At 38.1% G+C, this 50,066-nt stretch carries 44 protein-coding genes, 2 tRNA genes, 2 pseudogenes and 1 riboswitch; of the genes and pseudogenes, 28 read left to right on the top strand and 20 right to left on the bottom strand.

The genetic code is table 11. The features are described from left to right. Positions 1-187: pseudogene (locus tag B091_RS11955) on the bottom strand (ISAon1 family transposase N-terminal region protein); the annotation flags it as partial. Positions 188-495: 308 nt separating this feature from the next. Here B091_RS11955 and B091_RS0107810 point away from each other — a divergent pair. The 7 genes from B091_RS0107810 to B091_RS0107780 all read left to right on the top strand — a co-directional run bounded on the left by B091_RS0107810 (position 496) and on the right by B091_RS0107780 (position 6,165). After that, the gene (locus B091_RS0107810) at positions 496-873 is read left to right on the top strand and encodes a hypothetical protein (RefSeq protein ID WP_051069808.1); all 378 of its coding nucleotides are present in this window, start codon (positions 496-498) and stop codon (positions 871-873) included. Between the two features lie 106 nt (positions 874-979). After that, positions 980-1,600 carry a sensor histidine kinase gene (locus tag B091_RS11950; RefSeq protein WP_262482548.1) on the top strand — a complete coding sequence of 207 codons (621 nt, stop codon included), beginning with the start codon at positions 980-982 and terminating at the stop codon, positions 1,598-1,600. A gap of 82 nt (positions 1,601-1,682) precedes the next feature. Then, the gene (locus B091_RS0107800) at positions 1,683-2,120 is read left to right on the top strand and encodes a PepSY-like domain-containing protein (RefSeq protein ID WP_018109453.1); all 438 of its coding nucleotides are present in this window, start codon (positions 1,683-1,685) and stop codon (positions 2,118-2,120) included. Between the two features lie 12 nt (positions 2,121-2,132). Further along, on the top strand, positions 2,133-2,975 hold the full coding sequence (locus B091_RS0107795) for a PepSY-like domain-containing protein (protein ID WP_018109452.1): 843 nt from the start codon (positions 2,133-2,135) through the stop codon (positions 2,973-2,975). Positions 2,976-3,180: 205 nt separating this feature from the next. Further along, the gene (locus B091_RS0107790; RefSeq protein WP_018109451.1) at positions 3,181-4,026 is read left to right on the top strand and encodes a CvfB family protein; all 846 of its coding nucleotides are present in this window, start codon (positions 3,181-3,183) and stop codon (positions 4,024-4,026) included. Between the two features lie 89 nt (positions 4,027-4,115). Next, positions 4,116-5,012 carry a hypothetical protein gene (locus B091_RS11945; protein WP_018109450.1) on the top strand — a complete coding sequence of 299 codons (897 nt, stop codon included), beginning with the start codon at positions 4,116-4,118 and terminating at the stop codon, positions 5,010-5,012. Between the two features lie 178 nt (positions 5,013-5,190). After that, positions 5,191-6,165 (top strand): ROK family protein, encoded by a 975-nt coding sequence (locus tag B091_RS0107780; protein WP_018109449.1) that lies wholly within the window; start codon positions 5,191-5,193, stop codon positions 6,163-6,165. Positions 6,166-6,300: 135 nt separating this feature from the next. Here B091_RS0107780 and rplS read toward each other — a convergent pair whose 3' ends face one another. Further along, positions 6,301-6,654: a 50S ribosomal protein L19 gene (gene rplS / locus B091_RS0107775; RefSeq protein ID WP_018109448.1), complete on the bottom strand. Its 354-nt coding sequence runs from the start codon at positions 6,652-6,654 to the stop codon at positions 6,301-6,303. A 182-nt stretch (positions 6,655-6,836) separates the two neighbouring features. On the opposite strand from rplS, the gene B091_RS0107770 reads away from it, so the two are divergent. The 3 genes from B091_RS0107770 to B091_RS0107760 are packed head-to-tail and all read left to right on the top strand — an operon-like array spanning position 6,837 to position 11,538. Beyond that, positions 6,837-7,616: a 5'-nucleotidase C-terminal domain-containing protein gene (locus B091_RS0107770; RefSeq protein ID WP_051069806.1), complete on the top strand. Its 780-nt coding sequence runs from the start codon at positions 6,837-6,839 to the stop codon at positions 7,614-7,616. Positions 7,617-7,638: 22 nt separating this feature from the next. Next, the gene (locus B091_RS0107765) at positions 7,639-8,502 is read left to right on the top strand and encodes a bifunctional metallophosphatase/5'-nucleotidase (protein WP_018109446.1); all 864 of its coding nucleotides are present in this window, start codon (positions 7,639-7,641) and stop codon (positions 8,500-8,502) included. 21 nt (positions 8,503-8,523) lie between these two features. Then, positions 8,524-11,538 carry a serine hydrolase domain-containing protein gene (locus B091_RS0107760; RefSeq protein WP_018109445.1) on the top strand — a complete coding sequence of 1,005 codons (3,015 nt, stop codon included), beginning with the start codon at positions 8,524-8,526 and terminating at the stop codon, positions 11,536-11,538. Between the two features lie 140 nt (positions 11,539-11,678). Here the strand turns inward: B091_RS0107760 and thrA are convergent, their stop codons facing one another. Together thrA and B091_RS0107750 are read right to left on the bottom strand one after the other, a co-directional pair. Beyond that, positions 11,679-14,117 (bottom strand): bifunctional aspartate kinase/homoserine dehydrogenase I, encoded by a 2,439-nt coding sequence (gene thrA, locus B091_RS0107755; protein WP_018109444.1) that lies wholly within the window; start codon positions 14,115-14,117, stop codon positions 11,679-11,681. 96 nt (positions 14,118-14,213) lie between these two features. Next, positions 14,214-15,380: an OmpA family protein gene (locus B091_RS0107750; RefSeq protein WP_018109443.1), complete on the bottom strand. Its 1,167-nt coding sequence runs from the start codon at positions 15,378-15,380 to the stop codon at positions 14,214-14,216. Between the two features lie 436 nt (positions 15,381-15,816). On the opposite strand from B091_RS0107750, the gene radA reads away from it, so the two are divergent. Together radA and B091_RS0107740 are read left to right on the top strand one after the other, a co-directional pair. After that, positions 15,817-17,187: a DNA repair protein RadA gene (radA, locus tag B091_RS0107745; RefSeq protein WP_018109442.1), complete on the top strand. Its 1,371-nt coding sequence runs from the start codon at positions 15,817-15,819 to the stop codon at positions 17,185-17,187. Beyond that, a complete protein-coding gene (locus B091_RS0107740) occupies positions 17,184-17,801 on the top strand; it encodes a helix-turn-helix transcriptional regulator (protein WP_018109441.1) in 618 nt (205 codons plus the stop codon). The genes radA and B091_RS0107740 overlap by 4 nt, the downstream gene beginning before the upstream one ends. Here B091_RS0107740 and B091_RS0107735 read toward each other — a convergent pair. Beyond that, positions 17,798-19,627, bottom strand: a complete 1,830-nt coding sequence (locus B091_RS0107735) for a peptidase U32 family protein (RefSeq protein ID WP_025069361.1) — start codon at positions 19,625-19,627, stop codon at positions 17,798-17,800. The genes B091_RS0107740 and B091_RS0107735 overlap by 4 nt on opposite strands. 7 nt (positions 19,628-19,634) lie before the next feature. Beyond that, the gene (locus B091_RS0107730; protein WP_018109439.1) at positions 19,635-20,522 is read right to left on the bottom strand and encodes a homoserine O-succinyltransferase; all 888 of its coding nucleotides are present in this window, start codon (positions 20,520-20,522) and stop codon (positions 19,635-19,637) included. 244 nt (positions 20,523-20,766) lie between these two features. Here B091_RS0107730 and B091_RS0107725 point away from each other — a divergent pair, with 244 nt between their 5' ends. Next, the gene (locus tag B091_RS0107725) at positions 20,767-20,937 is read left to right on the top strand and encodes a DUF362 domain-containing protein (RefSeq protein WP_018109438.1); all 171 of its coding nucleotides are present in this window, start codon (positions 20,767-20,769) and stop codon (positions 20,935-20,937) included. A gap of 67 nt (positions 20,938-21,004) precedes the next feature. On the opposite strand, the gene B091_RS0107720 is transcribed toward B091_RS0107725, so the two are convergent. The 3 genes from B091_RS0107720 to B091_RS0107710 all read right to left on the bottom strand — a co-directional run bounded on the left by B091_RS0107720 (position 21,005) and on the right by B091_RS0107710 (position 24,602). Continuing rightward, entirely contained in the window at positions 21,005-22,222 is a 1,218-nt protein-coding gene (locus B091_RS0107720) for a bifunctional 3,4-dihydroxy-2-butanone-4-phosphate synthase/GTP cyclohydrolase II (RefSeq protein ID WP_018109437.1), read from the bottom strand. A gap of 2 nt (positions 22,223-22,224) precedes the next feature. Beyond that, a complete protein-coding gene (locus B091_RS0107715; RefSeq protein ID WP_025069362.1) occupies positions 22,225-24,123 on the bottom strand; it encodes an LptF/LptG family permease in 1,899 nt (632 codons plus the stop codon). An 86-nt stretch (positions 24,124-24,209) separates the two neighbouring features. Next, positions 24,210-24,602, bottom strand: a complete 393-nt coding sequence (locus B091_RS0107710; protein ID WP_018109435.1) for an START-like domain-containing protein — start codon at positions 24,600-24,602, stop codon at positions 24,210-24,212. Positions 24,603-24,799: 197 nt separating this feature from the next. On the opposite strand from B091_RS0107710, the gene B091_RS0107705 reads away from it, so the two are divergent. The 3 genes from B091_RS0107705 (at position 24,800) to B091_RS0107695 (ending at position 26,942) form a co-directional block, all read left to right on the top strand. After that, a tRNA-Met gene (locus tag B091_RS0107705) sits at positions 24,800-24,873 on the top strand. A gap of 237 nt (positions 24,874-25,110) precedes the next feature. Next, positions 25,111-26,316: an MFS transporter gene (locus tag B091_RS0107700; protein ID WP_018109434.1), complete on the top strand. Its 1,206-nt coding sequence runs from the start codon at positions 25,111-25,113 to the stop codon at positions 26,314-26,316. A gap of 113 nt (positions 26,317-26,429) precedes the next feature. Beyond that, positions 26,430-26,942, top strand: a complete 513-nt coding sequence (locus B091_RS0107695) for a GNAT family N-acetyltransferase (RefSeq protein WP_202898292.1) — start codon at positions 26,430-26,432, stop codon at positions 26,940-26,942. Between the two features lie 68 nt (positions 26,943-27,010). Here the strand turns inward: B091_RS0107695 and B091_RS11940 are convergent, their stop codons facing one another. Next, entirely contained in the window at positions 27,011-28,582 is a 1,572-nt protein-coding gene (locus tag B091_RS11940) for an L-lactate permease (protein WP_051069809.1), read from the bottom strand. A 296-nt stretch (positions 28,583-28,878) separates the two neighbouring features. On the opposite strand from B091_RS11940, the gene B091_RS0107685 reads away from it, so the two are divergent. Then, complete coding sequence (locus B091_RS0107685; RefSeq protein WP_018109431.1) at positions 28,879-31,326, top strand: FAD-dependent oxidoreductase; 2,448 nt, start codon at positions 28,879-28,881, stop codon at positions 31,324-31,326. Between the two features lie 12 nt (positions 31,327-31,338). Continuing rightward, on the top strand, positions 31,339-31,695 hold the full coding sequence (locus B091_RS0107680; RefSeq protein WP_025069364.1) for a winged helix DNA-binding protein: 357 nt from the start codon (positions 31,339-31,341) through the stop codon (positions 31,693-31,695). A gap of 73 nt (positions 31,696-31,768) precedes the next feature. On the opposite strand, the gene B091_RS0107675 is transcribed toward B091_RS0107680, so the two are convergent. The 3 genes from B091_RS0107675 to B091_RS0107665 are packed head-to-tail and all read right to left on the bottom strand — an operon-like array spanning position 31,769 to position 35,158. Continuing rightward, positions 31,769-32,380: a thiamine diphosphokinase gene (locus B091_RS0107675; protein WP_018109429.1), complete on the bottom strand. Its 612-nt coding sequence runs from the start codon at positions 32,378-32,380 to the stop codon at positions 31,769-31,771. After that, the gene (gene pnuC / locus B091_RS0107670) at positions 32,367-32,939 is read right to left on the bottom strand and encodes a nicotinamide riboside transporter PnuC (RefSeq protein WP_018109428.1); all 573 of its coding nucleotides are present in this window, start codon (positions 32,937-32,939) and stop codon (positions 32,367-32,369) included. Before pnuC ends, B091_RS0107675 begins: the two co-directional genes overlap by 14 nt. Continuing rightward, positions 32,939-35,158, bottom strand: coding sequence for a TonB-dependent receptor (locus B091_RS0107665; RefSeq protein ID WP_025069365.1), 2,220 nt, complete (start codon positions 35,156-35,158; stop codon positions 32,939-32,941). The genes pnuC and B091_RS0107665 overlap by 1 nt, the downstream gene beginning before the upstream one ends. 32 nt (positions 35,159-35,190) lie before the next feature. Further along, positions 35,191-35,285, bottom strand: a riboswitch (TPP riboswitch). 232 nt (positions 35,286-35,517) lie between these two features. Between B091_RS0107665 and B091_RS0107660 the strand changes: the two genes are divergently transcribed. The 4 genes from B091_RS0107660 (at position 35,518) to B091_RS0107640 (ending at position 40,714) form a co-directional block, all read left to right on the top strand. Beyond that, positions 35,518-36,408 carry a mechanosensitive ion channel family protein gene (locus tag B091_RS0107660; RefSeq protein ID WP_018109426.1) on the top strand — a complete coding sequence of 297 codons (891 nt, stop codon included), beginning with the start codon at positions 35,518-35,520 and terminating at the stop codon, positions 36,406-36,408. 142 nt (positions 36,409-36,550) lie between these two features. Continuing rightward, positions 36,551-37,108 carry a helix-turn-helix domain-containing protein gene (locus B091_RS0107650; protein ID WP_025069366.1) on the top strand — a complete coding sequence of 186 codons (558 nt, stop codon included), beginning with the start codon at positions 36,551-36,553 and terminating at the stop codon, positions 37,106-37,108. Positions 37,109-37,195: 87 nt separating this feature from the next. Then, positions 37,196-39,673 (top strand): heavy metal translocating P-type ATPase, encoded by a 2,478-nt coding sequence (locus B091_RS0107645; protein WP_018109424.1) that lies wholly within the window; start codon positions 37,196-37,198, stop codon positions 39,671-39,673. 153 nt (positions 39,674-39,826) lie between these two features. Further along, a complete protein-coding gene (locus B091_RS0107640; protein ID WP_018109423.1) occupies positions 39,827-40,714 on the top strand; it encodes a GNAT family N-acetyltransferase in 888 nt (295 codons plus the stop codon). A 136-nt stretch (positions 40,715-40,850) separates the two neighbouring features. Here B091_RS0107640 and B091_RS0107635 read toward each other — a convergent pair whose 3' ends face one another. From B091_RS0107635 to B091_RS12355, 4 genes are all read right to left on the bottom strand, one after another. Then, positions 40,851-41,456, bottom strand: a complete 606-nt coding sequence (locus B091_RS0107635; protein WP_018109422.1) for an NAD(P)H-dependent oxidoreductase — start codon at positions 41,454-41,456, stop codon at positions 40,851-40,853. A gap of 409 nt (positions 41,457-41,865) precedes the next feature. After that, complete coding sequence (locus B091_RS0107630; protein ID WP_018109421.1) at positions 41,866-42,702, bottom strand: agmatine deiminase family protein; 837 nt, start codon at positions 42,700-42,702, stop codon at positions 41,866-41,868. Between the two features lie 49 nt (positions 42,703-42,751). Continuing rightward, entirely contained in the window at positions 42,752-43,099 is a 348-nt protein-coding gene (locus B091_RS0107625) for a hypothetical protein (protein ID WP_018109420.1), read from the bottom strand. Between the two features lie 25 nt (positions 43,100-43,124). Beyond that, the gene (locus tag B091_RS12355) at positions 43,125-43,637 is read right to left on the bottom strand and encodes a hypothetical protein (protein ID WP_018109419.1); all 513 of its coding nucleotides are present in this window, start codon (positions 43,635-43,637) and stop codon (positions 43,125-43,127) included. Positions 43,638-43,920: 283 nt separating this feature from the next. Here B091_RS12355 and B091_RS0107615 point away from each other — a divergent pair, with 283 nt between their 5' ends. Together B091_RS0107615 and B091_RS12930 are read left to right on the top strand one after the other, a co-directional pair. Further along, on the top strand, positions 43,921-44,160 hold the full coding sequence (locus B091_RS0107615) for a helix-turn-helix domain-containing protein (protein ID WP_025069367.1): 240 nt from the start codon (positions 43,921-43,923) through the stop codon (positions 44,158-44,160). Between the two features lie 189 nt (positions 44,161-44,349). Then, positions 44,350-44,481: pseudogene (locus B091_RS12930) on the top strand (transposase); the annotation flags it as partial. Between the two features lie 108 nt (positions 44,482-44,589). Here B091_RS12930 and B091_RS0107610 read toward each other — a convergent pair. The 3 genes from B091_RS0107610 to B091_RS0107600 all read right to left on the bottom strand — a co-directional run bounded on the left by B091_RS0107610 (position 44,590) and on the right by B091_RS0107600 (position 46,591). Then, positions 44,590-44,662 (bottom strand) — tRNA-Lys (locus B091_RS0107610). 102 nt (positions 44,663-44,764) lie between these two features. Then, a complete protein-coding gene (locus B091_RS0107605; RefSeq protein WP_018109417.1) occupies positions 44,765-45,895 on the bottom strand; it encodes an AI-2E family transporter in 1,131 nt (376 codons plus the stop codon). A gap of 90 nt (positions 45,896-45,985) precedes the next feature. Then, the gene (locus B091_RS0107600; RefSeq protein WP_018109416.1) at positions 45,986-46,591 is read right to left on the bottom strand and encodes a thymidine kinase; all 606 of its coding nucleotides are present in this window, start codon (positions 46,589-46,591) and stop codon (positions 45,986-45,988) included. Between the two features lie 107 nt (positions 46,592-46,698). Between B091_RS0107600 and B091_RS0107595 the strand changes: the two genes are divergently transcribed. The 4 genes from B091_RS0107595 to B091_RS11930 form a co-directional block, all read left to right on the top strand. Further along, on the top strand, positions 46,699-47,322 hold the full coding sequence (locus B091_RS0107595; RefSeq protein WP_018109415.1) for a hypothetical protein: 624 nt from the start codon (positions 46,699-46,701) through the stop codon (positions 47,320-47,322). A 6-nt stretch (positions 47,323-47,328) separates the two neighbouring features. Then, a complete protein-coding gene (gene rsmI, locus B091_RS0107590) occupies positions 47,329-48,027 on the top strand; it encodes a 16S rRNA (cytidine(1402)-2'-O)-methyltransferase (RefSeq protein WP_018109414.1) in 699 nt (232 codons plus the stop codon). A 4-nt stretch (positions 48,028-48,031) separates the two neighbouring features. After that, the gene (locus B091_RS0107585) at positions 48,032-48,901 is read left to right on the top strand and encodes a Cbp1 family collagen-binding glycoprotein adhesin (RefSeq protein WP_018109413.1); all 870 of its coding nucleotides are present in this window, start codon (positions 48,032-48,034) and stop codon (positions 48,899-48,901) included. A gap of 512 nt (positions 48,902-49,413) precedes the next feature. Then, positions 49,414-50,066: carboxypeptidase-like regulatory domain-containing protein (locus tag B091_RS11930; RefSeq protein WP_018109412.1), on the top strand; the 653-nt coding region annotated here is incomplete at its 3' end.

The raw sequence follows: 50,066 nt of genomic DNA, 5'->3' as shown, positions 1-50,066 counted from the left end.
CATGCATCTTTATTTCCTCATAAAAACCTTTACTCTCAAGTTTATCATCGTGGTATTCAATAGGAGTTATATTAAGCTCTTCTAGATAAATATGCACTACTGAATCGCCAGGCTGAAAGTCTGACATCTCAAAATAATCGAATAAACCATCTGGTAAAATAAAGCGAACTAAAGGATCCCAACCCATGGATAAAGCATTTATATATTTTACTGCAAATATATATGTTTCAATCTTTTTTTAATACTTTCCCCACAGCTTTTCGGTATGAGCCAACATTTATCCATAAAAGAAGATGGGAGCTTAATTTTTAAAAAACTAATATAAATCTTGATATATATAGTTTATATTTGTAAGTAGAATTGCAATTATACTTCTCAATGGTGGTTTTAGATTTAATACAATCTAAAATATCTTACGAAATAAACATTTGGTGTTTGGGCACTACCCAGACATCTTTTTTTTGTATCGATATTTTGCATAAAACTAAACCATCTATGCCCTCGTACCCTACTGCTCTTAATGCTCATGATAAGTGCGAAGCTTGTTTGCATCGTGCAAATAATTATGATAGCATATTTGACGCTACAACCTTTGTCAAAGGTGAAAGACTTCCTGTTAAAGGTCTTGACTGTTCTAAAATACTCTTATTATATAAAGGAAAGATTCAGATGAAGTGTCAGGATTCTAAATCCGTGTTGTTGATTCGGCAGGGAGAGATGACGCTGTTTTCAGAAAAAATAACGACTGAACTTGATGTATTGGAAGATGGCGTTGCACTATTTATGAAAGTAGATAATTATGACTCTATCTGTAAAATCACTATATCGCTTGCTAACTTGGTTGGACAATTATCAGATAGGTGGAGTAAATAGGTCCTTGAACAATCCGACAGAGATTACAGAGTTTAGAAAGTTAAATGAGGCTGCCGTTCGCAACCTAAAGCGAGCAGAAGAGGTTTTTGAACATTAACGCGAGTTTATAGGTAACGCTTCGCATGAGATGCAAACGCCTTTGGCTGTATGCTCTAATCGCCTCGAAACCCTCATGGAAGATGAGAGCCTAAGTGAGCAACAATTAACTGAGCTTGCAAAGACTCATCAGACACTTGAGTATTTATCGAAGCTCAATAAAACACTCTTGCTACTTTCGAAAATCGATAATAATCAATTTCTCAATAAGACCGAACTCAATATAAACTCGTTGGTCAGCAAAATCAGTCAAGATTATGCTGAAGTTTATGCATACAAAAACATTTCTTTGGAGATAAAAGAGTTAGGACAATTGCAGGTTGTTATGGACGAAACAATAGCTGGAGTATTAATCAATAATCTACTTAAGAATAGTTACGTACATAATGCAGCTGGTGGAGCTGTAGTTATTGAGGTTTATACCTCTAAATTAATCATTATGAATACGAGTGATTATGCGGCTCTTGACTCGGATCTGATCTTTGATAGATTTTATCAAGGTACTAAGAAAGAGGGTTCTACAGGTTTGGGTTTGGCTTTGATCTCTTCAATTGTAAAGGCTGAAAACCTTCGAATTAATTACTTCTACAGGAATGATATGCATGGCTTCGAAATAAATTTCAAGAAATAATAAGGATTAAGCTCTCTTTTCATATTCATTTCAGAATTGGGTCTGATATTTGTATCATAATAACAATTTAAACACTCAGAATATGAAAAATTTAATAATGCTTTGCTTGAGTTTATTTATCCTAAGTACTCCTATTAAGGCCGATGACAAGCCTATTGAATATGCCAAACTGCCAAAACAATCGCAAGAGTTTATTTCAAACTATTTTGCAGGTAAACATATCGCTCTAGTTAAAATGGATAAAGAGTTTTTTGATACTTCTTACGAAGTTATCTTCAGTGATGGTAATAAGGTTGAGTTCGACAAAAAAGGTCTCTGGAAAGATGTTGATTGCACCTATACCGAATTGCCTGCTGGCTTAGTTCCTGCTCAAATCAAGGCTTATGTTGACAAGAATCACCCTAACTTTAAAATTGATAAGATCGAGAAAGAGAGTCGTGGTCGCATCAGTGTAGAACTATCTAACGACTTAGAACTTCTTTTCGACTCAAATTTCAATCTAATTGATATTGATAACTAAAACTCAAACACAATGAATTTTAAAATACTTTTACTTGCCGGCTCACTACTTTCTATCTCTTTGTGGAGCTGCAACGATGACGATGAGAACGATAGTGCAAAACATATCCCAGAACCAGTTAAAATCGCACTGACTCAGAAATACCCTGATGCAAAGAAGGTGGAATGGGAAACCAAACGCGAATACCACGTGGCTGAGTTTTACCAAAACAAGAATGAAGTTTCAGCTTGGTTTGACGGATCAGGAGTCTGGCTGATGAGCCAGACAGATCTACAGTTTACGGCTTTGCTCATAGCAATCCAAAACGATTTCAAAGCTGGAGCTTACAAATCATGGGTAGTTGAGGATGTCGATATGCTCGAGCGAAAAGATTTTGATGTGGTTTATATTCTCGAAGCTGAGCTTGGTAAAGAAGAAGTTGATCTATACTACTCTGCTGAAGGTATATTAGTCAAAGCAATCAAAGACAAAGACAATCAAGGAGGCAATAATACACCTCAAGCGATTGATTCTGCAATTGCTGAATTTATTGCAAAGAATTATGAAGGAGCACGTATTCTTGAGATAGAACGCGAACATCAAATCGTTGAAGTCGATATTATTCATAAAAATAAAGCGCTAGAGGTAGTCTTTGATTTGAATAATAACTGGTTGCATACTTCTCAAGAAGTCCAGGTTGACAAGCTTCCTTTAGCCGTGACTCAGGTTGTAAATCTTCCTCAGTACCAGGGTTACTTCATCGATGAGGCTCATTTTATAGAGACTAAAGATGCTAGTTATTACCTCTTGGAGCTTGAAAAAGGAGATACTGAAACCCAGCTTAAAGTTGATGAGCAAGGTACGATCTTGAACTAAATCAGTAAAAGATATAGAATATATTAAGTCTGCTTAGGATATGATGCCTAAGCAGACTTTTATGCTTTGAGGGGTGAGCCCTCATTTATTTATAGTCATGAGGTCTTTGCAGGGGTTATCTGGCCAAAATAAATGGGAAGGAGTATCTTGGAGAGGAGATAAATTATTATCTTTGATACCATATAATTGGTAACAAAACAGCATTATGAATATTCAGTTAGGACGCTTTAATATACTTGAGATTGTAAAAGAGGTTGATTTCGGTCTATATTTAGATGGAGGAGAGTATGGAGAAATCCTATTGCCTTTGCGCTATGTGCCCGAAGAGTTTGAAATCGGAGAGATGCTTAATGTGTTTCTATACTTAGACATGGATGAACGTATGGTTGCAACCACACTTACACCCTATGTGCAAGTAGGTGGGTTTGCTTACCTCGAGGTTTCTTGGATTAACGAGTTCGGAGCATTTCTTGACTGGGGTTTAATGAAGGATTTATTTGTACCATTCCGTGAGCAAAAGCGCGACATGGAAGTGGGTGAAAAATACATTGTTTATGCTGATTTAGATGAAGAGTCTTATCGTATTGTTGGTTCGGCCAAAATAGAAAAATTCCTATCCAAAGAATTTCCTCCCTATGCTGAAGGAGATGAGGTGGATATCCTAATCTGGCAAAAATCTGATCTAGGCTTTAAAGCTATTATTAACGATCAGTTTTCAGGTCTTTTGTACGACAATGAGATATTCCAACCCGTTTATACAGGTATGCGCTTGAAAGCATTTATAAAGCAAGTACGTGAGGATGGTAAAATTGATTTAATCTTGCAACAAGGTGGTCACCAAACTGTGCTTGACTTTTCGAACTCTTTATTGAGCTATATTAAAGATAACGGTGGGCAAACAAGCTTTCATGATCGTAGTGATGCTGAAGAAATTTATAGCGTGTTTGGTGTGAGTAAGAAGGTTTTCAAAAAGGCTATCGGTGACCTCTATAAGCGTCGATTGATAACATTAGAACCAGGTAAGTTGGTATTAAGCGATAATTCTAAGTAGGGTTTTCCCTATTTAATGTAGAGATATTGATTAGGACGAGAGTTTTTCTCGTCCTAATTTTATTTATACAAACCAAAAAGAATACCACTATGGATACGAATAAACGGATTTTAGGACTATTGGCTTTCTTAGTAATTACGCTTCAGGCATTTGCCTATGGTGATACTCGTCGGGAAGCTCGATTTCTTACCGATAAGATGATGTACGAATTGAGGTTGTCTTCGAATCAGTATATAGACATCTTTGAGATCAACTACGATTTTTTGGCTAGTGTGGCTCCCATGCGCAACGCTATTGTTCAGGGTGATCCTCGAGCAATGGACTCTTATTATTCACTTTTGGATAATCGTAATCAAGATATATCGTGGGTGTTGAGTACCTCTCAGTACCGAAGATATTCAGGCTTGACCTATTTCTATCGTCCTATTTCGGTGCAATCAGGAGCATGGAGCCTGAGAGTTTATTTCACTTACACCAACCACAATCATTATTATTACGGTCCGCCAGCAAATTATAGAACTTATAATGGTAGATATCATCGCCGACATGGTAATAACTACTATTACAGAGATAGGCACAACTCTTCGTCTAACCGAAGATACCGACCTATTTATTCGAATAATCGTCGCTATCGTGATGTTAGGCAAGAGGACTTCGGTTATAGAGATCAGCGAAACTCATCAAGTTCACGTAGAAATGGTCGTGGAGTATCTCGTCAAGAGACTAGCCGAAATAATCGTTCTGGGGTTCGAAGCAATACGGATAGAAGGCATTCAGATGTACCAACTTATCGTGTAAATAATCAGTCGAGAGAGAATAATCGACGTTCACCTGGCTCTGTTGAGAAGTCTAATAGTAATAAGAGAGTTTCTACAAGAACTAATCGTTCATCGTCTCGTTCTAAGGAGAGTGGAACTTCCAGGCGAAGAACAAATACTTCTTCGTCGAGTTCCAGGAACTCATCTTCGGGTGCTCAAGTAATTTGATTTAATTGGCGTGAATTAACACTTTTGGGTTAAAAGCGATATATTCTTACTATATATATTAAAGAAATATACCTAAAAGAAGAAATCGCATATATTATTAAATTAAATTATTTTGTAAACTCAATCTTCTTTGCGATTTTTGTGTGTTATAAAATAGTAATCCTTTAATTATAAGATAATGAATTCTAATATGGAAAGACCCTACGTTGTAGGGATAGATATAGGTGGTACTAATACAGTCTTTGGAATCGTAGATGCTCGTGGCAACATTATCGATAGTGGCAAAGTGAAAACTCAAACATATCTGTCACCAGATAAGTATGTTAATGATGTCTGTGAGAATCTACTTCCCCTTATAGATAAGATCGGTGGATTAGAAAGAATTAAAGGTGTTGGTGTAGGAGCTCCTAACGGAAACTATTATACGGGTACTATTGAGTTTGCTCCTAACTTGCCTTGGAAAGGTGTTATTCCATTGGCTGCAATGTTTGAAGAGCGCTTGAATGTTCCTACTGCTCTTACAAACGATGCTAATGCTGCAGCTGTTGGTGAAATGACTTATGGTGCCGCTCGTGGTTTGAAGAACTTCATTATGATAACATTGGGTACTGGAGTAGGTAGCGGAATTGTTATAAATGGACAAGTGGTTTATGGTCACGATGGCTTTGCTGGTGAGCTGGGCCATGTATGTGTTGATCGCAAGACAGGTAGGCCTTGTGGTTGTGGGCGTAAGGGTTGTCTTGAGACTTACTGTTCGGCTACTGGTGTAGCGCGTACAGCTCGTGAACTATTGACCTCGCGTACAGAACCAAGTGTGTTGAGAGATATACCTGCTGACGATATTACGTCTAAAGATGTTTACGAGGCAGCTGAGCAAGGTGATGTTATTGCTAAAGATATTTTTGAGTATACAGGACGTATCTTAGGCGAGGCCTTATCTGATTTTATTGCATTTTCTAGCCCTGAGGCAATCATCCTCTTTGGTGGTTTAGCAAAATCGGGAGATTATATTCTTAGACCTATTCAGCGTGCTATGGAAGAAAACGTGTTGAATATCTACAAAGGTAAAACCCGTCTATTTGTTTCAGAACTTAAAGATTCTGATGCAGCAGTTCTTGGAGCGAGTGCTTTGGCATGGGAGCTTAAAGACTAAGTAAATAAGACAACAACTAATAAATATATAGTAACGAGGAGTGTGCTGCGGCATACTTCTCGTTTTTTATCCCCAACCAAAAAGCCACAACCTGAAAACAGATTGTGGCTTTTGATATCTTGTAAGAAATAAGAATTACTTGTTAACTCTTTTTTCTTTGATACGAGCTCTTTTACCAGTACGTTCACGTAGGTAGTAAAGTTTAGCACGACGAACGATACCCACTTTGTTCACTTCGATGCTATCGATAGCTGGTGAATCCATTGGGAAAATACGTTCTACGCCTACTGTTCCAGACATCTTACGAACAGTGAAACGTTTTTTGTTACCACAACCTACGATTTTAATTACCACACCGCGGTAAAGCTGAACACGCTCTTTGGTACCTTCAATAATACGATAGGCTACAGTGATTGTATCCCCTGCTTTAAAGCTTGGATGCTGCTTACCAGTTGAGAATGCTTCTTCAGCAATTTTAATTAAATCCATTTTCTTAAATTTATTATTAAGTTATATCAACGCAACATATCAAGCAACACTTATCTTGACAGCGATTACGTAAAGCGGTGCAAAGTAACAAAATATTTGCTTGATACACAAAATAATCATCCACAAAAATATGCCCTGATAGGCTCAAAATCTTATCTTTGTGTATATTAAAGTCGAAGTTTATGAGAAAGATAATGTTTAGCAGTAAGTGGAAGGTTACACTGGCTTTGCTGGTAGTAGTAAGTTTTATATCGTGTAGCAATCGAGCTTCTTATAAAGCTGTTGAGATCCAAGGTGGTAAAATTGCTATCGATTCGGTTTGGGATAAAAACCCCAATCAAGCAGCTTTAGCTATTCTCGCTCCTTACAAAGCAGGAGTGGATAGTGTTATGAATAAGGTTATTGGCTATTGTCCCGTAACGCTCACTAAAGGACGTCCTGAAAGCCCCTTATCTAACCTAGTAGCAGATGTTTTGCGTAATGCAGCTGCTCAAGTATTGGGTAGTCCGGCTGATATTGGACTTGTTAATATGGGGGGGTTAAGAAATATACTCCCGAATGGTGATATTACAGTTGGTACTGTTTACGAAATCCTTCCTTTTGAGAATTCACTTTGCGTAGTGACCCTCGAGGGTAAATTTGTAAAGGAGCTTATGCAGAATATTGCTACGGTTCAAGGTGAGGGGATAAGTAATATAAATCTCGAAATAAATAAGGCTGGTGATGTATTATCGGCTAAGGTTGGAGGTCAGGAGATTGATGAGGCTAAAATATATACTGTAGCTACAATCGATTATTTGGCTGATGGTAATGATGGTATGACTGCTCTTATGCAATCACAATCTAGACAATGCCCTGATGGAGCTACACTGCGAGGACTGTTTTTAGACTATGTCAACAAACAGGCGGCACAGAAAAAAAACATAACAGCCGTTGTTGAAGGACGAATCTCAGTTAAATAACCCCACTTAAATTAACGTAATTATGAGAAAATATAATCTACATATAGCTTTAGTCGCTCTATTTTTATTGACCAATCTTTTTGGTTCTGCCCTAGCTCAACAAAAAGAGCTTTATATCTATCACTCCAACGATACACACAGTCGGATTGAACCTATTGATGTAAATTCTGCTGATAAGTTTGCTGGTTTGGGCGGTTATGTTCGTAGGGCTACCTGCATTGACTCTCTACGGATAGTTAATCCTTCCATGCTCCTTTTTGATTGTGGAGACTTCTCGCAAGGAACTCCCTACTACAATATGTATAAAGGAGAAGTTGAGGTACTACTGATGAATGAAATGCAGTACGATGCAGCGACTATTGGTAATCATGAATTTGATTTTGGCCTTGAAAATATGGCTCGTCTCTTTGAGTTAGCTAAGTTTCCGATTGTTTGTGCCAACTACGACTTTAGGGGTACGGTTTTGGAGGCTTTAGTTAAACCTTATATTGTTATCGAGCGTGAGGGCCTTAAAATAGGGGTATTTGGGTTGAGCCCTCGTATTGAAGGATTGGTGCAAGCCTCCAACTGTGAGGGGGTATCTTACTTGTCTCCAGCTGACTCAGCCAATAAAATAGCTAAGAAGTTAAAGGAAGAACTTAATTGCGATTACGTTATTTGTCTTTCACATCTGGGTCTAAGCCCTTCAGCTTTAAATCAAGACAGTGATCAAGTATTGGTAAGAAGCACTTCTAACATAGACCTCGTATTGGGTGGGCATTCGCATACCTTTATGAATGATCCCGAAATTGTATTAAATAAAGAAGGAAAAAGCGTTCCAATTTCTCAGATGGGTAAAAATGGTGTATATTTAGGTATGTTTAAAGTTACATTTGAACCGAACTAAAACGATATAACCCTATACTTTATGATAAAGAAGATACTTTTGAGCGCTATACTGCTCTTATGTTATCATACAGGAAAGGCTCAAGTTGAGCCTTTCATTTTAAATGCATCTCCCAAGGCTATTGAGCAAAGAACGGCATGGGTAGATTCTGTATATAATCAGATGAGCCTAGAGCAACGAGTCGGACAGTTGTTTATTTTCACAATCGCACCACAGCTTAATAAGTCGAATGAAAATCTGCTTAAAAAAGTTGTTAAAGACTACCAAATTGGTGGGTTACTGTTTTCGGGTGGTGAGGTAGCCAATCAAGTAAAGCTTACCAATATGGCTCAAAATTGGGCTAAACTCCCCCTGATGATAACCTTTGATGGAGAGTGGGGGTTGTCGATGCGACTCAAGAATACGCCAAAATTTCCTCGAAACATGGTCTTGGGTTGTATTACAGATGAAACGCTGCTTTATGCCTACGGTATGGAGATGGGTAGAGCTTGTCGAGAAATGGGGATTCATGTAAACTTTGCTCCCGTTGGCGATGTAAATACCAATCCTAATAATCCAGTTATTAATACTCGCTCTTTTGGTGAGTCTCCCTATAATGTTGCTGATAAGGTTATTGCTTACGGAAAAGGGTTAGAGAGCCAAAATGTTCTCTCAGTAACCAAACATTTTCCTGGTCATGGCGATACCAATGTCGATTCGCATAAAGCTTTGCCTGTTTTACCTTTTAGTCGAGAACGCTTAGATTCTATCGAGCTCTATCCCTTCAAAGCCTTGACCGAAGCAAAGCTCAGTGGTGTTATGGTAGGACATTTAGATGTGGCTGCGCTGGGTACACGTTCGGGCGAAGCCTCTTCTTTATCTCGATTAGTAGTTCAAAATACGTTGGTAGACTCCATTGGCTTTAACGGACTTATCTTTACCGATGCTTTGGCTATGCGTGGAGCAGGCTCTTCTGGTGGCGTTTGTTTGCGTGCTATTCAGGCTGGTAATGACATGTTGCTTAGTCCTCCACAAGTTAAGCGTGAATTAGACTTGGTATTAGCCGCTATCAAGAAAGGTGAGCTTTCTGAGTCCATAATTCAGGAGAAGTGTAAAAAGATATTGACCTATAAGTATGCTTTGGGTTTAAATAAGCCACAAGAAATTCGTCTCTCTGGTTTGATTCAGCGTATTAATAAACCTGAAGCGACAGAGCTTATCAACAGGCTCGAAATTGCTGCAATTACCCTTATCAAAAACGAGGGTAGAACCTTACCCTTGCACGATAAAACCAAAAAAGTAGCTTTTGTTTATACTGGTGTTGATCAGTATAGTGCACTAAAGAGTGCTATAAACCCCGAGATTCAAGTAAAGATGTTTGCAGTTGATCCTTCTTTGTCGGTTGCTTCAAGAGAGAAGCTAATCAAAGAGCTTGAGGATTTTGATAGAGTCTTTGTTTGTCTGTCTGAGAACAAGCTCGAACGCTACGATACTTATTTTGAGGTTTTACAAACCAAGCGGCCTTTGAGCTTCATCTTTTTTACGGGAGGTCAGTACCTCCGATTGATGGAAAAGAGTATAGCGAATGCCGAATCGGCTATTCTAGCTCATGCGCCTGGCCTGAATGTTCAGCATGCTGTTGGGGAAATACTTATGGGTACATTAGAGCCTTCGGGTCAATTGGCTGTAGCTATTGGTGATACTTATCCTGAGGGTACTGGCTTATTTGGGTTTTCTGATCAGAAAGACAGCGCTGTTGAAGAAGTTCAATATGTAGCCGAAGACCTCGGTTTTAATAATGAAAAACTCGTAAAGATAGATTCTGTAGCACAAGCAGCAATAGCTGAAGATGCTTTTACTGGTTGTCAGATCTTAGTTCTTAAAGATGGTCATCTGGCTTACCACAAAGCATTTGGTACTTTATCTGGGTCAGATTCAAAACAAGTTGCGACTTCTGATTATTTTGACTTAGCCTCTCTGACAAAAACTACTGCAACACTGCTAGGAGTGATGAAGCTCTATGATGGAGGACGACTTAACCTTACCGATGAGATTTCAGCGTTTATACCTGAACTGAAAGGCACAGACAAGGGTAAACTGACTATTCAACAACTATTATTTCATGAATCGGGTATGTCTGCTGGTCTTTATCTATACGGTGAAATTGTTGATCCAAAGAGTTTCGAAGGACCTATTTTTCGGAATCGTAAGGATGCCAAGCATACACTCCAGTTGGGCGATCGGTCTTGGGCCAATCCAAACTTTAAGTTTAATAAAGGACTAACAAGTAAAAAACAGACCGATCACCATTCCATTCAGGTATCCGATAATCTTTGGTTTAATGATTCCATTAGTGGGGTCATTTTAGATCAAATTTACGACAAACCTCTATTGAGTAAGAAATACCGTTACAGCTGTTTGGGTTTTATCCTTTTGCAAAAATGTATTGAGAATATTACAGGCATTGGGCTTGATAAATATTTAGCAGAGTCTTTTTATCAGCCTATGGGGTTAAACCTGACGTTTAATCCGTTAGAAAAATTTTCGAAAGATGAGATTGTTGCTTCAAATAACGATAAGCTTTTTAGAAAAGAGGTAGTACAAGGTTATGTGCACGATGAGACGGCTGCTTTATTAGGAGGAGTATCTGGTAATGCTGGTTTATTTGGAAACGCTGCCGATGTTGCTGCCATCTATCAAATGTTGCTCAATGGAGGAGTCTATAAAGACAAGCGTTATCTAGGTGAAAGTACTTGCAAGTTGTTTACTACGCAGAAATCAAAGATTAGTCGTAGAGGATTGGGTTTTGACAAGCCAAGTGGTGAGGTTAACAAATATAGCCCTTGTAGCTCTTCTACACCTATCCAAACTTATGGACATACTGGTTTTACGGGTACTTGCGCTTGGGTTGACCCTGTTAATAACTTAGTGTATGTGTTTTTGAGTAATCGGACTTACCCTTCGGTTTGGCCCAATAAATTGTCTTCTTTGGCAGTAAGAGAATCAATTCAAGAATTAATATATGAGGCATTAGCAGATGAAGAAGCGATATCCTAGAGGGAAATATCAAACCACTTACTCGTTTCTTATCTCCGACTTACTCGCAATCCTGTTCTTAGTAAGTCCTATTCAACTAAAAATCCCGTAAAGCTGATTCAGCCTTACGGGATTTTTAGTTGAGTATTGATTTCGTTCGTTTAAATATTTGCAATACTCATAATGTCTGCAAAGACTCCAGCAGCTGTTACATCTGCACCAGCTCCGTAGCCTTGAATCATCATAGGGTAATCTTTGTATCGTTCTGTTGTAAGCAAGATCACATTATTGCTACCCTCTAGGGTATAGAAAGGGTGAGATGAACTGACCTCTTCGAGTCCTACACTAGCCTTACCTTGGTCAAGCTTAGCTACGAATCGCCATTTCTTTTGCTCTTTTTCTAGCTTTTCTCTATCCTGTTCAAATGGAGTATCTAAAGCGGTTATTCCTTTCCAAAAGTCAGCTAACTCTCCTTCAAAATAAGCATTAGGTACAAACAGGTTAGTTTCAACATCCGATTGTTCTAACGGATAGCCAGCTTCACGAGCCAAAATAACCAGTTTGCGGATTACATCGGTACCACTCAGGTCAATACGTGGGTCGGGCTCAGAATACCCCTCTTCTTGCGCTCTTTTTATGGTTTGACTAAAAGGTACTGTTGCACTAATCTCATTAAAGATGAAGTTTAGTGTACCCGAGAGGACAGCTTCGATCTTCAAGATCTTATCGCCACTATTAATCAAATCGTTAATCGTATTAATAATAGGCAAACCTGCACCAACATTGGTCTCGAATAAGAACTTTACACCTTTTTTGAGTGCTTCACGCTTTAAGTCGATGTAGTTTTCATAAGAGGAGGAGGCAGCAATCTTATTGGCTGCTACGATAGATATGTTGTGGGCTAAGAAGTTTTTATAAAGTGAGGCTACGTCTTGACTTGCTGTACAATCGACAAATGCCGAATTGAAAATATTTGTTTTAATAATTTCTTGTACTAGAATCTCGGGTGAGCTTGGTATGGCCACCTGATCGAGCAACTTCTTGTATTCATCTAGGTCGATGCCATCTCTGTTAATAAGTAGCTTCTTGCTTGTAGCTATACCTACTACATTGAGCTTGAGTCGTTGCTCATCCATAAGTCTTTGTTGTTGTGACTTAATTTGATCAATCAAACTTGCTCCAACGGTCCCTGTTCCACAGATGTAGAGGTTAAGCTCTTTATACTCTGAAAGGAAGAATGAGTCGTGAATTACGTTGAGTGCTTTTTTGAGCAGATGACCATCTACCACTATCGATATATTCATCTCCGAAGCTCCTTGAGCACAAGCAATCACATTAATACCATTTCTTCCAAGGGTCTGGAAGAGTCGGCCAGCTATGCCCGCATTGCCTTTCATTTTATTCCCCACAACAGCAACTGTTGCTAAGCCTTCTTGGGCTCTCATCTTAGATATGATCCCTTGCTCTATCTCTTTTGCGAATTCATCATCTAGAGCCTTACAAGCACCTACGGTATCTTCAGAACGTACACCAATAGAAGTGCTATTTTCGGATGAGGCTTGAGCTACAAGGAATACGCTGATGCCATTTTTGGCTAGTGCCTTAAAAATTCGGTAGTTCACACCAATTACTCCAACCATACCTAAACCATGCACAGTGATAAGGCTTGTATTGTTGATTGAAGAAATTCCCTTGATAACCTGCTTCGATATTTTCGTCGATGAGGCTGAAATCACAGTTCCTGGACCACTGGGGTTAAATGTGTTTTTAACCAATATGGGTATATTGGTGTGGCACACAGGATATATGGTTGGTGGGTATATAACTTTTGCACCAAAGTTGCAAAGCTCTGTAGCTTCATCATAGCTTAGTTCTTCGATGGTGTAAGCCTTGTTGATAACTCTGGGGTCGGCTGTCATAAAACCATCAACGTCAGTCCATATTTCTAATTGCTCTGCGTTAAGTGCTGTAGCAATTAGTGAGGCAGTATAATCAGACCCACCCCTACCGAGGTTAGTTATTTCGTTGTTTTCTTCATCCGATGCAATAAACCCTCCCAAGACGGAAATCTTTGGTAAATATTTAAAGGCTGAACGTATGAGTGAAGTGGTTAAGGCAGTATTGGGTACATGCTTACCATGCTTTAGTTCTGTCTTGATGAATTCACGTGAATCCATCCATTTAGCCTCGGGAATAGCCTGAGCTACAATAATGGAAGATAGACGCTCTCCATAACTTACAATCGTATCGAGTGTCTTAGAAGATAGGTCTTTAATCAAGTAAACTCCTTTGTAGATATTGATTAATTCTCCGAAAAGTGCTTTCATCTGAGCATTCAGGCGCATTCGATTCTCGTTCTCTTCAAATAGTTCATTAACTACTGTTTCATGTCTTCCTACGATGGATTTAAACTCATTTTCATAAGCAATGTTTCCATCTGCCGCCAGGAAAGCAGTGTTGAGAAGGTGGTCTGTTATTCCACCAAGTGCCGACACAACAATAATGATTGGTGTGTCTGAATTTGATGCTGCAATAGCTTTAACCTTGGAAATGGCCTCGGCATTCGCTACTGAAGATCCTCCAAACTTGAGTACTTTCATAAGTGTTTTATTTGATTATCGTTTGTAAAGTAACGTAAAAAAAAGAAGGATGCCAAGGCACCCTTCTTAATATTAGTTCTGTATTTTAAGCTCTAATTATTTGATAATAACCACACGGCTTAATTGGTTTTCTTTTCCGAATACAGATTCTACACCACCCATACCAACTGCTTTCAGTTTAGAAGCGCTTACGCCTTCTTTGATAAGTGCGTCACGTACATTGTTTGCACGAGCTTCACTTAAGCGTAGATTATACGCTTTGCTACCTGTAGCTTGGTCAGCATAACCTTGTACTGTGTAGTTTTTGTCTGTAGCCTTGATTGACTCAGCCATCAATTTTACTGTTACTAAATCTTTAGCAGTAAGATCGCTCTTGTCAATTGGGAAGAAGATTACACGTGAATCATCAGCAGCAACTTCCTTGTAAACCACTTCTGGTTTTCTGTTGCGTAATGCTGAAATTTCGTCTTTCAACTGGTTGTTGTATGCTTGAGCATCACGTAGTTGATTTTGGATGCGGCGCATTTCGCTTTCGCTAATTCCTGTTGAAATAACAGTACCTCTGTTGAAGTTTCTTTGTTTAAACTTGTAAGTTAAACCTACTGTTAAAGCAGCCATACCATCTTTGCCATGGTTGCCTTTGTCACCTGCAAAACCACTTTTTAGAAGTGTTCCACGAGCTTCGATGTTAATGTCTAATGCAGGAGATACACGGAACTTGTTGATTAAACCAAGACTTGCACCAAATTCATTGTTTTTCGGGCTTTCCCAAGCGTGTAACCAAGCGAAACCTACATAAGGGATGAATGAGTAAATACGATCAGGATTATAACCACAAAACATATTTGATAGATTGAATAACACTTCAGCGTGTAGATTCATCATATCCCATTTTTGGTCGTAATATTTAACTCCGTTTTTTACAAAGCTTCCTCCAGTTGTAAAGGCTTCTTTTTCATTGATTGCAGCACCTTTACCTTGAAGGCCCATATAACCAAATCTTAAGGCCATTCCGGGAGTGAACCACTTTCCTAGTGAAACATCTAAAGCGGGAGCAAGTCTTTTACCAAAAGATTTCTTTGCATCTTTGCTTCCAAAATATACTTGTGCACCACCATTGATATCAAAGAACCAGTTGTCAAAAAAACGATTAGTTTCAACTTTGTATTTATCTGCATTTGTAGTAACGTCTCCGTTGCTTTGTGCATAAGCACCTCCAAGAGATGCAACTGCGAATACAGCTGTTAGTAAACTTTTCTTCATGTCTGTTTATAATTAAGTTAAAATTAAGTTAATTCTTTTTTACCTTTTGTTTACTTGTAATAGATACTTTATTAAATCTAGGAACTTTATTATGACATATCATAAATTAAAAGTTCATTTTAGCTTGATATTATATCCATCTAAATGTTATCCAATGTAGCAAGTTGTCCTATTTATGCCTGCTACACTTAACTAAACAATCAAATAAAAAAGATGTTCATACTTTTTTATATCTAATTGACAAATATAGGCATTTATACAACATGCCAACAATTTTTTATAAAAAAACATACCTTTCAATTGATTACAACAAGTTTTTTATCGTTTATGTTCACTATTTTTAAACATTGTATCTGTTTTGCATAATAAGGATGCCGATTACTCGTGTTGTTTTTAAAATCCTTATCTTTGTTAAACATAAAAGTATTAGAACACTATGGCTAAAGAAAAAACAATTTATTACTGCTCCAATTGTGGTTATGAATCGATTAAATGGGTTGGAAAATGTCCTTCTTGTGCTGAGTGGAATACTTTCAAAGAAGAGAAAGTTCTTCCAACTCAAGAAAAGAACTTTAGTTATTCGGCCGAATCTGGGAAAAAAAGGAACACTCCCACACTTATAGGAGAGATCAATATAACTCAAGAATCACGCATCGATATGAATGATGAAGAGTTGAACCGTGTCTTGGGTGGGGGGCTTGTTCAAGGCTCAATTGTTTTGCTTGGTGGAGAACCAGGTATTGGTAAGTCAACTCTTATTCTTCAAACAGCACTGGGTATTGAGGGAAAAAAGATTTTATATGTCTCGGCTGAGGAGAGCGAGAGACAGTTAAAGCTTCGTGCCGACAGACTTGGTAAAACTTCATCCAACACCTTTATTATTTGCGAAACCTCTTTAGAACATATCTTCCAACATATAAAGAATATATCTCCCGATATGGTTGTAATCGACTCGATCCAGACGATCTCTACCGAAACTGTCGATTCTTCACCCGGAAGTTTATCACAGGTTCGTGAATGTTCTGCTCAGCTTCTACGTTGTAGTAAGGAGACTAATATACCCATACTTCTGATTGGACATATTAATAAAGAAGGATCAATTGCTGGGCCAAAGGTCTTAGAACATATAGTAGATACTGTTCTGCAGTTTGAGGGTGATCAACAGCACCTTTATAGAATCCTCAGAAGCATCAAGAACCGATTCGGAAGTACTTCGGAAATAGGTATCTACGAAATGCGTAGTGACGGATTAAGGCAGGTTTCTAATCCCTCCGAAATGTTGCTTTCAAAAGACCATTCAGGAATGAGTGGGGTCTGTATTGCAGCTGCTGTTGAAGGTGTTCGTCCATTCTTAATTGAGACCCAGGCACTTGTTAGTTCAGCGGTGTATGGTATGCCGCAACGTTCGGCCACGGGGTTTGACTTGAGAAGAATGAATATGCTCTTGGCAGTACTTGAAAAACGTGTTGGTTTTAAACTCGCACAAAAAGATGTATTCTTAAATATAGCTGGTGGAATCAAAGTAAAAGATCCTGCCATTGATCTCTCTGTGATAAGTGCCATCTTATCGTCAAATATGGATGTAGCTATTGATAATAATATATGTGTTGCTGGGGAGGTTGGCCTTTCTGGTGAGATCAGACCCGTAACACGTATTGAACAACGAGTCAAAGAGGCGGAGAAACTAGGCTTTAAACGGTTTATTTTACCTCAATTTAATGTGCAGGGCTTAGATGTTGATAAATACTCAATAGAATTAATGCCTGTCCGCAAAGTAGAAGAAGCTTTTAGATATTTATTCGGATGATTAACCACCACCACGCACTACCAAACCATCGACCAGAGATTGCTATTGTTGAATTTAATATTCTGGCAGCACTGGGACTTAAGTCTATTCTTATAGAACTTATTCCAGTAGCTGAAATTCGTATATTCCAAGGTTTTGAGGCTTTTATGGATGATACCCCTGATATGTATGCACACTACTTCATATCGGCTCCTATTTACATAGAGCACAATTCTTTTTTCCTTCCCCGCAAGAAAAGAACTATTGTAATGGCTTCTGAAGCACAGGCTACACTGCTTTCAGGAGTTTTTGTATTGGATGTCTTTAAGACCGAGAAGCAGGTTATTAAGTCTTTGATAGATTTACACAAGCAAGCGCATGAGCCTGGTCATTCTCGTAATAAAAATGCTGTAGCAGCACATCAAGTGCATGAACTTAGCCCACGAGAAATTGAGGTAATCTCGCTTATTGCTATGGGGATGACCAACAAGGAGATTGCAGACAGGCTTAATATTGGGCAAACTACTGTTATTACCCACCGCAAAAATATAACCGATAAATTGGGCATAAAGTCAGTGTCTGGACTAACAATCTATGCCGTCATTAACGGTTATACCGACTTGCATCAAATTTAAATATTGCGCATCACCTTCATTTGGCAGTTCTTACAATCGAACTGTAGCTTAAACTCACTACCATTGGGGTCAACAAGGCAGAAGGGTTCTCTATAGGGTGATTTATCTTGCTGAAAAGTAGGGCACCATCCCATAGAATAACGGATACAGTGTTTGCAAAACATTAGAACTGCTTCGTCTATGGTTTTTTTCTCAAAGGCTGGTGCAATTTCTGTCACCCCGTGCTGAGCATAAAATTGATGTGCATAGCTGTTCATAACATTTCCTAGATAGGTTAGTTTGGGTGTTATAAATTGGTGACTAGTCTTTTCGAAACGTTGCTCAATCCTTCTATAATTTCTTTTTCGGGTTTCTATAAGCTGTTCTACCGCTTCTCTTCTGGCTTCATTGAGGATTGACGAGGGTACGAACCACTCTTTTTGTAGTGTAACCTCAACGGCTGCTGGATAGAATGGTGTGTTTCCTAGCTTAGACAGTTGGCGTATAATATTGTCTTTTTGAGGAGTGCGTGCCTCTTCTTTAGCTTGATCTAGCTGAACGCTTGCTTCATTACCATCCTCATCAAAGAGTTGTAGAGTAAAGCCTTTAACCGACTCAGTTAACTTTATCTGAACTCCAATCGTCCTTGTTGACGAGGTCTTGCTGAGCAATTTGTCAAATTCGTGATCGTAGTTACGATAGATTACCGTCTTTGGTTTTATGTGGGGCATTTCAAGAGGGAATATTTTATTTCCTTCAACCTTGTTGATTCTAAAGCCTGTGAGCTTACCATTCTCATCAATAAAACATGCACCATCACCATTATGGAAAGGTTTCAGACCAGCGACTGTAAAGTAGTTTCCTCGCATCTCTTTCATAAGGCCCATCTCTTCGCCCAATGATTTTGGAGTATCGAAGCAGGCAATATCACTTTGCCTTCCATTGGCAAAGAAGGAGGTTGCACCACGGCTAAAGCTTTTGTCTAAGTTGGGTTCGAAAAGTAGTTCGGTTACTCCTGATGACGCTGCGATATATTCGGGACGTCGTTTGAAGATTTTATCTAAAGCTTTTCTGTAGGCTGCTGTTACATTCTTTACGTATGTAGGATCTTTAAGGCGACCTTCTATTTTTAGTGAACTTGCTCCAGCGTCGATTAAAGATTCGAGTCGATCAAGCTGATTCATATCTTTAAGCGATAGTAGGTGCTTGTCTTTAAGGATTATTTTGCCATTTGCATCTTTGAGTGTAAACGGTAAGCGGCAAAACTGTGAACATGATCCTCTGTTTGCACTTCTTTTGCTGATGGCTTGGCTCACGTAACACTGTCCACTATAACTTACACAAAGTGCTCCATGAACGAATACCTCAAGTGATACCCCGGGACAAGCTTGATGAATCTGATGTATTTCATTAAATGATAACTCCCTTGCTAATACCACTTGGTTGAAACCAGTTTCTTGTAAGAACTTCACTTTTTCTATGGTACGGTTATCGCATTGTGTACTTGCGTGTAGTGCAATGGGAGGGAGATTCATGTTTAAGATCCCCATATCTTGGATTATCAGTGCATCTACTCCAATGCGATGTAGATCCCAAATCATCTTTTCGGATTCTTCTACCTCATGGTCTTCTAAAATGGTGTTGACGGTTGCATAGACCTTAACGTTGAGTAAGTGTGCATAATCTACCAGTTTGGCTAAATCTTCTATTGAGTTGGTGGCAGAAGCTCTAGCCCCGAATGAGGGTGCGCCAATATATACAGCATCAGCACCATGATCGATTGCTGCTATACCGCATTCTAAGTTTTTGGCAGGAGCTAGAAGTTCTATTTTTCGTATGGACATAATCTTTTCGTTATTTATTGACATAGTGATTTAGCCAATTCATGAATAATAAGTTGGCATGTGAGCCCCATGTTTCGATGGGGGGTAAGCTGGAATCGTTATTTTTATAATAATTGACGGGTGCATTTATCTCTAAACCTTTGGATAGATCTCTTCTATACTCACCATCTAATCTGTAAAGTGGATATTCCGCGTGGCCAGTTATAAAAAGCTGTTGTCCTGCATTAGCCGATACTATGAATACTCCAGCTTGGTTTGAGACCGAAAGCAATTCTATCTCAGGACAGTTATTGATATCTTCGGTTCTAACTTCTGTGTGTCGGCTATGAGGAGCATTAAAGGTTGGTTCAAACCCCTCTAATAAAGGACAACTTTTGTTAAGAACCTGGTGTTCAAATATACCAAACTTCTTCTGTTCTAGCTCGTACTTATTGATGTTGTAAAAATGATATAAGCCTGCCTGTGCAGCCCAACAGATATTAAGCGTTGATTTGACATGAGTTTTAGACCACTCAAACACCTCTTTTAGCTCCTTCCAATAGCTAACTTGCTCAAATGGAAGATGCTCAATAGGTGCACCAGTAATAATAAAACCATCAAAACTTTGCTCCTTGACCGAGCTGAAGTCTGAGTAAAACTGATCTAGATGCTCCTTTGGCGTATTCCTTGATTGGTGCGAATTAAACCTAATCAGACTCACCTCAATATGAAGTTCACTTTTTGAGAGAATACGGATAAAATCAGTCTCTGTCTCTATCTTTAGAGGCATAAGGTTGAGCAACCCTATCTTTAAAACGGGTTCATGTGCATTGGCTCTCTTGTCTTGTATGTCAATATGAATACCTTCTTTTTTGAGTAAGTCGAAAGCAGGTAAGTCTTTTGGGATGTATAGTGGCATATCCAGGATATATATAAATTGCTTATCGTTGCAAAATTAATTAAAAAAGATAAGATTCTATATCAACTTGCTTGAATACATATTTAATGAGGCGAAAACTAAATATCTAATTGGTTCTATTGCCTTCTAGCATAGATTTTACTCTAAGAAGCTAAAAAAATAGAGATAATGGTGGTAAGTAATCAAATAAACCTTTATTTTTGCCAAACTAATTAGTACTAATAACATTTTAAAATTTTAAACAATGGCTTACGTAATTAATGACGACTGTATAGCATGTGGCACATGTATCGATGAATGCCCAGTAGAAGCTATTTCAGAAGGTGATATCTATACTATTGATGCAGACCTTTGCACAGACTGTGGTACTTGTGCTGATGTTTGTCCATCAGAAGCGATTCACCCAGAAGACTAATTGAGGATTTAATTCTCAAAAAAACAAGAGCTGACCAATTGGTCAGCTCTTGTTTTTTGTTTTATTCTTACTGCTTAACAACATGCAGGGTATGTCCCATTTTTTGTTGTTTAGTTTCCAAGTATGATTTGTTGTATTTATTAGGCTGAACCTCAATAGCAACATTCTCTACAATGTTCAATCCGTACGATTCGAGTCCTATGCGTTTTATCGGATTATTACTCATTAAGCGCATTTTGGTTACACCTATTTCTCGTAATATATTTGCTCCAACACCATAATCTCTCTCGTCAGCTTTGAAACCAAGATGTAGATTAGCTTCTACAGTATCAAGGCCTTCTTCTTGAAGTTTGTAAGCAGCTATCTTGTTCATTAGTCCGATTCCACGTCCTTCTTGATTCATATATACGATAACACCTTTACCTTCTTTATCAATCATGCGCATCGCTTCGTGAAGTTGCTCTCCGCACTCACATCTGAAAGAACCAAAGATATCACCAGTTACGCAAGAAGAGTGAACACGTACAAGTACTGGTTCATCTTTCTCCCAAGTACCTTTGATTAGCGCTACATGCTCTAGTCCGTTAGATTTTTGTTTAAAAGGGATAAGACGGAAATGGCCATACTCTGTTGGCATATCTACCTCTTCTCCTTTTTCGATTACTGATTCTTGGCTTAAACGGTATTTGATTAGATCAGCAATTGAAATTATTTTAATTCCAAATCTTTTAGATACCTCCATAAGTTGAGGTAGTCTAGACATTGTTCCGTCTTCGTTGATGATCTCGATTAATGCACCAACCGGTTTGAAGCCTGCAAGCTTACACATATCTACAGTTGCTTCGGTGTGTCCTGCTCTGCAAAGAACTCCTTTATCTTTAGCCCTAAGAGGGTTGACATGCCCTGGTCGAGCCAAGTCGGTAGGTTTACAGTTTGTATCGGCCAAAGCCAGAATAGTAGCTGCTCTATCGTCCATAGAAACACCAGTTGTACAGCCTTCGATCTTGTCGACTGTAACTGTAAATGGAGTTTCATAAATAGAAGTGTTTGACGATACTTGCATTTCTAGTTCAAGTTCGTTGCATCGCTCAGCACTGAGTGGTGTACACAGAACTCCTCTGCCATAACGCATCATAAAGTTAACCTTCTCAGGAGTTATCATTTCTGCTGCGATGATAAAATCACCTTCATTCTCACGATCTTCATCGTCCACAACGATAAGAAACTTTCCTTCTTTAAAATCAGCGATTGCTTCTTCTATTGTGTTTAATTTAAAATCTTCCATAACTACTTATTCTTATCTATAATTATTTTAAGCTCTTTGTTTATCTCTATTACTTTTTGGATGTCTTTAGCGAGTCGTAATCTAAAGAACCAAATTCTAAAGTAAAAGAATATTCCCACAGGGAGTATAACCCCAATTGCTCGGTCAAGCCATTCTAGCTTGAATGGGAGCGTATGCGCTCGGTGTGGGATCACGGGATATTTATTTATCGTATTAATAATCTCTAGTGAGCTAGAGTTTGAAAGTTCCTCTATAATCAGTTCGAGTTCGCCCAAATATTCATCTACGGGGTCATTAGTTTTAGTCTTGAACCAAAGTTTTATATAGCTCTGTGCACTTCTTAATTTATGTGTATTACGATACTCCTCCAGTCTGTTGGATAGGTGAGTGATTTGCTCATAGCATTCGCTGTAATTGGGGTCGTCAATAACAACCTCTTTACGTGTCATATGTCTTTGTGGACGGATACCTATAACCGTTTTTATCCAACTCATATAAGTGTCCGAATTCAGAATCACCGCATCTTTATTCGATTTGTAGGCTAGAAATCCACCCACAGGGGCTAAAATAAGCGTACTTAACCACATGCCAAACCAGACTTCCCACTCTCCTTCACGGGCCATTTTAGAACCCATGGTGTTGATGATATAGTAGATAATAAATATCATTACCGAGATTACCACAGGCATTCCTAATCCTCCCTTACGGATAATTGCACCTAAGGGTGTCCCAATAAAAAAGAAAACTAGGCAGGCTAGAGATAAGGTTATTTTTTCATGTAGAGCCATCTGGTGACGTCTTATGTCAAGATCAGTATTTGAAATTTCGAACTTCTTAAAGCTCCACTCACTTGAAAGTGACTCAGCTTCTCTCTTGGCTAAATTGAGTACATTCTGCTTCTTTTTTAGTGTTGATGTAGCTAAAACACTATCGGCATTAATCGAAGTGATTTGGGAGTTAGCTAGTTTTAAAGAGTCTGAGGAGCTTCGGTAACTATCTATTTTTTTGAATGCCCTATCTATGGCAAAATCGTAGTTTGAAGTTCCTACACTGTCATTGACATATCTCATAGAGTCAATAGAGAGCTGCAATGAATTAATATTTTTAGCACTTGCTTGTTTATCAAGAATACCTCCATCAGCCATATTGAAGTTTGTATCAAACTCAATGAGTGCGTGTTTCTCGCTAAAACTCTCTCGGCGATAGGGGATGTTTTTACTGTTAACACCTGGTTGTTTTATATTTTCGAACAACTCGCCATTATAGAGATGTAGGTATAGGTGTTTTTTGTCTGCTGTTAATGCTAGTCTACCTGTGTCTGCTACAATAATACGTGCATTATCAAAGCCCTCAGAGAATTGATAAATTGTTACATCGTGTAGGAGTCCTGTTTCTCTGTTTTTTGATTTTACATAGATGTTATAACCATCTATTTCGTTGTAAAACAGGCCTTCAGGAATCTCAAGTTCAGGAGATTTCTGTCGTATAGAAATTAGTAGTGTTCCTAGTTTTTGGTAGGCAATAGGGCCTATGTTGTTTTGGAATACAAAAGAGGTTCCACAAAGTAGTAGGGCTAATATGATTAGGGGCCTAATAATTTTGAACAATGATATCCCTGCAGCCTTCATTGCTAAAAGCTCAAACCGCTCTCCAAAATTACCAAATGTAATTAAAGAAGCTAGCAAAATGGCTAGGGGTAGAGACACCGGTATTAAAGTCAGTGCAGCATAGAAGAAAAACTCTGCCAAAACACTAACCTCCAATCCTTTTCCTACTAAATCATCAATAAATCTCCAGATGAACTGCATCATGAAGATAAACAGACAAATAAAGAATGTAGCGACAAATAATAGCCCGTAGCTTTTTAAGACAAACCTATCTAGTTTTTTTATTTTCAGCATCCTAAAATATAATCGTATGCAATTAGCTCCACAAAATTACGACAAAAAAAGGAGCATGAAAAGATAATCTATTATAATTAAATTTACTAGAAGCCTTTTAGTCGTCTGAGTGTCTCTATCTGTTTGTTCCATAGTTCCTCGTGATCGTCGATTTCATCGTCATCAGCAAAATCTTTAATCTCTAGAACATAGTCGTTTGTAAGCTCGCTTTTATGCATTCTTAATTCAAAATACTCTTTTGGGTGTGTGCTATCAGCCCATTTGAAGCGGATATATGAATAGGTACGAAACCCTACAATCTCTGCTTGCTTTACTTCTTCATCGTTTTCACCCCAATAGAATGTTACAATTTTATCATTTGAATCTACGTGATCGGCAAACCACCCTTCTAAACCTGAGGGCGTGCTGATCGCATCCCAAATAATATCTTTGGAGGTGGCATCTAATATGTATTCTAAGTTTATTTTTATTCTTGACATAGTATTCTTCAGTTGTGTTTCTATGTGCCAAGATAAGTACTTTTATCCAAAAAAAAGTGAAGTAAAATAAATATGTTTATGCCTGAAACAGCAATAAATAGTCGTGTGTAAATATTTTGTCAAAAAAGTTGCTGTATTTTTTGCAGAAATAAATTAAACGCTTATATTTGCACTCGCAATCACGAAATGATGGTGATGGCGGGATAGCTCAGATGGTTAGAGCGCATGATTCATAATCATGAGGTCCCGAGTTCAATTCTCGGTCCCGCTACTTTAAGAGGGAAGTTTTTCAATGCGAAAACTTCCCTCTTTTTCTGTTATTTAATTCTCTTACAAGCTCTTGTGTTTTGCACTTGGTATGCTTGTTTTTAATAATTAAGTAATCAGAGATTCGCTTATATCAAACGATTAGGTTGTTTGGTTACTCCCACTTACTGGGGGGACCAAAACCACCTAGTCATTTTTTATTTACAGCTGCTAGGTCAGCCAAATTATTACTTATAATATAATGAATGATTTAAATGTTAATCCCGCTAAGTCGCGTACGGCAATGGGGATTTTATTAGCTCTTAGTTTTGCCCATTTCTCAAATGATGTATTTCAGTCTATAGTTCCGTCTATTTTCCCAATGCTGGAAAATAGCTTATCTCTTAATTTAGCTGAAATTGGTATTATTGCTTTGGTTTATCAGATATTCTCATCAATATTCCAGCCTATTGTAGGTGTCATTTTTGATAAAAAGCCTAGACCTTACTATTTGCCTATTGGGATGATGTTTACACTTGTAGGATTGGCTATATTGGCTTTTTCTCCAAATTATATTTCAGTATTGATTTCGGTAGCCTTAATTGGTACTGGTTCGTCCATTATTCATCCTGAGGCTTCTCGGTTAACACATTTAGCCTCTGGTGGTCGTCACGGTTTAGCACAATCCATATTTCAGGTGGGTGGTAATCTAGGAGGATCTTTAGGACCTTTGCTAGCCGCTTTAATAATTACTCCTTATGGACAAGAGTATATCGTCCTATTTTCTTTCTTGGCTCTGATTGTAATTGTACTTCTTAGCCCGATTTATAAGTGGTATGGTAAGAAGCTTAAGGAGGTTAAGGAAAAGAAGGTTGTGATTGAACATATTAAGCCCAATCCTCTTAATCGTCAGAAGACTACTTTCGCGATTGTTGTATTATTAATATTGCTCTTCTCTAAATATGTGTATATGGCGAGTTTGACCAACTATTATACATTTTTCCTTATTGATAAATTTGGTGTAACAACACAAGAGTCGCAGATGTATTTATTCCTATTCTTATTCTCTGTTGCACTTGGTACCTTAATTGGTGGACCTATTGGAGATAGAATTGGCCGTAAATATGTGATTTGGGTCTCAATTTTAGGAGCTGCTCCTTTTGCTCTCTTTATGCCTCATGTTGGTCTAATGGGAACCTGTATTTTAACAACGATTGTAGGTGTGGTTTTGGCATCAGCCTTTTCTGCGATTTTAGTATATGCTCAGGAGCTTCTTCCTTCTAAGTTAGGACTTGTTTCGGGCATGTTCTTCGGATTTGCTTTTGGTATTGCAGGAATTTCTGCCGCTTTACTTGGTTGGGTTGCTGATTCTCATGGAATACAGTTTGTCTATGATATGTGTGCTTACATGCCTTTGCTAGGTATTGTAGCTTTATTCCTACCGAATGTTAAAATTAAACACAACTAAAGATTTAGTTCAGATTAAATATTTTAGAGGGCTACTTACATGTAAATCATGTTAAGTAGCCTTTTTTCTTTATTTTAGCCCACTGAAATAACTCTTGATTTAATCTCATGCTTATGAATGGTTCTGCGTTTGATAATTTGTTTAGGATTCGCCCGGCTTGTCCTATTGATATGTCACAGATTTTAGAGGTCTTTAATCTTGCTCGAGAGCAGATGTATCAATCGGGTAATAGATCGCAATGGTCTGTAGATTATCCATCCGAGCAGCAATTACTGAAAGATATTGCTGAGGGATATCTATATCTTTGCTTTTCGAATAATGAGTTTTGTGCAGTGTTTGCCCTCATCTTTGGTGAAGATCCAACCTATCGAGTCATTTATGAGGGAGAGTGGTTAAACGATGCACCTTACGCTACACTTCATAGAGTAGCTGGTAGTGGTCGGGTTAAAGGGATAGGTCGTTTTATCTTAGATTGGTGTTTGGAGCGTTCTCAAAATCTGAGAGTAGATACACATGCCGATAATGGAGTAATGCTTCACCTTTTGCAAAGCATGGGTTTCAGGTATTGTGGAATAATCTATGTTGCCAATGGTACAGCTAGGTTGGCTTTTCAGAAGAGTCTATAAAAGAATTGGCCCACTCTTTATTAGAAGAATGGACCAACTCTCTGCAAATTATGATGTTTAAAAAAGTTTTATCCTGCAATCAAGGAACCCATGATTTTAGGTAAGAAATAGACCATAAGCCCAGCCACGGCGATATACATCAGGGCAAAAGGAATAGCTTTCTTCATGATAGCACCCTCTTGACCTTGTAGCCCACATGATGAAGTTGCTACTGCAATACTTTGAGGAGATATAATTTTACCCCCTGTAGCTCCTGCTGTATTGGCTGCTGCAAGCCAGCTTGGATCAGCTCCTGTAGCGTGTGCAACTGAAGCTTGAAGTTTACCAAACAGAATGTTTGAAGAAGTATCACTACCTGTAAGGAATGTACCCAAACATCCTACTGTAGGTGCGAATAGTGGATATAATGAACCTGTTAGATAGGCTAGAGCTAGACCAAGTATAGCTATCATACCCGAAAAATCCATCACCGAAGATAAAGCTATTAATGAACAAACAGTAATAACTGTTTTATATTGTAGTTTGATTACACGTCCGAGTAGTTTGAAGAGAGAACCCAGTGTTGCTCCTTGTATTAGTCCTCCCAACATTGAACCTAAGAATAATAGTACACCGGTATCAACCAACCAATAAATTGAGATGCTACGAGCCATAATTCCTTGGGTGTTTGCATCGAAAATATCGAAAGTCCAAGTCGTGCTAATTATCTCTTTTAGTGGCTCCTTGAATGGAAGAATAGGGCTAGTGAGAATAACAAAGAGTAAGATTAGTCCATAAAGGCTCCAAGCCTTCAATGCTTGGCTGGTACTAATTTGTTCTTTCTTTTTATTATTCTCTTTATCTTTCTTGCTCTCTACTATTTTAGCATAAATCATGATTGTAATAATCGATGCAATACTACCCAAAATAGCTGGAGTCTCAGGTCCCATGTAGCGAGCTGCTATATATTGAACCGCTAGTGATACTCCCCCTACAATTACACTCAGTAGTATATGTTTGGGTACAGATTTCATCCGTGAATCTGTCATGAATAATAAGATAAAAGGAATGATGAACATCAGTGGTGAGAGTTGCCATACGATTTGTGTACTTAATGTTTGTATGTTTTCAACTCCAGCTTGTTGACCAAGTACAATAACAGGAATACCTACAGCACCAAAACCAGTAGCCACACTGTTGGCTATCAGGCTGACAACTGCCGAGAATATGGGTTGAAAACCCAAACTAATAAGGATTGCTGCAGGAATTGCTACAGCAGTACCAAAACCTGCCATACCCTCAAGCAAACCCCCAAAACCCCAAGTTAGTAGGAGTACTTGAACGCATTTGTCTGATGATATAGAGGTGAATTGGCTCTTTATAATTTCCATTTTCTTCGTGAGCACCAAAACTTGGTAACTGAAAATGGCCATGATGATAATAATAAGAATAGGAAATATAGCTTTAAGTATGCCATACCACACAGATAAGCCTGTGTCAACTAAAGGAAAGTTAAACCCAGCTATTGCAATAATAACTGTAGCAAGGAGGGTGATTGCTGCACTTTTGTCGCCAGAAACTTTCATGACCCCCAATAGGATGATAAGTAAAACTACGGGAATAACCGCAAGAGAGACATCAAGCCAATTAAAGCTTCCCATTACGTCTTCTACTGCATTTAATAAAATAGTGTTCATCGTATTAGATTTAGATGTGATTATTTAGAATAGAATAAGGTTACTCTTTTATGATGCAAATAGGCGATTCTATAATAGAACCTAAGGTTGTTCTTAGGTTGAAATAAAGTGATCGTCGTTCTTAATTGTTTACATAATAGTTTCCAATATACCAATTTTGATTTAATTCCAACTCTAAAACTATTTTTTTATTAGATAAATATGAACAATAATAACTACTGATTGTTATTTCCAGTAGAAACTATTTATAATCAAGAATAATGAAGATACTTATTATTGGAGGAGTCGCTGGTGGTGCTACTACAGCTGCTCGAATTAGAAGAGAGAATGAGGATGTTGAAATCATTCTACTTGAAAAAGGGAAATACATTTCTTATGCCAATTGTGGCTTACCCTACTATTTAGGAGGTGTTATTTCCGATAGAGATCGGTTGTTTGTTCAAACCCCTGAATCTTTTGGGGCACGTTTTAATATTGATGTACGTGTCGAAAACGAGGTAATCAGTATCGATAAAGATAAAAAAGAGTTGACCCTGCGTAAAGCTGATGGTAGCACTTATGTTGAGTCTTACGATAAACTTCTTATTTCTACAGGAGCTGTTCCTGTTAAACCTCCTTTGCCTGGAATAGAGAGTGAAGGCATTTTTACGTTACGCAACGTTGACGATACCGATCATATCAAAGCATTCATGGACTCTAAGAAGGTAAAGAATGCAGTGGTTATTGGTGCGGGTTTTATCGGTCTTGAGATGGCCGAGAATTTGCACGAATATGGTGCCGAAATTTCGATTGTTGAAATGGGTGATCAAGTGATGGCTCCACTAGATTTTACAATGGCTTCTCTGGTTCACCAAGAATTGATTGATAAGGGTGTGAATCTCTATCTAAAAGAGGCGGTAACTTCTTTCGAAAAACTGGAAGATGGTTTGATTGTACATTTCAAGAGCGGTAAGAAACTTAAAACCGATCTTGTTATTCTCTCCATTGGTGTGCGTCCGCTCACTGACCTAGCCGTTGCTGCAGGGCTCGAAATAGGTGAGGCTCGTGGTATCAAAGTCAATGAGCACTTACAAACTTCTGATAAAGATATTTATGCCATTGGTGATGTTATTGAGTTCCCACACCCCATTTCTGGAAAACCTTGGTTAAACTATTTGGCAGGGCCTGCTAACCGTCAAGGAAGGTTGGTTGCTGATAATATCTTAGGCGAATCACGCGTTTATGAAGGTTCAATCGGAACGAGTATAGCCAAAGTCTTTGATTTGACTGTGGCCTCAACAGGGTTGCCAGCCAAACGTTTGGAGCAAGAAGGAATGGAGTTTCGATCAGTTATTACACATGGTAGTTCTCACGCAGGCTATTATCCAGGTGCTTTGCCCCTAACCATCAAAATAACCTTTAATCCTAAGACTGGACGCCTTTATGGTGCTCAAGTTGTTGGCTTTGATGGGGTAGATAAGCGTATTGATCAGTTAGCTCTGCTTGTGAAAAGAGGCGGGACGATTCACGATTTAATGGAGATTGAGCATGCTTATGCTCCACCCTTTTCATCTGCCAAAGACCCTATAGCTATTGCTGGTTATACAGCTGAAAATATTATGCTTGGCAAGCTCAAAACTGTAAGTTGGAGAGATTTGGTCAACTTAGACCCGGCGAAAGTCCAGCTTATTGATGTGCGTACCCAGGCTGAATGTGGTGCAAGCTGTTTAGCTGGATCAACTAACATTCCACTTGACGAATTACGTAGCCGTTTGGATGAGGTATCAAAAGATAAAACTGTTTATCTGACTTGTGCAGTAGGGCTAAGGGGATACTTGGCTTATCGCATCTTGGCGGGACATGGTTTTACTAATATATTTAGTTTGAATGGTGGAACTAAAATGTTCAATGCTGCAACACTAGACACAACGCCCATAAATAAACAGGCGAATGCGCCCAAATCAAATAACGAAACACAGCCCTTGGCTACTCAAAATATGAAAACGATTAAAGTTGATGCTTGTGGTTTACAATGCCCTGGCCCTATCATGAAATTAAAACAGTCTGTTGACTCGATGAATCCGGGCGAGACGATCGAAATTACTTCAACTGATGCAGCGTTTGGCCGTGATGCCGAGGCTTGGTGTGGTTCTACGGGCAATGAGTTTTTAAGTAAGAGTTCTGAGAAAGGGATTCATACAATTCTTATTAAAAAGAATGACCCTCAAGATGTAAATACTGCTAATGCTGTATCTTTGCCACGTGGTAAAACTTTTATCATGTTTAGTGATGACTTGGATAAGGCTGTAGCCACATTTATTTTAGCCAACGGTGCGGCAGCTACAGGTCAACCAGTAACGATATTCTTTACTTTCTGGGGGCTTAATGTGATTAAGCGCGCCAAAAAGCCAAGAGTAAAGAAAGACTTTATGAGCAAGATGTTTAGCATGATGATGCCATCAAACTCGAAGTACCTTAAACTTTCACAAATGAATATGGGTGGAATGGGACGTCGAATGATGCGCTATGTTATGAAACAAAAGAATGTAGATTCTGTTGAGTCTTTACGTCGCCAAGCATTAATGAGTGGGGTCGAGTTTATAGCTTGTCAAATGTCTATGGATGTTATGGGCGTTACCGCTGAAGAGTTGATACCCGAAGTTTCATTGGGTGGTGTAGCTACTTATATGGAACGTGCAGATAAAGCAAACGGTAATTTATTTATTTAAATGTAAGTTAGTATGAAGACAATTTGTGTCATGAGAGATTTGTATAAGGCCTTAGCTCAGTTTGAGGTAGGATTTGGAAAAGTTTATGGTGTAAGCCTTAACGAAGCTATGGTACTCTGCTCTCTGAATGAAGCTCAAAACAAGATGACCTCTAGCGCCATTGCTGAGCGAACAGAAATGAGCCCGTCTCATACATCTAAGGTCATTAGCAATATTGAAGATAAGGCTTATATTATGCGGAGTCTTGGAAAAGAAGATAAGCGATTGATGTTTTTTGAGCTTACCCCTAAAGGGCAAGAGTTAGTCGATCAGTTTGTCTTGGATAAAGTTGAAATTCCTCCAATGATTAAACCGTTATTTGAATCTTAAATAAAGCAAGAAAGGTCTCCATAAATTGATGTTGGAAACCTTTCTTCTTTATTTGTATTTCTGTATATTATTCTTAATAAGCCACAAAGACTAAGAAATTTCCATTGGCTTGAATCTTGACAGTTTCATTTCGTGTACAGTTGAGTGTGCCTTGCCACCAGCTCGTGAAATCTCGAATGGGGTATTCAAGGTCTTCAGTTCTTAAGTCGGTGGCTCCAAAATTAAAGATTGAGAGCTGTGATTTTAGGGGTATAGTTGCCTCGAACTCATTTTGACACGGATAAAACACCCCATGGTCTGTAATCATCTTGACTTTGCACAGTTTCATATAGTCGAGTAGCAAGCTAATATTACCCAGCGTGTGATCTTCTCTTTTGCCCGTTGCTCCTAGAATTGTGATGTCGTCAAAGCCCTGACTACTTAGGTAAGTCACAGTTTTGGTCAAATCATTGGTCTCTTGATCAGCAATTAGGTGCAATCTATCTTTATACTTTTGCTTGTAAGCAGAATTTATTGAATCTCCATCACCTACTATAATGTCGGGGATTATTCCTTGTTCAATCACTTGGTCTGCACCGCCATCGCAACAAGCAATGTAGTTGGATTTAGTAATCCACTCCAAGGTCCTTTGGTCTGTCGGAAAGCTTCCGTTAGCGATAACTACGGCTGATTTATTCTTCTCCATTAAGCATCATTTTTTTCCAGTTGTAATAGCCCAAAACAGCAATCACTGTATATAAAGCATATAATCCTGCAGTCAGATATAAGTCCTTATAGATATAAAGACCAGCACTGACGACATCTACTACAATCCAAGTGAGCCATTGTTCAAGGTATTTCTTAGCCAGCATCCACATTCCCACAATGCTTAGTGCTGTAGTAAAGCTGTCTAGCCAAGGCACATCACTGTTAGTGAAGGCTATGAGTATCCAAGCAATTCCTAAGAAGCAAGCCGAAAAAGTTATAAACAGGGCAAGATAAAGCCTTTTAGGTGTAATGGTGATAGGGCGTGTAGCTGTAGCTTCATCGGTTTTGTGGTTTTTCCAACTCAACCAGCCGTATATGGCAGCTATCAGGAAGTATATATTAATTCCAAAGTCGGCGTAAAGACCCGCTTCATAATAAACGAAGACATAGATAGCTGGCATGATGATGCCCACTATCCATAAATGTATACTTGCCTTGTACTCTAGCCAAAGATAGACTACTCCTACGATTGTACCTAATAGTTCTAAGCTCAACATCAGAAAGCAATTCTTGCGTTAATCATAAAGTTGGTTCCAGCCATGGCATAAAAACGCGGATCAAAGCTTAATGTTTTGCCATCAGTGCTAATTGAGTTTTGTGCATAACCGTTGGTTTCATACTTTGTATTGAATAGGTTATATACGCTTGCTCCAAGTGTTAGTCCTTTGGTGTAGGGGATATTAAACTTATAGCTCGCGTGTAAGTGGCTTACAAAGTAGGGGTCAAGTGAATTTTCTTTCAGTCCTAAATTGTCTAAGTATTGACGAGTAGTGAACTGGCTCTGAAATGCGATATTAACTCCTAAGAAATCTGCAGAAATAATACTGTTCCCCATAAACGATGGAGAAAATGCTATCGGTGAATTACCCCATTGTATGGCATGTTGCTCGTAGTTTTCATCACTGAAATAGGCTTCGTAATTCTTAATTCTATTCTTGCTCCATGTTCCATTGATATCCCATTTCAGCCAATCGGCGATTTGCACAGCTAAGGCTGTCTCTATTCCCATACGGTAGCTGTGTTTTACATTTTCCGAAATCGGTGAGCCAATTTCGTTTACTCTGCCATTCAAGACCAACTGATCTTTGTAATCCATGTAGTAGAGATTTACATTCGCACTGAATCTTTCGTTAGCGTAGTTATAACCTAGTTCGTAGTCGAAAAGCTTTTCCGAATCGGGTTGCTTAGAAAACAAGGCATCGGTGTAATTCCCTCTCGATGGCTCTTTTTGAGCAATGGAGAACGAAGCATATGCTTGGTGGTATGGGTTAATCTGCCAAGATAGTCCTACTTTAGGATTGAAGAAATTAAATTTCTTATCTAAGTCGAAGGCTTGCAGCCCTGCAGGATTAGCTGTCCAATCCCATTCATCATCTACACCATTTAATTTGTAGCGTATATGGCGGAATTGCGCATCTCCATAAATGCTTAATCCACCCACAATATCATAGTTGGCACGTGCATAGATGTTACCATCAGTCTTTCGTCCAATGTTATCGTAGTATTGGTGATCGGGATCTAAATCGCCAATGTAGTTTTTAATCCAGATTACCTTGCCAAAGTGGTTGTTCTTATAATAGTTCATTCCACCTCCTAGAGATGCTTGTAGCCTATCCCCTTTATAGTCGAGTGAGAATATACCACCACCAAAACCACTATCCACAAATTTACGACGAACTAGATCTTCCTTTTCTATCTCTTTTCCATTGACAATGTAGGGTTTTAGTCCATACTGAATTAGTGTGCGTTTGTTTTTGTACTCTTCGTAATGTCCGCTGCCATTTGTATAGTGAAGGCCCACATTGAGGCTCCAGTTTGGACTCAGGTATTGGTTTAACAACAGCTGGTAATTTTTCTGCGTATATAGGTCGACTTGATTTTTATAGAACCCGATAACATCTCCTGCATCATTCTTAATCTCGCCATTGGGGTTGTATCTGCGGTTCTTTTTGAGCTGCTCTTGGCTAACTCCATCCCAAGCGTGATAAGTTTTTTCTTTACCTCCAAAGGTTATGAACTTTACTGTTGTCAAGGTCCCGAAGTAACCTCCTTGCAAGAAGTACGACTTTAAATCCGATGAGGCTCTATCCCTATATCCGTCACTCTTAATATTCGAAAGTCGAGCATCGAAAGCCCATTTATCTTTGATAAGTCCTGTACCGAGTCGGAAGGTCTCTTTATGCGTATTAAATGAACCATAGCCACCCGATACTTCGGCGTATTTGTGTGGAGATGAAGCTTGAGTTCTCATATTAATTGTCCCTCCAAAGGCACCTGCTCCGTTGGTAGATGTTCCAGCACCACGCTGCACCTGGATATCTTCGAGTGAAGAGACTAAGTCGGGGGTATTCACCCAATAGAGCTCATGGCTTTCAGCATCGTTCATTGGGATACCGTTGGTGGTTACGTTGATACGTGTGGCATCGGTTCCTCTGATTCTGATTTTGGTGTATCCTATACCCGCACCTGCGTCCGAAGTTGTCAAGATAGATGGGCTGGTACTAAGAAGAAAGGGAATGTCTTTGCCCGTGTTCTGCTTTAGAAGTTCCTCTTTGGAGATATCCGTAAAAGCAACGGGGGTTTTCTTGTTGGCACGTGTTGAGACAATTTCAACCTCTTCGAGGTTATAAACACGCAGACTGTCTTTTACATTTGTTTGTGCAAATGCAGTAGCACCGGTCAGTAGACCCATGCATAAAAGAGTTTTTGTTTTCATAATTTCTAAACTATTACACAGAGGAAAAGGGGAGTGTTCCTCTTATAAATTCCTACGCCAGCATTATCTGGATCAGGTTTTGGGTATGATCTCAGCCCGTTAATTTGGGGCACCCCTTTTTTTGAAATCGCTCAAAAGTATATCAATTAACTCTTTTATGCAAATTTATAACAGTTAATACGCTTAGTTTAGCACCGTATTAGTGTAGAGCTGGCTAGTTTCCAAGGAGGATTTAGCTTGACTAATTAGTCAGATAACTTGTTTTTATATTAATAGTTGTAAACATGTTTGAGGTTTTTATGTTGTAATTAGAGAAAGTGCATAATCTTCTTTTATTTTACAGAAAAACTATTTGGCTTATGTTTATACAAAACTTACTAGATGCGACAGATGCAATCGCTGATGCCGCAAATACCGTAACAAGTGCTGTTGGGGTTGACTCTCCATCTATGTTATGGGATAAGGTGATTAATTTCTTAATCCAGGGAGGCGAAAAGATCTTAATTGCTATTCTGATTTTAGTGATTGGAAAGTTCTTAATTAATTTCATCAAGCGTATAGCACGTAAATTTTTAATGTCTCGTGAGGTCGATCCAGGTGTTAAGACTTTCTTGATGAGTTTGTTGAATATTCTACTAATTACACTCTTAATTGTATCAGTAGTGAGTGCTCTAGGGGTTAATACTACCTCATTCGCTGCGTTATTGGCCTCTGCGGGTGTGGCTATTGGTATGGCTCTCTCGGGCAACTTACAGAACTTTGCAGGTGGTGTGATTATTTTACTTTTCAAACCTTATCGTGTTGGAGACTATATTGATTGTCAAAGTGTAAGTGGAACGGTTAAGGAGATTCAAATCTTCCATACGGTAATTAATACTCCTGATAATAAGCAGATTTTCATACCTAATGGATCACTCAGTAGTGGGGTAATTACAAATGTAAACTGTTTGGATCGCCGTCGTGTTGAATGGATATTTGGTGTCGAGTATGGCTCAGACTATTTAGCCGTACAAGAAGCTATCCTATTTGTAATCAATCAAGATGAACGCGTTCTTTCCGATGTTGAGCCTTTTGTTGCTTTGCATCAATTGGCCGACAGTAGTGTCAACTTTGTAGTACGTGTATGGGTAAGTACTCCTGATTATTGGGGTGTTTACTTCGAAGTCAACAAAAAGATTTACGAGGAATTTAATAAGAGAGGCATTGGTTTCCCTTTCCCTCAGCTTACCATTCACAAGGCTGATTCATAAATTGAATTCGTTATTTTTAAATACAGAGAGGCTTATTTTGCTCGAGTAAAATAAGCCTCTCTTTTTGTTTCTCTTAAGTATTTCGAGTATCTTTTTGTCTATCTTTGATAAATACAAAGCGTTAATATTGAATTCTATAGTTATGAAGATATTTATAAAGAACATGGTTTGTCCCCGTTGTATAATGGTTGTAGAGTCTACTCTAGTAAAATTGAGTATACCTTTTGTGACTATTGACTTGGGGGAAGTAACTCTTGAGCAGCCTCTATCTTCTGAACTTAGATCTCAACTTGAAACAGAGTTGCAAAAGATCGGCTTTCAGCTTATCGATGAAAAGAAAGATCGGTTAGTCGAACAGGTAAAAGTATTGCTTGTAAAGCTAATCTATGATAATGTAGAACTTAAAGTTAATCTTTCGGACTACTTGAGTGATAAGCTCAGTATGGACTATACCTATATAAGTAATCAGTTCTCCGAAATGGAGAAGACTACTATAGAGAAATATTTTATTGCTCAGAAGATTGAGCGCGTAAAGGAGTTGTTACGCTACGATGAAATGAGCCTGAGTGAAATAGCCTTCCAACTTAATTATTCTAGTGTTGCTCATCTCAGTGGGCAGTTTAAGCGAGTTACAGGTCTTACACCTTCGCAATTTAAACAAAAAGGAGATTTACAACGTCGTCCCATCGATCAAGTGTAAATGATGTAAACCTATCCGTAAATTGTATAACTAAACTGAACTCTTTACCCCCTATCTTTGTACTAAAGAAATAAGATACAATAGATTATGGCTAAGGTAAAAGAAAATTTCCCTGTTTTGGATATGACTTGCTCTGCATGTGCGATTCATGTCGAGAAAGCCTTGAAAGGGCAAAAAGGAGTTGTAAACGCAGGAGTAAACTTTGCAACGAACTCGGCTTATGTTGAGTTTGATGCTGATCAGGTTACCCCCGAAATATTACAAGGAGTAGTTAAAAATGCAGGTTACGGACTTATAATTGAGAAATCCGAGCAAAATGATGATGCGCTTGAAGAGCGAAAAGCAAAACAGTTTAAGAAGCTAAAGAATAAGACTATTTGGTCGGTTATTCTGGCTACCCCAGTGGCAATCATTGGTATGTTCTATATGGATATGCCTTATGGTAACTACATTATGTGGGCATTAACTACTGTTGTTCTTTTCGGTTTGGGTAGTGATTTTTTCCTTAATGCTTGGCGACAAGCAAAACAGCGCACTTCAAATATGGACACCCTTGTTGCACTTAGTACAGGTGTAGCTTATATCTTCAGTGTGTTCAATACATTGTATCCTTCATTTTGGACAGATCGTGGGTTAGAACCTCATGTTTACTTCGAAGCTGCTGCAGTTATTATTGCCTTCATATTAATAGGGAAGCTTTTGGAAGAAAAAGCAAAGGGTAATACTTCAACGGCCATTAAAAAGCTCATGGGGCTTCAGCCTAAAACTGTTGTTCGCTTAAGCGCAACTGGTGATCACGAAGTAGTCTCTATTGATCAAGTTCAGGTAGATGATATTCTTATAGTTAAGCCAGGAGAGAAAATAGCAGTAGATGGTGTAGTAGTTCAAGGCAACTCTTTTATAGATGAGAGTATGTTGAGCGGTGAACCCATCCCAGTAGAGAAGAAAAAGGGCGATAAAGTTTTTGCGGGTACTATCAATCAAAAGGGTAGTTTCCAGTTTGAAGCTAAGAAAGTAGGAGCTAATACCGTGCTGTCTCAAATCATAGCTATGGTTCAGGATGCACAAGGTAGCAAGGCTCCTGTACAGAAGCTTGTCGATAGGATTGCGGGCATATTTGTCCCTATTGTTATCGGGATCTCAATCTTAGCCTTTATTGTTTGGATGATTTTTGGTGGCGATGACGCCTTTACCAAAGCTATTCTTTCGTTAGTAACCGTTTTAGTTATCGCTTGTCCTTGTGCACTTGGTCTTGCAACACCTACAGCCATCATGGTTGGAATTGGTAAGGGAGCAGAAAATGGCATCCTTATTAAGGATGCAGAAAGCTTAGAGTTGGCTAAGAAAGTTAATGCTATTGTTTTAGACAAAACAGGAACAATAACCGAAGGCAAGCCAGAAGTAACAGGTGAGTTTTGGCATCAACGTGATTCGTTGTTAACTGCTATTCTAGTAGGGCTTGAAAAGCTTTCAGAGCATCCTCTTGCCGATGCAGTCGTGAAGCACTATGGAGAGGTGAAGTCGGTTGAATTAACCAATTTCCAAAGTGTTACGGGTGCTGGAGTCAAAGCTATGCATGGCGATATAACCTATTTCATAGGTAATGCCAAACTTATGCGTGACAATTCGATTAATATACCTGAGTCTATTCAAGAGCAGGCTAAGTTTTATGCCGATAGAGCACAAACAGTAATTTGGTTTGCTAGCGAAAAAGAGGCTCTTGCAGTTTTATCTATTGCCGACAAGGTGAAACCCACATCTGGAGCAGCAATTAAAGAGTTACATCGCCTCGGTATTGAGGTTTATATGCTAACGGGTGATAACGAATCAACAGCTAAGCAAATTTCCAAAGAGTTGGGTATTGATCATTATAAAGCCGAGGTTTTACCCGACCAGAAAGAGCAATTCATTAAAGAACTTCAAGCACAAGGTAAGGTGGTTGCGATGGTAGGTGATGGTATTAACGATAGTGCAGCTTTGGCTCGTGCAGATGTTAGTATTGCTATGGGGCAGGGTAGTGATATCGCAATGGATGTTGCGAAGATGACAATCATATCATCTGACCTTCTGAAAATCCCAATGGCTATTGAGCTTTCTAAGCAAACCGTATTGACCATCCGTCAGAACTTGTTCTGGGCATTTATATATAACCTGATTGGTATTCCAATTGCCGCAGGCTTATTATACCCCTTTACAGGCTTCTTACTTAACCCGATGATTGCAAGTGCGGCTATGGCTTTGAGTAGTGTAAGTGTAGTTTCGAACAGTTTACGTTTGAAGTGGAAAGGAAATAGCAGATATACAAAGTACACTAAGAATATAGTGTCTAATGAAGATAAACAAGAAAATAAAGAAATTATGGAATTTAAGTATGATGTATCCGACATGGTGTGTGGTCATTGCCACGCCCGAGTTCAAAAAGCTTTAGGTGCAGTAGAGGGTGTTGAAGAGGTTAAAATCGAAGCCCCATCTACAGTAATTATCTCTGCAACAAGTGAGCCAGACTTCTCAGTATTGGAAGCTGCACTTAAAGAAGCAGGTGATTATAAGATCACAAAGCAGTAAGATTTTTTTTAAGTTAGTTAGTTAGTTAGTTAGTTAGTTTCTAGGAAAGCTATTTAGTGGTGCAGACCGCTAAGTAGCTTTTTGTTTTTTAGTTTATGCTACCTAAAAAGAAGTATCTTAGCTCTCAGATTTTAAAAATATAAAAACCAATTCATGGAATATCAGTTTATTAAGTGTTTAGAGACGAATAAGGAACTGAGAAGCTCGTTTAACCAGTTGGCTTTGGCAACATTTGATCTCTCTTTTGAAGAGTGGTATCGTGATGGATACTGGAGTTCTAAATACCTAACTTATTCTCACTATCTAGGAGATAGGATTATAGCCAATGCCTCAGCCAATAGAATGAGGTTTGAGCTGTTTGGACAAACTATTGATGCCCTGCAAATTGGTACGGTGATGACCGATGAAGCCTTTAGGGGACAAGGTTTAGCAAGTCAATTGATTGAGACAATTATTAAGGAGTGGCAATCTAAGTCCGATCTTATCTATCTCTATGCTAACGATGAGTCGGCTAGCTTTTATCCTAAGTTTGGTTTTGGAAGGGTATATGAATATGCTTATTCTTGCCCTATATCCTCTCTAAAAACAAGTATTGTTGAGCTAAAGAAACTTGATTTGTCTAAGGTTACTGATTTAGAGTTGTTGCGTCAGAAGTATCTTCAAAATAATCCGTTTTCGGCTGTTAAAATGATTGATAATTTTGAGTTATTGATGTTCTATTGCGACTCAATATTTTCGGACGCTATTTATTATATAGATGCGTATGGCGTCGTTATTATAGCACAAACCGAAGGAAAGGAATTGCACTGCTTCGATATATTAGGGAATACTTCTTGCTCATTAGAAGATATATTGGCATGCTTACCTCAGATTCACTCAGAAGTAGAGACCGTAGGGCTAGGTTTTACTCCCGTGAGTGATGAGTTCTTCGTTAAAGCTCCGATCCTAGACTATGATAATCTATTTGTCTTAAAAGACACAAAAAGCAGTAATCTGTTTGATGAGACTCAGCTGATTCTCCCGTTGCTTTCTCATGCTTAAAAGAGTACGAGTATTCAATTGTACTTTATTTTAATGGGATAGTGCTATGCAGTAGCTCAAATAAAGATGCGAGTAGGTGGTTTTGGCTAAACCACCTACTCGCACTTGTATTACGACTAAATCATTCTGCTAATAATTAGCCTTGGTAAAAAGTTTTTTCTAGATGCGCTAAATAATTCGCCTTGTCTTCTACTATTTTTTCTGGGGTAACTCCTTTTTCCATTTCATGGAAATGAAAGCCCTCAGCTCTAGTTAAGCCAACAAATTTGTTCATCAGATGTACACCCATAAATACATCGTCTTCGTTTTTGAGGTTGAAGAATTCACCATTCGTCGTAAATGCTTCGATAGGTGCATTCCATGAGGTCGTGAGCATGTATTTTCGACCCTGAAGCATCCCTCCCGTACCATAGTGAAGCTTAGGGTTATCACTTGATCGGCTTCGGCCATCATTCTTGTATATCCCTGTTTCGTGACCTGCAGTAAATACCTCATCGATATACCCCTTTAACCTATAAGGCACTTGGAACCACCATACTGGTGTATGATAAATAATGAGGTCTGCCCAAACGAAGTTTTCAACCTCTTTGATGGGGTCATATTCGTTATTAATATTGAAAGAACGTACTTCGTTATCTTGTTTTGATTTAAAGAACTCTTCAGTCCAACTGGTTAGTGTCTTTTGAAACTCGCCACCTGAGTGTGCAAAGTGCTGTCCTCCATTAATGATAAATACCTTCATACTTCTATTACTTATAGTGAAAAGTTTATTTTGTTGATAACCAATAAGAGTTTGTTTTTGTTTGCGGTAAGCTTTATCGAGGCTCTCTTTTTATTTATTTTTAGTAGTAGAGTAGAATGTATGGGTGAGAATTGGGATACCTAGAGGGAGCTTGGGAAGTTACAAAATAAAAAGAGGAAGACTAAAATAATCTTCCTCTTTTTCGTGATCCGCCTGGTATCTGTTTTTAGCCCATTCATTGAAGGCTTATACCTGCGTTATTCATTTACTATCAAGTAGTTTCTTACTCTTAGTGAAAGCTCGTTTTGAGTTGGTAACACAGTTTGGTAACACATGTTATTTATCTCTGGTGAATACCCTATTGGGGATTCAGGGTACAAAGATAGTAAAGTTTGTTGTTTTATTCATTTTATGACTCTAAATTAATCTTGCAATTCCAGGTAATACAATTTAAAGCACCACCTTTAGCGATTATCTCTGGAGCTAAGATTTGTAGAACCTTTTTCATAGGGAATATTGCTTTTATTTGATTAAAGGCTAGAATGTCTTCTTCTATTCCAAGCGCAGGCAATATAATAGTGTTACCTACTTCCAAATAATTTATATAACACCAATTTCTTTTATCTGGCTTTGTCACATTATACTGTAGCTTTAGTACTGTAAATTTCTTCTGCAATCTGTGTTCAATCGCATTAGCTATTATTTTATCATAGTCATAGTAGTTGGTCATAAGAATAGTGTCATTATTCACACCTTTTATGATACCATCGCTATGCCCATATATTTCTTTTTTATCCCAAGGAATCAGTACTATTTCTAATTTCAATAATTCTTCAAGCTCAGAAATTAATTCATCTCGTTTATAATTGGGGTTTTCACAAAACACCTTTTCAGTCATGATCACACAATTACCCACCTTTACTATATTCCCACCATCTAATACAATATTCGTTCTTTTACACTTATACCCTAGAGCTTCACAAACTTTACGCGAATCAGTTAAATATTTCACATTGGATTCCTTTCTTAATAAGTAATCAGGCATGTATTGATACTGAACAAAAGTATTTTCTTCAATCTGAATTGGCATATAGTCTCGACACCATAAGTCATTTGTATGGGGTAGTATTTTATATGAAATAACATGTTCGCCTAATAAAGACGTAAATCGTTTATAAAATATTGGGAAGCAATCTTCTAACCAAGGAGATAGGTGAACAATATTGGTATCTTTATCGTAAATCATATAACTAGTTTAGTTATTTGTAGAAAGCTAATCGATTATAGTGTGAGCACTACTTCTTCTTCTTAAAAGTTCCAGAAGCCCACCCTTCTCCTTCTAATGTTTGGTTATCTATTATTTCCATGGATAATGTGCCTAATTCACCACCTACATTTACATAAATATAATTATTGTCAATAGTGTACTCCCCACTCATTGTAATACCAAAATAAGAAAAACGGCAGATTTTCTCACCAAAATCTAACTCCTTCACTAATCCCTTATTAAAGACATTCCAATTAGTTCCTCGTTCATTCTCTTTAACTTTAATAAAACTCCCTTCAATTTTGGGCTTTGGGCTACATGAGAATAGCGAAATAACGATTATTGTTATTAGGTTTGCTTTTAGTAATTGCTTCATACAATGAAACTATTTATTTTAGTGACTATTCTGTTAATCTCTTTTTCCAGATTTTTCCAATTGTTTCTCCGATCTCCTTGAATTCTTCTGCTGTAAAAGTATCTGTTTTTGCATTATTACACCAATAGCATGACAAAACAAGGTTGTCTATTTTATGATAAGGTTCCTTAGGTGATAATCTTTCTATCTCTAATTTCTTTCCACGATTTCGTTCAGTTAATGCTTTGTTTTTTGTTTGTTCTTTTTTCCATAACTGCTCTATCTCAGTTTCTGTAATACCACAGTAGTAGCACTTTCTTTCCACTGAGTCATACCACTTTTTAAAGTCCCAAAAGGTTTCTGTTGTTTCAGGATTATTGTATTTGACTTTCCAAATTTTTCTGATGTTAGAGAGATGCTCTCTTTCTTCTTTCAAGTCTTCCCAGTATCTTGAGATATCTTTCTTAGTAATCTTTAGAATTTCGCCTATCTCATCGTATTTTTTTTGCTCTATTATAGCTAGTCTTAAGAACCTTACTTTTAAATCTTCGGTCATCATAGTATTGTATTAAAATTCAACTTACCTTTTAAAATTGCAAGTTACTAACTTTTGTTGGAAATTTTTCAAACTTGCTTGTTTTCTTAAATCAAGAACAAACTTAACAATTCCTCCCCGAGTATGATTTCTCAGTATGAATCCTTCTTTCTTCTAAAATACCGTTAAATATTAAGCCCTAATAATTGCTTTATTATTTCCATTCTTGTATCCTCCTGTACATTTGCGTCGTACTCTCATGGTTGGCGCCACCACGAGAGCAGTAGTAATAACGCAAACATACCACATGAAAAAAGAAACATATATCAAACTCGTAGATGAGGTTGCACATAGAATCTCACAACATGCCGACATTGTAATGAACGTAGAACAGGTAGCGAAGTATCTTGGTCTTTCTGTTGCTGCTGTAAGAAAACGTTGCCAACGCAAACAACTGCCTTTTTATCGGAATGCAAAGCATCTTTATTTTAGTAAAATGGAAGTAGATGCAATGTTGCTGAATCGAACGACTAAACAGGAACGTTAAACAAGTAGCCAAGCGGAATATTAGAAGTACCTATTGCAGGCATAAGCTTCTCAATATATCAAACCAAGCTACATCCTAGTAAAAGGTAGGGAAAAGAAGATTTATCAAGATCATCTCTTTTCCCTACCTTTCTTTTTTGTCCTCTACTGAATAAAGCTTGCTGATTGGTGATGGCCACTTCTCGTTGCTTTCTTTAGAAATCGTGCAACCAATGCGGCCAGCGAATCTTTTAATGCTAAAATCAAACAATTTAGAGCGCAACTCAGAGGAGTGAGAGATATTTCTTTCTTCTTATTCAGATTATCTAAAATTTATGCTTAAATCTTCAATCCCTCAGAATTTCGGTATGATCCCAACTTAACTAATTGATTATTAGAAGCCGTTTGATGTAGAATAAAAAAGGAGTTCATTTGAACTCCTTTTTCTAAGTGATCCGTCTGGGGCTCGAACCCAGGACCCCAACATTAAAAGTGTTGTGCTCTACCTACTGAGCTAACGAATCAAACCTTTGTTGCTGTTAAGCGAGTGCAAATGTATGCGATATATTATTAAGAACCAACTTATATGTTTAAAAAGATTCTCTATTTATAAGTTAAATAATGTTTTACTTCTGAGTGTCAGTGTTATCGGGTATTTTGTTTTGCTGAAATATATTTTCTCGATTGATAATGAACCGCTGGTAGTAGGATAAAAGGAGTGTTGTAAGTGGTAGAGCAATTATTAAACCGATGAGGCCCATTAGCGAACCCCAAATGGACAGTGAGAGAAGTATAATTGCAGGGTTCAAGCCTGTAATCTTACCCATGATGCGTGGAACGATAAAGCCATCTTGGATAATTTGCACTATTGCAAATACGGCCAAAGCCGATCCGATGATAACCCAAAAATTGCTCCCTGTGTCACTCGCTTTAAGAATAGCGAGTAAAATAGTTGGTACAAAACCCAGTATCTGAAGGTAGGGGACCATGTTTAGCGCCCCAATAAGCAATCCCAGACCAATGGCTAGTGGGAAATCAATAATAAGGAAGCCGATGCTCATAAGAATTCCTACACAGAGTGCAACAAGTGCTTGACCTCTAAAATATCGATTCATTCCGTCTTGAACCTCGTTTACTAAGCTTTGAGAAAACGTTCTGTATTTCTCAGGTAGGTATCCAATCCATCCCTCAGCTATTGATTCATAGTCGAGCAAGATAAACACAATATAGAGCAGAATAAGGAAGAATGTGAATATATTAATCAAGAAGCTCACCGACTCAGAAAGAATGGTCCAAACCTTGGGTAAGGCTTGTTGTAGCATATCTAGAAGTTTGTCGTGTTCAAAAACTTCCGATATTGATTTTAAGTCAACATATTCTTTGATAAATGCTGAGAGGTTTTGGGGGATATGTGTGCCTTGATCTCCTCCCGATTGTAAGTAGTCCATCAATAAGTCTTTTACTCTGCCCATTTCGATGATTAGTGGAGGTATGAGAAAATAGGAAAGAGCAGCACCTATTATGCTAATGCTGAGCAGCGTTACAAAGATGGCTAGAGGACGGCTTTTAAGTCGTACTTTATGCTGAAAAAACTTAACTATTGGGTAGATCATGTAAGCTATGACCCAAGCAACAAAGAAAGGCAGTAAAACACTTGTGAGTCTGTTAATAAGCATTAATGCTGCTACTATACCCAATATGACAATCGTCGTTCGTATGAATTGATCGAATGTTATCTTCTTGCGTTCTTCTAACATGGTTGTCTTTAAAAATAATATTATAGATTATCGGAATGGAAAATCGTTCTCATTTTAGATGCTAGATAAAGATAACAAGGTTTAAGAACATTATGTTTCTTTAAGTTGAGATTGTTTATCTAATGCTTTTAAAAAGCATTTTCGGCAGAGTGGTTCGTAACGCTCTGTTTCGCCAAGCAATACCTGCTTGTCGCAAAGAACGGTACGGTGTGAGAAAAGTGCTAGTTGTCCACATTTAACACAAATAGCATGAACTTTTGAAACCTCATCAGCTATGGCGCATAAATGAGGTATAGGACCAAATGGTTTACCTTGATAGTCCATATCAAGCCCAGCAACAATTACTCTGATGCCACCATTAGCAAGTTCATTGCATACCTCAACAAGACCTTTATCAAAGAACTGCGCCTCATCAATGCCCACTACATCAACATCAGAAGCTAATAATAGTATGCTTGAAGAAGAATCGACAGGGGTAGAGTTAATCATGCTTTTATCGTGGGAAACCACTTCATTATCAGAGTAGCGAACGTCCATAGATGGTTTGAATATCTCAACTTTTTGCTTTGCAAAGTTTGCCCTTTTGAGTCTTCTTATCAATTCCTCAGTTTTCCCCGAGAACATTGACCCACAGATTACTTCAACTCTACCTCTACGAAAAGTTTCCAACGTATGATCTTCAGAAAATAATGCCATAATTTTGCTTTTGAACGGGGCAAAAATAATACTTTTGTTTACTATAATCCCTAATTTAATTATTTATTTCTACATTTGTCTGAATTGATAAAGTTTACTTAATTGAAATGAAAAAACTTCTTACAGATATTGAATTGGATTTTTATGAGTTGAAGTGTCTGTTGGAATACCTCGACAAGAATCCCCAAGATCAAAATATTTATAAAGTGACTCGTCGAAGTTTGAAAAACCTCACTTCGAGAATGTCAGAACTCGAATCTGGTTTCGATCAGAAATATTCAGCAGAACCAATTGGTGCTGTTGATAGGGTAGCACCAACTCAGCCCCAAGAGGTGCTTGTTGCTGCTCCTATTATAGAAACAGTGTTGAGTTCTCAGATCCAAGAGCCAGTTGTCGCTACTAAAAAAGTGGAGGAACTTATTCCAAACGTAAAGTCAATTGCAGAAACTGGGGATCTCGAACCTGCTAAGGAAGAGGTTAATGAAATTTCAAGCACTGGATTTGAGCCAGGAACAATGTTTAGAGCATTGAGCTTAAATGATGTATTTCGATTTTCCCGAGAGCTTTTCGGGGGAGATACAAACAGGTTTAAAAAAGTTGTGACTGAAATGGAATGTTTAGGGAGTTATGAACAGGCTGTGGGGCACTTGGCGACACAAGTGACTTGTAAGACTGATGACTTAGCTTTCCTTGATATGGACGATTTTTTGCAACGTTATTTTAAATATTAGAAATTAATGGGTAAATTATTTGTGGTTCCAACTCCTGTGGGCAACCTTGAAGATATGACTTTTAGAGCTATACGTGTGCTTAAAGAGGTTGATCTTATTTTAGCTGAGGATACGCGAACTTCAGGCGTGCTTTTGAAGCACTACGAAATAAAAAATGCTTTACAGTCTCACCATAAGTTCAATGAACATAAAATGGTGGAGAATGTTATAAATAGGATAATGGCAGGGGCCGATGTAGCCCTTATTTCAGATGCAGGGACACCCGCAATTTCTGATCCTGGCTTTTTAGTGGTCAGAGAGTGTGTTCGTAATAATATAGAAGTCGAGTGTTTGCCTGGTGCAACTGCTCTTATTCCTGCAATTGTGAATTCGGGGTTGCCCAATGATCGTTTTTGTTTTGAAGGTTTTTTACCTCCGAAAAAGGGAAGACAAACTCGGTTTAAAGAGTTGGCAGATGAACCTCGGACAATCATATTTTATGAGTCCCCACATCGACTGGTTAAAACCTTGACTCAATTTATTGAATATGTAGGAGAGGAAAGACAAGTGTCAGTTTCGAGAGAGATTTCGAAAATGTTTAATGAAACAATTCGTGGAACACTAACTGAGGTTGTTGCACATTTTACTTCAAGCGAACCTCGTGGTGAAATTGTAGTAGTATTAGCTGGAAATCAAAATAAAATAAAAGATAAATTTAAAGAATAACTGTATGAAAAAGAGTTTGTTTATACTATTAGCATGCGTTATAGGTCTATCGGCTTGTGACTTTGGTCAGAAGAAAAAGCTTCAAGCTGAGAAAGACTCTTTAGCATTGGCCTTATCTGAAAAAGATAGTGAGCTTAATGAGTTTTGGGGAGTGTTTAATGAGATTCAAGAAGGATTCCGTCAGATTAATATTGCGGAAAACCGTGTAGATCTTCAACGTGGTTCTATTATCGAACAAGGAGCTACTGCTCGTCAGAAAATAAAAGAGGATATGGAATTCATTGCAAAAACAATGGAGGACAATAAATCTCAAATAGAAAAGCTTGAATCTCTGCTTAAGAGAAACAAAAATGCATCAGCCAACCTGGCTCAAACACTTGAATCGCTCAAGGCGGAGTTGGTTGAGAAGACCAACAGAATAGGTGAGATGCAAGCAGAACTTGCTTCTAAGAATATTCGTATTCAAGAGCTTGATGCTGCTGTTAGTAATTTGGCTGCTGATGTGGAAACGCTTGCTGCGGCTAACGATGCTAAAGCTGAGGCTGTAGAAGAGCAAGACAGAATCATTAATTCTGCTTGGTTCGTATTTGGTACTAAATCTGAGCTTAAAGATCAAAAAATCTTAGCTGGTGGTGGGTTATTTAAATCTACTGAAGTTTTGACTGAAGACTTTAATAAGGACTATTTTACCGAAATTGATATTCGTACTACTAAAACCATTGAGTTATACTCTAAATCAGCTAAGATTTTGACTTCTCATCCTGATGGTTCATATACCCTAGAAAAAAACAGCAAGGGAGAATACGTACTAAGTATTACTAATGCTAAATATTTTTGGAGTCTAAGCAAATACTTGGTGATTCAAGTTAAATAAGAGTTACTGATAAATTGTGAATAGAGAAGGCTGTACAATTAATGTTGTACAGCTTTTTTGTTTTACTACGTAGCATAAGAATTTACTATATCAACAAATTGAAAAATGTTGCTAGAGATGTCTCTAGTAACATTTTTTTTTAGTGGTTTAATTAGTGTTTCTATCCCTTATAATCGGCTATTTAAGTATTGTGTTTATCGAGTGATTTTATAGGTAAAATCATAACATATACTAAAATTCTATTTAGTTGAATATACTAATAAATGTATCTATAAGATGTATTTTAACTGTAATTAAGTTGAAAGTGTGATTTAATCTATCGAAAAGGTTCTTTTTCAATATTATTTGTTTTGACCTTTTGGTTGTTTTGGGTGGTATTAATATCTATATGTATACATTTTTCGTAAAATAGACTCATTAAGAAAGTTTTTTGTTTGATTTCTTGTGAGATTTGATAATTGTGTCAATATTGCAAAAGGTTAACACGAGTTGGCTGAAAAAAACTTGTAGATATGAAAAAATTAATGATGTTTTTGGGTTGTTTGCTATTATCCTTAGGAGTAGCTTCAGCTCAGAATCAGAAAGTGTCAGGAGTGGTGCTTTCTGAGGAAGATGGGTTGCCTGTGATTGGGGCAGCAGTTACAGTTGAGGGTACATCCCTTGGTACGATAACAGATTTTGATGGCTTTTTTAACATTACTAATGTTCCTGCAACTGCCACCAAATTAAAAGTATCTTATCTTGGTATGAAATCTCAGACCGTAACTATTACACCGAATATGAAGATTACGCTAGTATCTGATGCGGAGGTTTTAGATGAGGTAATCGTAACGGGTTATGGTACTTTTAAAAAATCATCCTTTACTGGTGCTGCTTCTAGTATGAGTACTGAAAAACTAGCGGATGTGCCAGCTCTAAATGTTGCAGATAAATTGGCCGGAGGGATCTCGGGTGTGCAAATTACCTCTACCTCTGGACAACCAGGTTCTGTAGAGTCGGTGCGTATTCGTGGAATGGGTTCTATTAATGCCAGTAACGAGCCACTTTATGTTATTGATGGTGTTCCTTTGTATAATGGCGATGTGAGTGGATTTGGTTATTCTCAAGGGGGAACCAGTTTGTTATCAACTCTCAATAGTAATGATATTGAGTCGATGACCGTAAT

The organism is Bacteroides propionicifaciens DSM 19291 = JCM 14649 (genome assembly GCF_000375405.1).
Taxonomy (GTDB): domain Bacteria; phylum Bacteroidota; class Bacteroidia; order Bacteroidales; family Bacteroidaceae; genus Bacteroides_E; species Bacteroides_E propionicifaciens.
The sequence above is the reverse complement of the archived record's forward strand: the minus strand, read 5'-3'. Positions and strand labels throughout refer to the sequence as shown.

What these genes read in the sequence shown, in the direction of transcription:
- B091_RS0107810 (WP_051069808.1), top strand. Translation starts at nt 496, where the DNA reads ATGCCCTCGTACCCTACTGCTCTTAATGCTCATGATAAGTGCGAAGCT.
- B091_RS0107800 (WP_018109453.1), top strand. Translation starts at nt 1,683, where the DNA reads ATGAAAAATTTAATAATGCTTTGCTTGAGTTTATTTATCCTAAGTACT.
- B091_RS0107795 (WP_018109452.1), top strand. Translation starts at nt 2,133, where the DNA reads ATGAATTTTAAAATACTTTTACTTGCCGGCTCACTACTTTCTATCTCT.
- B091_RS0107790 (WP_018109451.1), top strand. Translation starts at nt 3,181, where the DNA reads ATGAATATTCAGTTAGGACGCTTTAATATACTTGAGATTGTAAAAGAG.
- B091_RS11945 (WP_018109450.1), top strand. Translation starts at nt 4,116, where the DNA reads ATGGATACGAATAAACGGATTTTAGGACTATTGGCTTTCTTAGTAATT.
- B091_RS0107780 (WP_018109449.1), top strand. Translation starts at nt 5,191, where the DNA reads ATGAATTCTAATATGGAAAGACCCTACGTTGTAGGGATAGATATAGGT.
- rplS (WP_018109448.1), bottom strand. Translation starts at nt 6,654, where the DNA reads ATGGATTTAATTAAAATTGCTGAAGAAGCATTCTCAACTGGTAAGCAG.
- B091_RS0107770 (WP_051069806.1), top strand. Translation starts at nt 6,837, where the DNA reads ATGAGAAAGATAATGTTTAGCAGTAAGTGGAAGGTTACACTGGCTTTG.
- B091_RS0107765 (WP_018109446.1), top strand. Translation starts at nt 7,639, where the DNA reads ATGAGAAAATATAATCTACATATAGCTTTAGTCGCTCTATTTTTATTG.
- B091_RS0107760 (WP_018109445.1), top strand. Translation starts at nt 8,524, where the DNA reads ATGATAAAGAAGATACTTTTGAGCGCTATACTGCTCTTATGTTATCAT.
- thrA (WP_018109444.1), bottom strand. Translation starts at nt 14,117, where the DNA reads ATGAAAGTACTCAAGTTTGGAGGATCTTCAGTAGCGAATGCCGAGGCC.
- B091_RS0107750 (WP_018109443.1), bottom strand. Translation starts at nt 15,380, where the DNA reads ATGAAGAAAAGTTTACTAACAGCTGTATTCGCAGTTGCATCTCTTGGA.
- radA (WP_018109442.1), top strand. Translation starts at nt 15,817, where the DNA reads ATGGCTAAAGAAAAAACAATTTATTACTGCTCCAATTGTGGTTATGAA.
- B091_RS0107740 (WP_018109441.1), top strand. Translation starts at nt 17,184, where the DNA reads ATGATTAACCACCACCACGCACTACCAAACCATCGACCAGAGATTGCT.
- B091_RS0107730 (WP_018109439.1), bottom strand. Translation starts at nt 20,522, where the DNA reads ATGCCACTATACATCCCAAAAGACTTACCTGCTTTCGACTTACTCAAA.
- B091_RS0107725 (WP_018109438.1), top strand. Translation starts at nt 20,767, where the DNA reads ATGGCTTACGTAATTAATGACGACTGTATAGCATGTGGCACATGTATC.
- B091_RS0107720 (WP_018109437.1), bottom strand. Translation starts at nt 22,222, where the DNA reads ATGGAAGATTTTAAATTAAACACAATAGAAGAAGCAATCGCTGATTTT.
- B091_RS0107715 (WP_025069362.1), bottom strand. Translation starts at nt 24,123, where the DNA reads ATGCTGAAAATAAAAAAACTAGATAGGTTTGTCTTAAAAAGCTACGGG.
- B091_RS0107710 (WP_018109435.1), bottom strand. Translation starts at nt 24,602, where the DNA reads ATGTCAAGAATAAAAATAAACTTAGAATACATATTAGATGCCACCTCC.
- B091_RS0107700 (WP_018109434.1), top strand. Translation starts at nt 25,111, where the DNA reads ATGAATGATTTAAATGTTAATCCCGCTAAGTCGCGTACGGCAATGGGG.
- B091_RS0107695 (WP_202898292.1), top strand. Translation starts at nt 26,430, where the DNA reads ATGAATGGTTCTGCGTTTGATAATTTGTTTAGGATTCGCCCGGCTTGT.
- B091_RS11940 (WP_051069809.1), bottom strand. Translation starts at nt 28,582, where the DNA reads ATGGGAAGCTTTAATTGGCTTGATGTCTCTCTTGCGGTTATTCCCGTA.
- B091_RS0107685 (WP_018109431.1), top strand. Translation starts at nt 28,879, where the DNA reads ATGAAGATACTTATTATTGGAGGAGTCGCTGGTGGTGCTACTACAGCT.
- B091_RS0107680 (WP_025069364.1), top strand. Translation starts at nt 31,339, where the DNA reads ATGAAGACAATTTGTGTCATGAGAGATTTGTATAAGGCCTTAGCTCAG.
- B091_RS0107675 (WP_018109429.1), bottom strand. Translation starts at nt 32,380, where the DNA reads ATGGAGAAGAATAAATCAGCCGTAGTTATCGCTAACGGAAGCTTTCCG.
- pnuC (WP_018109428.1), bottom strand. Translation starts at nt 32,939, where the DNA reads ATGTTGAGCTTAGAACTATTAGGTACAATCGTAGGAGTAGTCTATCTT.
- B091_RS0107665 (WP_025069365.1), bottom strand. Translation starts at nt 35,158, where the DNA reads ATGAAAACAAAAACTCTTTTATGCATGGGTCTACTGACCGGTGCTACT.
- B091_RS0107660 (WP_018109426.1), top strand. Translation starts at nt 35,518, where the DNA reads ATGTTTATACAAAACTTACTAGATGCGACAGATGCAATCGCTGATGCC.
- B091_RS0107650 (WP_025069366.1), top strand. Translation starts at nt 36,551, where the DNA reads ATGAAGATATTTATAAAGAACATGGTTTGTCCCCGTTGTATAATGGTT.
- B091_RS0107645 (WP_018109424.1), top strand. Translation starts at nt 37,196, where the DNA reads ATGGCTAAGGTAAAAGAAAATTTCCCTGTTTTGGATATGACTTGCTCT.
- B091_RS0107640 (WP_018109423.1), top strand. Translation starts at nt 39,827, where the DNA reads ATGGAATATCAGTTTATTAAGTGTTTAGAGACGAATAAGGAACTGAGA.
- B091_RS0107635 (WP_018109422.1), bottom strand. Translation starts at nt 41,456, where the DNA reads ATGAAGGTATTTATCATTAATGGAGGACAGCACTTTGCACACTCAGGT.
- B091_RS0107630 (WP_018109421.1), bottom strand. Translation starts at nt 42,702, where the DNA reads ATGATTTACGATAAAGATACCAATATTGTTCACCTATCTCCTTGGTTA.
- B091_RS0107625 (WP_018109420.1), bottom strand. Translation starts at nt 43,099, where the DNA reads ATGAAGCAATTACTAAAAGCAAACCTAATAACAATAATCGTTATTTCG.
- B091_RS12355 (WP_018109419.1), bottom strand. Translation starts at nt 43,637, where the DNA reads ATGATGACCGAAGATTTAAAAGTAAGGTTCTTAAGACTAGCTATAATA.
- B091_RS0107615 (WP_025069367.1), top strand. Translation starts at nt 43,921, where the DNA reads ATGAAAAAAGAAACATATATCAAACTCGTAGATGAGGTTGCACATAGA.
- B091_RS0107605 (WP_018109417.1), bottom strand. Translation starts at nt 45,895, where the DNA reads ATGTTAGAAGAACGCAAGAAGATAACATTCGATCAATTCATACGAACG.
- B091_RS0107600 (WP_018109416.1), bottom strand. Translation starts at nt 46,591, where the DNA reads ATGGCATTATTTTCTGAAGATCATACGTTGGAAACTTTTCGTAGAGGT.
- B091_RS0107595 (WP_018109415.1), top strand. Translation starts at nt 46,699, where the DNA reads ATGAAAAAACTTCTTACAGATATTGAATTGGATTTTTATGAGTTGAAG.
- rsmI (WP_018109414.1), top strand. Translation starts at nt 47,329, where the DNA reads ATGGGTAAATTATTTGTGGTTCCAACTCCTGTGGGCAACCTTGAAGAT.
- B091_RS0107585 (WP_018109413.1), top strand. Translation starts at nt 48,032, where the DNA reads ATGAAAAAGAGTTTGTTTATACTATTAGCATGCGTTATAGGTCTATCG.